Annotated in this window: 42 protein-coding genes and 10 pseudogenes; 29 read left to right on the top strand and 23 right to left on the bottom strand. The window is 62.1% G+C overall.

All coding sequences use genetic code 11. The features are described 5' to 3' along the window. Positions 1 to 615: 615 nt before the first annotated feature. Together RM96_RS03965 and RM96_RS03960 are read right to left on the bottom strand one after the other, a co-directional pair. Positions 616 to 2,654 (bottom strand): annotated as a pseudogene (locus tag RM96_RS03965) (ParB N-terminal domain-containing protein). A gap of 79 nt (positions 2,655 to 2,733) precedes the next feature. Beyond that, positions 2,734 to 3,561: a DUF932 domain-containing protein gene (locus tag RM96_RS03960; RefSeq protein ID WP_039007931.1), complete on the bottom strand. Its 828-nt coding sequence runs from the start codon at positions 3,559 to 3,561 to the stop codon at positions 2,734 to 2,736. A gap of 965 nt (positions 3,562 to 4,526) precedes the next feature. Between RM96_RS03960 and RM96_RS03955 the strand changes: the two are divergent. Further along, a pseudogene (locus RM96_RS03955) lies at positions 4,527 to 5,144 on the top strand (LysE family translocator). A 119-nt stretch (positions 5,145 to 5,263) separates the two neighbouring features. On the opposite strand, the gene RM96_RS40780 reads toward RM96_RS03955, so the two are convergent. The 5 genes from RM96_RS40780 to RM96_RS03935 form a co-directional block, all read right to left on the bottom strand. Beyond that, complete coding sequence (locus RM96_RS40780; protein ID WP_082016411.1) at positions 5,264 to 5,569, bottom strand: hypothetical protein; 306 nt, start codon at positions 5,567 to 5,569, stop codon at positions 5,264 to 5,266. A 59-nt stretch (positions 5,570 to 5,628) separates the two neighbouring features. Continuing rightward, a complete protein-coding gene (locus RM96_RS39815; protein WP_238587074.1) occupies positions 5,629 to 6,030 on the bottom strand; it encodes a hypothetical protein in 402 nt (133 codons plus the stop codon). Positions 6,031 to 6,228: 198 nt separating this feature from the next. Further along, positions 6,229 to 7,467: an MFS transporter gene (locus tag RM96_RS03945; RefSeq protein ID WP_039007927.1), complete on the bottom strand. Its 1,239-nt coding sequence runs from the start codon at positions 7,465 to 7,467 to the stop codon at positions 6,229 to 6,231. Then, a complete protein-coding gene (locus tag RM96_RS03940; protein ID WP_039007925.1) occupies positions 7,464 to 9,065 on the bottom strand; it encodes a carbamoyltransferase C-terminal domain-containing protein in 1,602 nt (533 codons plus the stop codon). The genes RM96_RS03945 and RM96_RS03940 overlap by 4 nt, the downstream gene beginning before the upstream one ends. A gap of 9 nt (positions 9,066 to 9,074) precedes the next feature. Continuing rightward, positions 9,075 to 10,130, bottom strand: a complete 1,056-nt coding sequence (locus RM96_RS03935) for a SagB family peptide dehydrogenase (RefSeq protein WP_039007923.1) — start codon at positions 10,128 to 10,130, stop codon at positions 9,075 to 9,077. Positions 10,131 to 11,340: 1,210 nt separating this feature from the next. Here RM96_RS03935 and RM96_RS03930 point away from each other — a divergent pair. Next, positions 11,341 to 11,685: pseudogene (locus RM96_RS03930) on the top strand (transposase); the annotation flags it as partial. 76 nt (positions 11,686 to 11,761) lie between these two features. Here RM96_RS03930 and tnpC read toward each other — a convergent pair. From tnpC to tnpA, 3 genes are read right to left on the bottom strand one after another with little or no spacing between them, the layout of a single operon-like run. After that, complete coding sequence (tnpC, locus tag RM96_RS03925) at positions 11,762 to 13,339, bottom strand: IS66 family transposase (RefSeq protein WP_039007939.1); 1,578 nt, start codon at positions 13,337 to 13,339, stop codon at positions 11,762 to 11,764. 32 nt (positions 13,340 to 13,371) lie between these two features. Beyond that, positions 13,372 to 13,722, bottom strand: coding sequence for an IS66 family insertion sequence element accessory protein TnpB (tnpB, locus tag RM96_RS03920; protein WP_039007920.1), 351 nt, complete (start codon positions 13,720 to 13,722; stop codon positions 13,372 to 13,374). Then, positions 13,698 to 14,210, bottom strand: coding sequence for an IS66-like element accessory protein TnpA (tnpA, locus tag RM96_RS03915; protein WP_039007918.1), 513 nt, complete (start codon positions 14,208 to 14,210; stop codon positions 13,698 to 13,700). Before tnpA ends, tnpB begins: the two co-directional genes overlap by 25 nt. Positions 14,211 to 14,343: 133 nt before the next feature. On the opposite strand from tnpA, the gene RM96_RS03910 reads away from it, so the two are divergent. From RM96_RS03910 to RM96_RS03860, 15 genes and pseudogenes are all read left to right on the top strand, one after another. After that, positions 14,344 to 14,676: a hypothetical protein gene (locus RM96_RS03910; protein ID WP_039007916.1), complete on the top strand. Its 333-nt coding sequence runs from the start codon at positions 14,344 to 14,346 to the stop codon at positions 14,674 to 14,676. A gap of 121 nt (positions 14,677 to 14,797) precedes the next feature. Next, positions 14,798 to 14,986, top strand: coding sequence for a BufA1 family periplasmic bufferin-type metallophore (gene bufA1, locus RM96_RS39810; protein WP_238587072.1), 189 nt, complete (start codon positions 14,798 to 14,800; stop codon positions 14,984 to 14,986). Continuing rightward, complete coding sequence (bufB, locus tag RM96_RS03905; RefSeq protein ID WP_039007914.1) at positions 14,928 to 15,713, top strand: MNIO family bufferin maturase; 786 nt, start codon at positions 14,928 to 14,930, stop codon at positions 15,711 to 15,713. The genes bufA1 and bufB overlap by 59 nt, the downstream gene beginning before the upstream one ends. Continuing rightward, positions 15,710 to 16,462, top strand: a complete 753-nt coding sequence (locus RM96_RS03900) for an HvfC/BufC N-terminal domain-containing protein (protein WP_039007912.1) — start codon at positions 15,710 to 15,712, stop codon at positions 16,460 to 16,462. The genes bufB and RM96_RS03900 overlap by 4 nt, the downstream gene beginning before the upstream one ends. A gap of 167 nt (positions 16,463 to 16,629) precedes the next feature. After that, a pseudogene (locus RM96_RS03895) lies at positions 16,630 to 17,542 on the top strand (alpha/beta fold hydrolase). Then, positions 17,542 to 18,918 carry an acetamidase/formamidase family protein gene (locus RM96_RS03890; RefSeq protein ID WP_338011398.1) on the top strand — a complete coding sequence of 459 codons (1,377 nt, stop codon included), beginning with the start codon at positions 17,542 to 17,544 and terminating at the stop codon, positions 18,916 to 18,918. The pseudogene RM96_RS03895 and the gene RM96_RS03890 overlap by 1 nt, the downstream one beginning before the upstream one ends. 30 nt (positions 18,919 to 18,948) lie before the next feature. Further along, a complete protein-coding gene (locus RM96_RS40775; protein ID WP_443112234.1) occupies positions 18,949 to 19,179 on the top strand; it encodes an LLM class flavin-dependent oxidoreductase in 231 nt (76 codons plus the stop codon). Positions 19,180 to 19,235: 56 nt separating this feature from the next. Continuing rightward, positions 19,236 to 19,337, top strand: a pseudogene (locus RM96_RS39805) (LysR family transcriptional regulator); the annotation flags it as partial. A gap of 36 nt (positions 19,338 to 19,373) precedes the next feature. Then, a pseudogene (locus RM96_RS38445) lies at positions 19,374 to 19,534 on the top strand (helix-turn-helix domain-containing protein); the annotation flags it as partial. Between the two features lie 93 nt (positions 19,535 to 19,627). Then, positions 19,628 to 20,908: an MFS transporter gene (locus RM96_RS03885; protein WP_039007908.1), complete on the top strand. Its 1,281-nt coding sequence runs from the start codon at positions 19,628 to 19,630 to the stop codon at positions 20,906 to 20,908. Between the two features lie 12 nt (positions 20,909 to 20,920). Further along, positions 20,921 to 21,670, top strand: coding sequence for a creatininase family protein (locus tag RM96_RS03880; protein ID WP_039007906.1), 750 nt, complete (start codon positions 20,921 to 20,923; stop codon positions 21,668 to 21,670). A gap of 77 nt (positions 21,671 to 21,747) precedes the next feature. Further along, positions 21,748 to 22,212, top strand: a complete 465-nt coding sequence (locus RM96_RS03875; protein WP_039007904.1) for a RidA family protein — start codon at positions 21,748 to 21,750, stop codon at positions 22,210 to 22,212. A gap of 114 nt (positions 22,213 to 22,326) precedes the next feature. Further along, entirely contained in the window at positions 22,327 to 23,601 is a 1,275-nt protein-coding gene (locus RM96_RS03870; protein WP_039007902.1) for a M20 family metallo-hydrolase, read from the top strand. 190 nt (positions 23,602 to 23,791) lie between these two features. Continuing rightward, on the top strand, positions 23,792 to 25,138 hold the full coding sequence (locus tag RM96_RS03865; protein WP_039007899.1) for an MFS transporter: 1,347 nt from the start codon (positions 23,792 to 23,794) through the stop codon (positions 25,136 to 25,138). Positions 25,139 to 25,292: 154 nt separating this feature from the next. Then, on the top strand, positions 25,293 to 26,774 hold the full coding sequence (locus RM96_RS03860; protein WP_039007938.1) for an amidase: 1,482 nt from the start codon (positions 25,293 to 25,295) through the stop codon (positions 26,772 to 26,774). Positions 26,775 to 26,864: 90 nt separating this feature from the next. Here the strand turns inward: RM96_RS03860 and RM96_RS03855 are convergent, their stop codons facing one another. Next, positions 26,865 to 27,326, bottom strand: coding sequence for a DUF6130 family protein (locus RM96_RS03855; RefSeq protein ID WP_039007897.1), 462 nt, complete (start codon positions 27,324 to 27,326; stop codon positions 26,865 to 26,867). 662 nt (positions 27,327 to 27,988) lie between these two features. Then, entirely contained in the window at positions 27,989 to 28,936 is a 948-nt protein-coding gene (locus RM96_RS03850) for a GlxA family transcriptional regulator (RefSeq protein ID WP_039007894.1), read from the bottom strand. Positions 28,937 to 29,055: 119 nt separating this feature from the next. On the opposite strand from RM96_RS03850, the gene RM96_RS03845 reads away from it, so the two are divergent. From RM96_RS03845 to RM96_RS03830, 4 genes are all read left to right on the top strand, one after another. Continuing rightward, positions 29,056 to 29,856, top strand: a complete 801-nt coding sequence (locus RM96_RS03845) for an SDR family NAD(P)-dependent oxidoreductase (RefSeq protein ID WP_039007892.1) — start codon at positions 29,056 to 29,058, stop codon at positions 29,854 to 29,856. A gap of 81 nt (positions 29,857 to 29,937) precedes the next feature. Beyond that, on the top strand, positions 29,938 to 31,281 hold the full coding sequence (locus RM96_RS03840) for an epoxide hydrolase family protein (RefSeq protein WP_039007937.1): 1,344 nt from the start codon (positions 29,938 to 29,940) through the stop codon (positions 31,279 to 31,281). A 210-nt stretch (positions 31,282 to 31,491) separates the two neighbouring features. Continuing rightward, positions 31,492 to 31,938, top strand: coding sequence for an Ohr family peroxiredoxin (locus tag RM96_RS03835; protein ID WP_039007890.1), 447 nt, complete (start codon positions 31,492 to 31,494; stop codon positions 31,936 to 31,938). 181 nt (positions 31,939 to 32,119) lie between these two features. Further along, positions 32,120 to 32,839, top strand: coding sequence for a hypothetical protein (locus RM96_RS03830; RefSeq protein ID WP_039007888.1), 720 nt, complete (start codon positions 32,120 to 32,122; stop codon positions 32,837 to 32,839). Positions 32,840 to 33,009: 170 nt separating this feature from the next. Here the strand turns inward: RM96_RS03830 and RM96_RS03825 are convergent, their stop codons facing one another. After that, on the bottom strand, positions 33,010 to 33,360 hold the full coding sequence (locus tag RM96_RS03825; RefSeq protein WP_039007936.1) for a DUF2958 domain-containing protein: 351 nt from the start codon (positions 33,358 to 33,360) through the stop codon (positions 33,010 to 33,012). A 265-nt stretch (positions 33,361 to 33,625) separates the two neighbouring features. Here RM96_RS03825 and RM96_RS03820 point away from each other — a divergent pair, with 265 nt between their 5' ends. Beyond that, positions 33,626 to 33,940 carry a helix-turn-helix domain-containing protein gene (locus RM96_RS03820; protein WP_039007886.1) on the top strand — a complete coding sequence of 105 codons (315 nt, stop codon included), beginning with the start codon at positions 33,626 to 33,628 and terminating at the stop codon, positions 33,938 to 33,940. Between the two features lie 10 nt (positions 33,941 to 33,950). On the opposite strand, the gene RM96_RS36225 is transcribed toward RM96_RS03820, so the two are convergent. The 3 genes from RM96_RS36225 to RM96_RS03805 form a co-directional block, all read right to left on the bottom strand. After that, positions 33,951 to 34,274, bottom strand: coding sequence for a DUF2958 domain-containing protein (locus RM96_RS36225; RefSeq protein WP_052279311.1), 324 nt, complete (start codon positions 34,272 to 34,274; stop codon positions 33,951 to 33,953). An 81-nt stretch (positions 34,275 to 34,355) separates the two neighbouring features. Further along, positions 34,356 to 34,664 (bottom strand): hypothetical protein, encoded by a 309-nt coding sequence (locus RM96_RS03810; RefSeq protein WP_039007884.1) that lies wholly within the window; start codon positions 34,662 to 34,664, stop codon positions 34,356 to 34,358. Between the two features lie 227 nt (positions 34,665 to 34,891). Next, positions 34,892 to 35,242, bottom strand: a complete 351-nt coding sequence (locus tag RM96_RS03805) for a DUF2958 domain-containing protein (RefSeq protein ID WP_039007882.1) — start codon at positions 35,240 to 35,242, stop codon at positions 34,892 to 34,894. A gap of 645 nt (positions 35,243 to 35,887) precedes the next feature. Here RM96_RS03805 and RM96_RS03800 point away from each other — a divergent pair. After that, positions 35,888 to 36,235 (top strand): helix-turn-helix domain-containing protein, encoded by a 348-nt coding sequence (locus tag RM96_RS03800; protein WP_039007880.1) that lies wholly within the window; start codon positions 35,888 to 35,890, stop codon positions 36,233 to 36,235. A 171-nt stretch (positions 36,236 to 36,406) separates the two neighbouring features. Continuing rightward, positions 36,407 to 36,777: pseudogene (locus tag RM96_RS38440) on the top strand (Mu transposase domain-containing protein); the annotation flags it as partial. Between the two features lie 148 nt (positions 36,778 to 36,925). Here the strand turns inward: RM96_RS38440 and ilvD are convergent. The 3 genes from ilvD to RM96_RS38435 all read right to left on the bottom strand — a co-directional run bounded on the left by ilvD (position 36,926) and on the right by RM96_RS38435 (position 41,507). Continuing rightward, on the bottom strand, positions 36,926 to 38,785 hold the full coding sequence (gene ilvD, locus RM96_RS03795) for a dihydroxy-acid dehydratase (protein ID WP_039007878.1): 1,860 nt from the start codon (positions 38,783 to 38,785) through the stop codon (positions 36,926 to 36,928). A gap of 312 nt (positions 38,786 to 39,097) precedes the next feature. Further along, positions 39,098 to 40,507 (bottom strand): replication initiation protein, encoded by a 1,410-nt coding sequence (locus tag RM96_RS03790; protein ID WP_039007876.1) that lies wholly within the window; start codon positions 40,505 to 40,507, stop codon positions 39,098 to 39,100. A gap of 718 nt (positions 40,508 to 41,225) precedes the next feature. Beyond that, positions 41,226 to 41,507, bottom strand: coding sequence for a hypothetical protein (locus RM96_RS38435; protein WP_152624033.1), 282 nt, complete (start codon positions 41,505 to 41,507; stop codon positions 41,226 to 41,228). 428 nt (positions 41,508 to 41,935) lie between these two features. On the opposite strand from RM96_RS38435, the gene RM96_RS03785 reads away from it, so the two are divergent. Together RM96_RS03785 and RM96_RS03780 are read left to right on the top strand one after the other, a co-directional pair. Beyond that, positions 41,936 to 43,144 (top strand): ParA family protein, encoded by a 1,209-nt coding sequence (locus RM96_RS03785; protein ID WP_082016410.1) that lies wholly within the window; start codon positions 41,936 to 41,938, stop codon positions 43,142 to 43,144. After that, the gene (locus RM96_RS03780) at positions 43,144 to 44,115 is read left to right on the top strand and encodes a ParB/RepB/Spo0J family partition protein (RefSeq protein WP_039007874.1); all 972 of its coding nucleotides are present in this window, start codon (positions 43,144 to 43,146) and stop codon (positions 44,113 to 44,115) included. Before RM96_RS03785 ends, RM96_RS03780 begins: the two co-directional genes overlap by 1 nt. Positions 44,116 to 45,754: 1,639 nt before the next feature. Here the strand turns inward: RM96_RS03780 and RM96_RS03775 are convergent. Together RM96_RS03775 and RM96_RS03770 are read right to left on the bottom strand one after the other, a co-directional pair. Further along, complete coding sequence (locus RM96_RS03775) at positions 45,755 to 46,960, bottom strand: tyrosine-type recombinase/integrase (RefSeq protein WP_039007872.1); 1,206 nt, start codon at positions 46,958 to 46,960, stop codon at positions 45,755 to 45,757. Positions 46,961 to 47,955: 995 nt separating this feature from the next. Beyond that, a pseudogene (locus tag RM96_RS03770) lies at positions 47,956 to 48,224 on the bottom strand (tripartite tricarboxylate transporter substrate-binding protein); the annotation flags it as partial. Positions 48,225 to 48,537: 313 nt separating this feature from the next. On the opposite strand from RM96_RS03770, the pseudogene RM96_RS03765 reads away from it, so the two are divergent. Both RM96_RS03765 and RM96_RS03760 read left to right on the top strand, forming a co-directional pair. After that, positions 48,538 to 48,897, top strand: a pseudogene (locus RM96_RS03765) (IS4 family transposase); the annotation flags it as partial. An 818-nt stretch (positions 48,898 to 49,715) separates the two neighbouring features. Continuing rightward, positions 49,716 to 50,570, top strand: a complete 855-nt coding sequence (locus RM96_RS03760) for a PA4780 family RIO1-like protein kinase (RefSeq protein ID WP_039007870.1) — start codon at positions 49,716 to 49,718, stop codon at positions 50,568 to 50,570. Positions 50,571 to 50,778: 208 nt separating this feature from the next. Here the strand turns inward: RM96_RS03760 and RM96_RS03755 are convergent, their stop codons facing one another. Next, positions 50,779 to 51,630, bottom strand: coding sequence for a LysR substrate-binding domain-containing protein (locus RM96_RS03755; RefSeq protein ID WP_193752383.1), 852 nt, complete (start codon positions 51,628 to 51,630; stop codon positions 50,779 to 50,781). A gap of 86 nt (positions 51,631 to 51,716) precedes the next feature. On the opposite strand from RM96_RS03755, the gene RM96_RS03750 reads away from it, so the two are divergent. Continuing rightward, the gene (locus RM96_RS03750; protein ID WP_039007868.1) at positions 51,717 to 53,027 is read left to right on the top strand and encodes a DUF3422 family protein; all 1,311 of its coding nucleotides are present in this window, start codon (positions 51,717 to 51,719) and stop codon (positions 53,025 to 53,027) included. Positions 53,028 to 53,317: 290 nt separating this feature from the next. On the opposite strand, the pseudogene RM96_RS38425 reads toward RM96_RS03750, so the two are convergent. Beyond that, a pseudogene (locus RM96_RS38425) lies at positions 53,318 to 53,403 on the bottom strand (IS5/IS1182 family transposase); the annotation flags it as partial.

Genomic DNA, 53,403 nt, shown 5'->3' with positions numbered 1-53,403 from the left:
CCCATCCCCTTGGTTCCGGTTGTTCAGACGACCAAGGTTAACAGCTTGCCGGAAAGGTTAACAGCCCCCTCTGGGTCTTTTTGAAACGGTCTCTAAGGGACGCATGGGCCGACCTCGCCCGAAAGGAGTCGTGGCCGACTCGGCATCCCCGCGTGACAGCTGCACCGGATTGCGCCCCAACGCGGGTCAGGCCTATTCTCTCAACGAGGAGCGAGGACGCCCCTGCCGCAGCTTGCGGCGACGTCTTCGAGGCATTGGCGCGAAAGCTCCATAGCGGTCGGGCGGCGTATCCGTGAGCCGCCCGTTGTGACGTGGTGGGCGACGTTTTGCCAGCATCGAGGAGGGCACGCTTTCACACAACCTGGTGCAGCAAGCCAGGGCGTAGCCCACGCGCCCTGCCCATTGCGGCGGAGCGCTATCGAAACTTTGCCCGCCTCTGCGGGCACCGATCGCTGGTCCGCGAGCAAGGCTCTTGCTCGCGGCCACGTCGCCGCCTGGCCGAAGGCGGCGACGTGGCGTTTTTTGCTGTGGACGTTGAGACCGGGCGCGGCAGATCTGCCGCGCCCGGTTTTGAGCGGACGCCCCGGCGCAGTGCGCCAGGGCGATGCAGCTACGTCATGCGGCCAGCGTGCTGGCTGCCACTTCGCCGGCGGCCTCGTCCGGCGCATCCGCTGCACCTGCTGCTGCCTGCGCGCACGCCTCCGGCTCCGGGTCGTGCCCGTTCGTGAACAGTGCAGGCATCCAGCCGGTGCCTTCGGCCAAGCGTTCGGCTTCGCTGGCCATGTCGCCCTTCTTGAGCTTCGCCAGCCGGGCAGCGTGCGAGGGCGCGAACTGCCCCACGACTTCCAGAATCACGGCCTTGGAGACATGGCGGAAGTAGCCATCTGCGGTCGGCTTCCACCATGCGGCCATGTCCAGCCCGACCGCCTGCGCCAGTTCCACGCCAGGTTGACTCTGCATCGCGCGGGGCGTCACCACGTCCACCGTGGCCGCAACGCACACGGCAAGCAGCCGCACCAGCTCGCCCTGCTCCATCGCCAGCAGCGCGGCGAACAGTTCGGCGCTGTCCTGTGGCAGCTTCTCCCGCCATGCTTGCTGCAATTCGCGTAGCGCCACGGCAGCGGGTGACTCCGGCCAGTCCGGGGCCGGACCTTCCAGCCGGTCTTGCACGTTCAGGCGCACGCCGAGCGGCAGACGGTCGCCATGGGCGCCAGTCCGCACGACGGCCTGCACCAGGCTATGCACCAGCGCAGCCAGCGCCACTTGCGGATGCCGAGCCACTTCGATTTGCAGCGCAGCGGTACGGTGCGCGCTCAACCGCTGCGCCAGCCTGTCAGACAGGCCGACAGCGACCTTCACCGACCCAGCCGCCTCGCCCTCCGCGTCATTCGCGCCCTCGCCTCCGGCAACACCCTGCCGCAGTCGTTCGAGCGTGCGCAGCGCCTTGGCCTCGGCCTCGCGCAACAGCCCGCGATGCAACACCGCCTCGCCGCTGCGGTCGACGGTGACAATGGCACCGGCAATGGCACGCACGTCCGGGGCGTACCCCTGCAAGGCATCCTCCACGGCTTGCCGTTCAGCGGTCACCTGCCCGCATCGCTGTTCCAGCGCCTCGATCTTTCCCTCATCCACCCGTAGGCTTCCTCCAGTTCGGCGTCGATCTTGTCGAGACGGGACTGCAGCGATGTGACGCGGCGCGCCTCGCGGCGGGTCGGCTCACGACGCTGGCGCGGAGCGTTCTGGAATGCCTGCCGCTCGGCGTAGCTCAGGTGCGGCACCGCTTCGATCCACGCCCACCCCTCGGCGCGAACCCCTTCGGCCAACATATCGAGCATCCCTCGCGCCAGCGTTTCCAACAGTGCTGCATCGGTCAGGTATTTGCCGCTATCGTCGTCGGCGAACAAGTCGCAGCGGATGCCGCCACCCGCCGCCGTATAGGCGTCCAGCCCGACGAACTGCACCAACGGGTGCGTGGCGTCGATCTCACGCTCGGTCAGGCGTTCGCGCAGTGCGGATGCGCCCCGCTGCCATTCCGGCGCGCCGTAGAACGCCGCTTCCTGCGCGGCGTGATCGTCGGTAATGGTCAGGGCCATCAACTGCTCCAGCGTGAGGCCACCCGTTCGATAATCGGCCATCAAGCGCGGCGACACGTTCGCAAGCTTCAGGCGGCGCTGCACGACCAGCGGGGCCACGCCAAAGTCGGCGGCAATATCCTCGATGGGACGGCCTTCCTTGACCAGCGCGGCGAACGCCTCGAACTGGTCGGCGGGGTGCATCTGCTCACGCAAGAGGTTTTCGGCCAGGCTCACGGTACGGGCGGAGGCGTCTGGCACCAGCAGGCACGGCACTTCGTGGTCTGCGGCGAAGTGTTTCCTCTTCACCAGCAACTTCAAAGCGGTCAGGCGACGATCACCGGCCACCACTTCGTAATGCTTGCCATCGGCAGCAAGGATCACGACAAGGTTTTGCAGCAAGCCGACGCGGGCAATGCTGGCGGCCAGTTCGGGGATGGACATGCGCGCGGTCGTGCGAGCGTTGCGCTTGGAACGGCGCGCCAGCAACTGCGAAAGCGCAACCAGCATCAGGTTCTTGGTCGGATCGGCCACTTCCAGGGTGGTGATGGCGCGATCTTCGGCTTGGGTAACGGCGTTCATCGTGGTATCTCCATTCGTGACAGGCACAGCAGCGAGAGGAACGGAGGGGCCTTTAATGGTGAAAGCCCCTCCGCGAGGGTCAGGCCTTCAACTGGCGCATGCCATCAGCCAGCAGCCACAGGGCGCGATTCAGGCGGATGTCGCTATCGATGCCCTGTACGGGGCGGGTGCGCTGGCGGCGCCCGTTGACCGCGCGAGCGGACAGGCCGCCTTTGATGAGGTTTTCCTGCGTGCGGTTGAACACGCTCCATAGGTCGGCGCGGCGGTCATCCAGGCGACGCGGCATCAGGACTTGCGATGCCGTAATCGGCGCGGGCTTCTCCGGGTCGTCGTACTTGAGGGCCAGCGCGGCGCGGGCGAACACCTTCGACTCCCCGTCGTCCAGCGTGACAGCCTGCATGGCTTCTCGGGATTCCTGCACGCGTTCGAATCCGCGCAGAACCTCGTAAGCCCCCTCGATGACCTGCCCGGCCACGTCGCCCTTGTGGGGCACGCGCACATCGGCGACGGTATCGCCGCAAACAAGGCCGTTCTGGCACACGAAGCGCAGCATGCCGGCCAGCATCTGGTAGCTGCTCGTGCCATCGTGCGAATTCAGCAGAATGATCTCGTTGGCCTCGCTGCCATTGATCTGGCTGGCGTGGCGCAGCCGGATCAAGTGCTTGGTGTATTCGCGGCGGTCGTCCTGCCGCACGCGTGTCTGACAGACCATGAAGGGTTGGAAGCCTTCGCGGCGCAGCTCGTCCAATACCGTGACGGTGGGGATATAGCGGTATCGCTCTGAACGACTGCCATGTGGGGCTACTGCGAAGATGGACGGGGCTACGCTGCGGATTTGGTCGTCGGACAAGGGGAATTCCGAGCGCAGCACCGGCGAGAGGGAAGCGAAGCGGGATGCAAGTTGCATGATCTTTCTCCTGACAAGGGTTAGCTGTCGAAAACCACCGGATTCCTAGATTCGGAGCCCGCCTTTCGGCTTTTCCGGTGGGGTCGGCGCGGAGACCTGGGCCGGCCTCGTTGCCACCGTCTTTCCTGAGTTCATCGCCCGCGACGGTCAGGAGCGCGCGGACGGGGGCCGTCAAGGAGAAAAGCGCCGGGTTGGTGCGGCCCACAGGCGAAGCCGAGGACACGGCCCGGCGCGCCTTGATGGCACACGGCCGCGGGCTACAGTCGCCGACAAGGTGATGAGCGAAAGAAGACGGCTGGACAGGCAACCGGCCGCAATTGGCGCAGACCCCACGCAAGCGAAGCGCGCAGGCCCGGATCAGGAAGCCGGGCCGGAGGCGTCAGCCGAGCGGAGCGAGGGAACGATGGAAGCCCGACAGGGGCGAGACTCGCGCAGCGAGGCTCGATGCGCCGCACGACAGCGCGCCCGGCCATGTGCTCTTGGCCGGGGACGCCCAGACTTCAAGGTGGAATGCGCTGCATATCCAGCAAGGTGATCCTCGTGCTCAAGGCATCATGATGCTGGTTCTGCCGCTACTGTAGCGGCTGTCTTCTGGCCGATTCGGCGCGAGCCGGCCCGGCGGTATTACAGGGGCGCCAAGCCACGCGCGGCGGGGATGGGCCGCAGGCCGATTCCCCGGAGAGCAAGCGCAGCGCGCAGCGCCGAAGGCGCGGAGGCTTCGCACCTGATGCACGCCCCTTGTCCAGGAACATCAGTCGCACGCTGCGCTCCAGCCGGGCCTAGCGCTCAGCCTCGCGCAGCAACGTGGGCACAGTCTTTTTTTTGGGGGGGCGGGCGCCGGTGCCACGCATGCGTTCGAGGCTGCCTGAGCTTATCCCCTGCCATTTGACGCCCCCAAAATTTCATGGATAACTCTTATCACCTCATTCCCAAGAAGAGAGCCCACCATGACCCTTCACACTTGACTGGCCTCCATCGGCACCAGCATCATCATCCTGCTCATTCCCGGCCCGACCATCTTGCTGGTGATTGGTGATTCGCTGGCCAACCGCGGCCGCTCGGCCTGGAGCACGGTCGCGGGCGTGGCGGCTGGCGATACGACCGCGATGACGGTCTCGCTGGCCGGCGCGGGCGCCCTGCTGGCAGCCTCGGTCACGGCGTTTACGGCGCTCAAGCTCGTCGGCGGTTCGTACCTCGCGTACCTGGGCATCAAGTCCATCGTGAGCGCTCGCCGCCTGCGCGACGACGCACCCGAAACTGCCATCCCCGTGCAGCAGCAATCCGCGCGCCGCCGCTTCCTGTCGGCTTGGACGGTGACCGCGCTAAACCCCTAGAGCATCGTCTTCTTCGTCGCCTTCGTGCCGCAGTTCATGTCGGCCGATCAGACCTTCCTATCGCAAAGCGTGATCTTGCTGCCGACCTTCGTGTGCCTGGCCGTCGCCAACGCGTTGATGTATGCGCTGGCCGCCAAGCTGCTTGCCAAGCGACTGACCAGCGCGGCCGCGCAGCGCCGCTTCGGCTACACCGGCGGCGCGGTCATGGTGAGCGCGGGCACGCTCACTCTGGGCATGGAATCGGCCTGATCGCACCACGGGCCGAAGGCAGCACAATACCCGCAGCTACCTCCGCGCCGCGACCGCCGGCGCGCACGGCCATCACAGGTCACCTCTGCCGCTCAAGAGGGCGATGTTCACGGCGTCGATCATGGTGACTTTCCCGCCGCGCCTCGTGCCGAACCGCCATGCGTCGGCAACGGCCATGGTGCCCCGGACTCGATATCTGGATGTCGTGGCTCGCCTGAAGCGACTCCGTGTCTGTCGCGTAGTTCGTCGATATGAACAAAGCAGGCCGACACTAGGCTTGCCTCGTTGCCGGTAGAAGTGCGCGCCATCTCAAATAGGTGCTTGCGAAGCGACGGCGCGGGCGTGCTGATCTGTTCGTAGGCCCCCACCCAGTCTGACGACGGTCGTTGCTCCACGACGAGGTGCTCGATTGCTTTGCCGAGCATCCCATCAAATGCTCTTCCACTGGAAGCGTGACTGCCAACTAGAAGTGGGGTGCGGGGGCCTATGGATACGCACGTACGCAGGGCCGCCCCGTAGGGCGGCCGATCACGTAGACGAGGCGCATACGCTCGTCGATGATCGTTGTGGCTTGGAGTTCGGACGGTGGGATGCAGTACACGTTAGCGCGCCCATATGCCGCACCGCTGACCAGCGCCTCCACAGCTATGCGGAAATCGCCGTGGACGTCGCGTTCCGGCGCAACGAAATCCACCATGCCGGCAAAGGTGCGCGGCGCCCATATCACCCCGTAGTCGACTTCCGAAGCCCAGTGAGTGACCGCGTTGAATGGCGAAAGACCGTTGGCGTTCGTCACACTGAAAGCCTGCGCCGTGTGGGGCGCCGCGAAAAGCGCTGCCAGAGACGCTGCAGCCAGCACGGCGCGGAGTGATGTGTTTGATTTCACGATAGTCAATCCATACTGTGGAATAAAATTCAAAAGAACCGACCGCGACGACAATTTGCTCAGCGAAATTTCATTTCTTCGATGAGGGCAAGATGAGAATCAATGAAAGAGGCCGTCATCTCACTGCCTACTGGCGTCGTTAACTCTGCTGCAGAACCCGTGCCGCGGCTGCCGCATGGTCCGGCTCTGCATGCGGTCTCATGGACGTTCTTGTTCGACCGGCGGCTTCAGGAGTGGCGGCTGCATCCCGGTTCGCGGTGCCCGTCCAAGAACACCTCCGATCACGATGGCGATCGTGCCGCTTAGGACGAAGACGAGGGAGATTCCCAGCGGTTTGGCCAGCGCCGCGCCGGCCAACGGCCCCAGTACCAGGGCCGCGAGCTGCACGCTTCTGGCAGTGGCGCTGACAGTGCCGATGGACTCGAGCTGGCATTGTTGCTGCATGGCGACCCCGAAGCCCATGGCCGTGAGACCGTAGAAGCAGCCGTTTGCCACCCAGAATGCCAGCAGCAGCCAGACCGGCATGCCGATAGCCGCCCAAGCCAGCAATCCCGGGATCGCCACCGTCAACCCGAAACCCGCCAGGCCGATGGTTGCCGTGCAATGTCTGCTTCCCGCATGAACCTGCTTGAAGATCAGGGCGCCAAGAATGGCACCGGCCGCGGTACTACTGACGATCATGCCGAAGGTGGCAGCGGGCATGCCTTTCTCTTTCAGGAAAAGCGCCAGCAAGGGGTCATACAAGCCAAGAATTGCCGTCTGGGAGACGGCAGCGACGAAAGCCCGCCTGAACACTGCATTGTCGCGCGCCAGCAAGAACAGTGCGTGGAGGTGGCGGCGTGCCTGCTTGCCGCCTTCTTCACGCTTCGACATCCCGACTTGCTTTCGCAGCGGGTACACACACAGGATGCCGGCCAGCCCCAATGTCGCGGACAGGCCGAATCCGGCCATCGGATGATGCAGGCTCGCCATGCCCGCTCCCACCAGCGGTGCACATATCTTGGTCAACTGATCGATGGTGGTCATGATGCTGGCGTTGAAAACAAACTGTTCTTTCGACAGCATCATCCGGACAATGACCTGCTCTGCGGGCATGGCACCAAGGTTAGCCAGGCCTTTGAGGAAGACCAACAGAACAAAGAGGTGAATGTCAGGGGCGAAGAGCAGCAGAAGGGAAGTAAGAGCGCGCGCCAGGTAGCTGACGACAAGCATGGCGACAGGACTGACGCGATCCGCGAGCGCGCCAAAGAACGGGCCGAGAAGTAATCCTGGCAGGCCATACAAGGCGGAAGCCACGCCGATGGTGGCCGCATCGGCCTGCCAGTAGTACCCAAGCAGCGAAAAGACCAGCGTGAAGTCCACCCAGAGAATGGTTGAACTCAGCACGCGGGCGGCAGCAAGTGTGCGGTATCCCGGCACCGATTGCAGGTTCGTCATACAGTCATTGTGTTTGTGGACCTGCGCGGATCCCGGCTGAACAGTACGCCGTCGATAGCGAAGCCATCCAGCCCCGCGCTCTCTGCGTAACGTACAAGATCGGATGTCCGATTGATGAAGCCAGTACCGTTGAAGTTCAGCGACGTGTTGCATAGCACCCCGAAATGCGTCAGCGCCTTGAACTCGGAAAGCAGTCGATACAGCAGCGGATTCTGTACGGCATTCACGGACTGGACCCGGGACGACCCGTCGACGTGGGTAACGGCCCGCAACCGGTCGCGGGATTTCACCTTGCAGAAATAGAGCATGTACGGACTCGGGCGTTCCAGATCAAAGTGGGTCGCGATCTCTTCCTCCAGACAGACGGGGGCGATTGGCCGGAAGGATTCTCGTCGCTTGATCGTATTCAGCCGGTCGAGCATCGTCTTGTCGAACGGCGCAGCGAGAATGGAGCGGTTTCCCAGCGCTCGGGGCCCCATCTCGGCACGGCCGGCAACCCATCCCAGTACGTTGCCGCGCTGCAGCGCGTCCGCGATGGCTTCCGTTCCGCCAGGCATCCGCGTGAACGGCCCAAGCTGGCGCGCCGTCGCGTATCCCACGTCATCCACAAATGTCTGGCCGCAATAGACGTTCCAGTTAAGCTTTGCATTCCCAGTAAGGTGCCATTGCGCATCGGCGGCCGAGCCAAGTGCGGAACCGACGTCATTGGCACATGGAGGGATGAAAACATCGGAAAACAGCCCGGAATCCAGCCAGCGGCGATTCCATTCGCAGTTCAGTCCGCACCCGCCCCCAATCAGCAAGGGACGTTTTTCCCGCACCAGTGGTTCCACGGCCTGGAGGAACGTGTGAAAAATCCAGTCGGATATCAGGCGTGCCACCCGCCCTGCCTGCGCCGAGTCCAGCCCGCAATTGTAGACATCGAGATGCCGAAAATCCGACTTGTGCAGGTGAGGCACGGCCAGTGGCCTGGCGAAGATCTTGTCCAACAAGGCAGCCTCGTTGCGGGACGGGGTTGTCGGCGGCGAGAACGCCGCGAGCGCCATCAGCTTGCCTGCGTCGCTCAGGCGAATCTGCCCGCGCGCGAGTGAGAATGTTGGATCGACCAGACCGTAGGCAAACGCATAGCGGATACCCGGACCGACCATGATGTTAGCAAGGCGTTCCATGCCGAGCGACGCGTCGATCGAGTAGAACGCGCCGATATGTCCCTCCCAGATCAGCGCGTAGCACGGTTCGCCTTGCGGAAAAGGAGACAGCGCGTATGCGCTCATCAAATGGGAGCGCTCGTGCGACGAGCTGACCCATCTGACGGGCTGCCCGAAGCACTTGCTTTCCAATACAAGCGGAGGCTCAAGACCCAGGTATCCCGCCCCAATGGCGCGCCCCGTGGGATCGGCGCCGGTGGACCAGCCGCTGGTCACCAGGACGTCTGGCATCTCCGGCGTGTGTCGCATGGCGTCGAGGAAGTCCGTGGCACCGATCGGGGCGTATCGCATGCCAGAGTCCTTTTCGGCTTCGAAGGAGAACTCGAGACGGCCGTCGGCAACATACGCCAGACTGCCATCGTGACCAAGCTTCATGGCGAGCAGGCGCATTACGACTCCTTAGCCCGCGAGTTCCCGCAGCACGCTGAGCGCTTCCCGGGCGATGGCGCCATTTCCTTTCCCAGCCCCAAGGAAGAACATGACGGATTCTCTGTCGGTATCGACGCCAAGCCGTTCGTTGATTTCGTGATCCATGAAGTAACCCGTCGGCCACGATTGAATGCCGCGGGCAGCGCAGACAAGCTGGAACGTCTGCGTCAGGCAGCCAATATCGAGCAGTGCGACACGATAGGCGCGGGAATGCGGATACTTCCACCACATCTTGTCGAACCGGCATGTCACGAAAACGCCGTACGACAGGTCATTGGCAAAAGTCTGCGCGCAAAGCAGCGACCCGAGCTCGTCCGGCACGAAGCCTTGCTGGACGACGGACAGCTCGTGTCGATGGGAGCGATAGTGATAGATGCCCGGCGCAAGACCGGAGACCCGCATGGCGACAAGGTAGGCTTCGCTCGGGTGAAGGCCGCCTCCGGATGGGGAGGTGCGCCGGTATCCGATCGGCATCAGTCCTTGCGCTTCGAGGTCCTCCCGCGTCTCGCCATGCACCGTGCCGAACGTGGCCCAGAGGGCAGTTGAGACTTCGCCAAGCGGAAGCGCTTCGGCATCGAATGAGCGGCAAGTCTGCCGCTCATGCAGGGCCTGACGCAGGGTGGCATCGCCCAGCGCCGAAAGATCCGGGGGCGGAAGGGCAACCACCTTGCCAGGGCGTTCTACCTTGAGCTCGGGAATCTTGTGCACGATGGATGCGCAGTACTCGATGTAGCCACGGTAGGCATCGCCTTGCTGCATGGCTCCTCCCGGACGCAGGCCTATCTGCGTGCCGATGTGGAAAATCCTGGAAAGACAATCCCATCTCCAAGCCGGAGGGTCGGTATGGTCCAGGCAGCCGGAAGCCACGATGGTCTTGTCAATGGCGCTGCTGCCGACTACCGATCCGTTCGACAGCTGAATGATTCGCTCTAGGTGCGGGATATCGATCTCATATTGATCATGCGTGGCGTAGTTCCACAGGATCAATCTTCCATCGATGACGCGGAGAAAGATGGACGGTGTCAAGCAAACCTCCCGGAATAAACAGGTGTTGCGAGGTATGCGCCCCGGCTCGGACTTGCCGCCCTGCCGGGGCGGAGTGCCGTCAGATCATGCGTCGGGCCAAGGGAGCGGAATAGATGTTGTTATAGGCGTCGTTCGATTGATAGGAGAGCGTCGGTTCGAGGGCAATCTTTTTCATGAGAACTCCATGGTTGGTTGGCAGCAAAGGCGCCGCAAAACAACGATAGATAAAACCACATGGATTTGGCAATGCGCATTTAATAATTCAATTGATTTAATTTAATTGGTTGAGTTTGTATATTATTCAATTTTGCGATTTGATATTTTATAATGAGTTATATTTTGTTGTTTTTCCTGTCAAAACTCGGAAATGCAGCGCATATCGCAGCAAATAATATGTCGTTATGAGCCTTGCACGATAAATTTATGTTTGTATTGTAAGTCTTCTTGCTGTAGTGTACTAAGGCGCTGATTCGATTCGTGATTACATCATGACGAGTTATTTGAATGCGCTTCAACTGAGTATGAAAACGTTTCACGGAACCTTCGCAGTGAGTCAGTTTTGGAGCAAGATGCTCCTGGGCAAAAAAATTCAGAATGGCGAGCGTAAATAGCAATTAGATAAGGATCAATTTTCGCCCAGTCAGTTCTCCCATCTCCAATGTGTTTCACCGCCACGAGTGCGCTTGCGCCACCGGTTGAAATGGGAATTGCATTGGGGATGCCGACCCCTACACCGCAAATATGACACCTCCACAAGCATCCGAATCTGTTGCCGAGTTGCCTAAGATCGAGTTGATTACCGTCGCTGAACTGAATCGCTTGATTCGCTGTCTTCGGTGCCGGTATGACACAGATGTTCATTATGATTACAGCGGCTTCTGGGTGATCAATTTTGCGCTTGAAGGCCGACGATATACGCTCGCGACCGTGCGCGGAGCGATACGGCGCTGGCGCCAACTCGACCCTGTGTTAGCCTTTCTGCAGGCTCATTGCTGCAGCAGTCGCGAAGTTAGATTACACGCGGGATCCTGGACGTTTTCGCGGGATAACCTGCGCGACGAAACACCGTACGTCCTCAGCACGCAAAGCCAGCCCCAGAGCAATGTCGCCGAGGATGGCGAGCGCGCCGCTTAGGGCGAACACAAAGGGGATATCAAAGAGTTTGGCTAATAAGGAGCCAATAAGGGGCAAAGGACCATCAATGCAGGCCTTCCGCTGGAAGGATTGCCGTGCCAAAGGCCGCGCTCGCTAGAAGACCATGACGCTGGAGGCCGGTGAGTTCATGCGGCGCTTCCTGCTGCACGTGCTACCTGGCGGCTTCCATCGCATCCGTCACTATGGTCTGCTTGCCAACCCGCTGCGCCGCGCGAACCTGGCCAGAGCGCGTGAGCTGTTGGATGCCGTGGCCAAAGTCACCGCTCCACCTGAGGACAGCGATCTCGCTGCGCCGACGCCCTTCCTCTGCCGGCACTGTGGCGCACCGATGCTCATCATCGAGATCATCCCGCGCAGTGCCTTGATCCGCGGACCGCCGCCGCAGCGAGTCGTCGCATGAGACCACCTATCCTACCCATCCAAGGTAAGCAGTCTTCTAACGACGCCCCTCAGAGTTGCAGCGTGATACGCAAGATTCAGTTGGGCTCAGCAGGCATGTTCCACGGCGTATGCGCCGTGTAGTCGTCGGCGGTCTGTGCGAGCGGGAGGCGCTGGAACAGCCAGGTCAGATAACGATACGGTTCGATGCCATTCGCCCGGCAGGTCTCGATGAGCGAGTAGAGGTTAGCGCTGGCCTTTGCGCCGCCGACGGAGGTCGAGAACAGGAAGTTTTTGCGGCTGACCACGAATGGTCTGATCGCGTTTTCACAGGCGTTGTTGCTAATCGGCCAATCCCCATTCTCGACGTAGCGAATGAGCTTGGGCCACTGCCCATGCAGGTATTGCAGCGCCTTTCCAAGCAGGCTGCCAGGCACTACGTTTGGCAACTGTTCGAGCAGTAGCTTCTCGATGACCGTCAGCACGCGCGCGCTGTAACGCCGACGCAGGCGCTGTCGCCGCGCTGACGGCCAGTCGGCCGAGCGCGATTCGGCGGCGAACAACCTGCCGATGAGTTTGACGAAGCGCGTGGCCGTCAATTGCGGAGTGCGCAGGGCCTTGGGCACAGCCTCCTCTGCCTTGATCACGGCACGCCGCGCGTGGGCCCAGCAACCAAGGTGAATGAGCTGGTGCTCGATCGCCAAGCCGTTGTAAAGCTCGTAGCCATCGGTCATCAACGCCGCACCTGGACGGATGCCGGCATAGATTTCCTTGGCATGTTTGGCGCCGCGTCCCGACGCGTAGCTGAACAAGCGCACGGGCGGCCCGGAGCCGTTCATTTGCGCCCACATGTAACTCTTCGTCTGTGGCCGCCGTCCCGGCTCCTTCAGAACCTGGAGGGTCGTCTCGTCGCCGTAGATGATGTCAGATTCAAGCAGCGTGTCGCGCAGCAGGTTGATCACCGGCTGCACGGACTGGCCCACGCGCACCATGCTGGCGGCGATGGTATTCGCCGAGATGTCGCCGCCGAAGCGGCGCAGCAATGCGGCCTGGCGATACAGGGGCATGCCGAACTGGTACTTGCCGGTGGCAATCCAGGCAAGGGCCGACTCAGTGAACAGGCCACGGGGGATGATACGCGGCGGGGCCGGCGTGACCTTGATGCCCAGATCACAGCACGGGCAGGCGCGCTTGACGCGCTGGTGCTGGATGACACGGACCTGTTCCGGGATCACGTCCAGTTGTTCGCTGATCTCGACGCCGATCTCGACCAGCGCGTGGCCATCGTTTGCACAGAAGCGCTCGGACTCGGGCAGGTCGTGACGTACCACTTCGCGTGGCAGATTGGGATCGAGCGGCTTGCGACCGCGCTTGTTGCGGGTGTGAGCGGCGACCTTCGTGCCGGGCACGTCTTCCTGTGCAGGCTGTGCGTTGGCGGTGAGTGCTTCAGCCTCGTTGAACAGCCCCAACTGGCCCGCATCACGCGCTTCGCTCTTAGCGCCGAACAGTTCGCGCCGATAGGCACGCAGTCGTTCTTCTGCCAGATCGCGTTCAGCCTTTACCAGGCGCAACTCACCCTGAAGTACATCACGTTCGAGGCGGAGTTGGCGCGCTGCGTCGCGTTCTGCGAGCAGCTCCTCGAGTTCCTCAGCGGTGATCGTGACGTTGATGGGCATGTCGGCTTGGACCGACATGCCTGTGCGCGAGTTCAACTCGTACGCACGTAGATGCGTTGGGGATGCTTCTTGATGACTGCGATGTCGATGCCGTCCAGCAACCAGTGCAACTGCTCGACGGTGAGCTTGACGATGTCAGTTGCATCGGGCCATGTGAACCTATCGGCCTCAAGCCGCTTCATCAGGACCCAGAAGCCGTTGCGATCCCAGCCAAGAATCTTAATCCGGTCGCGTCGGCGATTGCCGAACACGTACAGTGCCGACGACATCGGATTGAGCAACATCGCCTGCTCGACCAGGATCGAAAGGCCGTTGATGCCAACGCGGAAATCCACAGGATCGCGATGCAGGAATACCTTCAGGCTGTCGTCGAACCGGAACACGGCATCCTCCCCAGCATCTGAATGATCGTCGCCAGTTCCTCAATGTGTGCCTCGCCCAGATCGAACTCGACACCATTGGGAAGCCGCACATGCAAAGCAGCGGCCATTGCCTTGGGCTGTGGCGATGTCGCCAATGGCGCAGGTGCCGCGACGACCGGCACAAACGCAGCATGAGCCTTGCTTGCCAAGGCGTCGCTGGCAGGCTGGACAGGGACATCGATACAAACCTCATCAAGGCTGCCCGCACTCGGTGCGTGGTCGTGCTGCGAAGGCTCGGCCCATGCCCGCTGCTCTCGTTCTACCAGATACCGCGCGATCCATTTGCGCAGCAGGTTGGCATTAACGCCGTAGGTCTGCGCCATCCGGGCGACCGATACGCCTGGCTTCAGGCAGGCCTCGACCAGCGCGCGCTTGCTTTGCTCGTCGAACTTGCGACGGCCATCCTTACGCGACTCAATGACTCTGAGTTCAGGGGTCTTCTCTTCCATGGTAGGTGTCCACCTTGTTGTAGGTGGACACCATCATCCCTACTCACCGATTACCTTGATAGGGCGTCAATGAAAGACTGCTTACGATTCGCAGCTGCTCAGTTCTCAACGCAACGTCCCAAGGAAATCGATCATGCGTACCAACCTCGTCAATCGTCTTGTCTTCGCCGTCACCCTGGCAGCCGCCGCAGTTGGCGCTCAGGCAGCCGGGCTGTCCTATACCGGGGCAAGCGCCCCCTACACCGCCGGTGCCCACTCAGTGCAGGAAGCGCGCAACCCGTACACCGATGGCGCCCGCACGGTGCAGGAATCCCGTAACCCGTACGCAGACGGTGCCCGCACGCTGCAAGAGCCGCGCGTCCCCTACACCGACGGCGCCCGCACCCTGGCCGGCATGGACCGCAGCGGTGTCTCGGCGTCGCCGGCGCGCACGGTCGATCCGTATCTGGACGGCTCCTGCGCCTGAAGCCCCAGCTTTGCCGCATGACCAGGGGGCGTGATCGAAATCGCCTCCACGCCGGCTGCCGTCATCGACGGCAGCCGGCGGGTCTGACCTTCTCTCTTTGTTCCCAAATTAGGAGTTCATCATGATTCGTTCCCACGCTCTCATTGCTGCCACGCTCGCGCTCTCTCTCAATGCCCTGGGTGGCGCTGCCCATGCCGGGGAGCCGGCCAAGGCCCTGGAAAAATGCTATGGCGTGTCGCTCGCCGGCAAAAATGACTGTGCCGCCGGCCCAGGACTTCCTGGAAACCGAGGTGCCGGTCGATTTTGTTGAAGTGATCTCCGAGAACTTCATGGTCGACGGCGGCCGGCCCCGCCATCTCCTGCGCGAGGTGCGCGGCCGGTATCCGGTCGTGCTGCATGGCGTGTCGATGTCGGTCGGCTCGTCGGACGGTCTCGACCGCAGCTACCTGCAGCGACTCCAGGCGCTGATCGACGAGATCGAACCGCTGTTCGTCTCCGACCATCTCAGCTGGTCGCGTATCGGCGAATTCAATTCCCACGACCTGCTGCCGCTGCCGTACACCGAAGAAGCCCTGGACATCGTCTGCAGCAACATCGCCATGGCGCAGGACGTGCTTGGCCGTGCCATGCTGTTCGAGAACCCGTCGAGCTATCTTGCCTTTCCCGGCGCAGCCATGACCGAGTGGGAGCTCCTCGGCGCGATGTGCGATCCCACCGGCTGCGGGCTGCTGCTGGATGTCAACAATATCTACGTGAGTGCCACCAATCACGGCTTCGATGCGCAGGCTTTTGTCGAAGGCATTCCCGCCGCGCACGTACGCCAGATCCACCTGGCCGGCCACAGCCAGGGGCGCGGCCTGCTGATCGACACCCATGACAGCGAGGTATGCGAGGCCGTGTGGCAACTCTATGCCCGCGTGCGGTCGCGCGTCGGCGCGGTCGCCACGATGATCGAGCGGGACGACAACATTCCGCCGCTTGCCGAACTGCTTGGCGAGCTTGCCATCGCGCGTGCCATTGCGGGAGGCCAGGCATGAAGCTCGTGACCTTGCAGCAGGACTTCCGGGCCTGGCTGATGACGGCATCGCCCGATGCGGCGGGGCGCCTCGGTGCGGACGCCGCGGCCGGGCTCGCGGTCTACCAGAACAACTACCGGGCGCAACTGATCGGCTGCCTGGATACGTCGTTCCCGCGCGTGCATGCATGGATGGGGGACGAAGCGTTCCTGGCCGCCGCCATCGCGCATGTCGACAGCCATCCGCCGCACGCCTGGACACTTGATGCCTATGCCGACGGCTTTGGCGAAACGCTGGCTGCGCTGTATCCGGACAACCCCGACCTGCACGAACTGGCCTGGATCGAGCACGCGATGTCGCAGTCGTTCGTGTCAGCGGACGCGGCCCCGCTGCCGGTTGAATCGCTGGCGGACATCGACTGGGATGCCGCGCGCCTGGTCCTGGCGCCGTCACTGACGCTGCGGGCCGCCAGCACCAATGCGCAGGACATCTGGATTGCCATGAACGATGACCAGCCACCGCCTGACAGCGAGATGCTCGCGGGGGCCTGGGGCCTCGTCGTCTGGCGCCGGCAGTTCGGATGCTACCTGCGGCAAGTCGATGCCATCGAGCGCGATGCCCTGTTGCACGTCCAGGCGAACGGGCGCTTCGATGCGCTTTGCGCGTGGCTCGTCGAGCGCCTTGGCGAAGGCGACGGCATCGCAAAGGCGGGCGAGTTGCTGGCCAGCTGGCTTGGCAATGAACTCATCGCCGGCGTCGAAGCCGCCTGAGCGCTTCCCTTCCTCCAACCCTGAGCCATGACATCGTGAGCAATCTCTTCCATTCCCGCCGCAAGGTCCTGCTTTCCGGCGTTGCGGGCGCCACGCTGGTCGCCGCCTCGCAGGTGCTGGCAGCACCGGACGCGAATCGCGGCGCGCCGGGAGCTTCAGGCAAACCTTTGCCGCGCATGCGGGTCCGTCAGGTCCGCACGGACTACCTCGATATCGGCTATCACGAAGTCGGCCCGGAAAAGGGGCGGCCGGTGATCCTGCTGCACGGCTTTCCCTACGACATCCACAGCTATGTCGACGTGGCACCGATCCTGGCAGCGCGTGGCTGCCGTGTCATCGTGCCGCATCTGCGCGGGCATGGCACCACGCGCATCCTTGCCGATTCCACGCCGCGCGCCGGGCAGCAGGCCGCCATCGGCGAAGACGTGATCGCCCTGATGGACGCGCTTTACATGCCCGAGGCCGTGCTGGCCGGCTATGACTGGGGCGGCCGTGCCGCGTGCGTAGTGGCCGCCGTCCGTCCGTCGCGCTGCGTCGGCCTGGTTTCGGTCAACGGCTACCTGATACAGGATATCGCCCATGCCGCCGCACCGCTGGCGGCACCGGTCGAACATGGTCTCTGGTACCAGTACTACTTCCAGACCGAGCGCGGCCGTGCCGGCCTGGAAGCCAACCGCCGCGACATTGCCCGCATCCTGTGGAAGAACAACTCCCCGACGTGGCAGTTCGATGCGCAGACGTTCGCCCGCGCGGCCGAGGCCTTCGACAATCCCGACTATGTCAGTCGTGATCCATTCCTACCGGCATCGGCTTGGCCTGGCGGCCGGTTATCCGCTGCACGAGGCAACCGAAGCGAAGCTCGCGGCCATTCCGCCCATCCCCGTTCCCACCATCACCCTGGACGGCACTGCGGATGGCGTGGTGCCGGCAACCGACGGCAAGGCGTCGGCCGCCCGCTTCATCGGCCCGCGCATCCATCGCCAGGTCCCTGGCGTTGGCCACAACCTTCCGCAGGAAGCCCCCGAAGCCTTCGCCGATGCCGTGACCGAACTGGTGCGCGGCGGCAAGTGGCGCACCTGATGCGGTGCGCCAACAACCTTAGTCAAGGAGACAACGAAGTCATGACATCCCATTCGCTTCAACCCATCGACGACGCCAATGCCGTGGACTGGATCCGCGTCCAGCGCTATACGCACGGAGTGATCGGCCCGAGCCAGCCGATGCTGGGACCGCTGGCCGATGGCGGTACGCTGGTCGCCGGCACGCCGCCGGGCTGCCGGGGCCCGATGATCGCGCCGGCCTTCGAGGGCGGGCATGAAGTCACGCAGCCGGTGGCAATTGCCGGCGCCGAGGTCGGCGACGCGGTGGCGCTGAAGATCCGCCGGATGACGGTCACCTCGTCGGCCACGTCGTCCGGGGTGATGCAGTTCGTCGAAGGGCGCTATCACGGCGACCCCTTCGTGGCCAAGTTCTGCGGTCATTGCGGCACCGAGCATCCCGCCAGCCACGTGGAGGGCATCGGCGACGATGCCATTCGCTGCAGCCAATACGGTGCCGAGGTCAGCGCTTTCCGCTTCAGCCACGGCTACGTGATCGTGCTGGACCAGGAAAACCAGATCAGCCTGACGGTCAACCAGGCGGTGGCGGACCGGCTGGCGGGCAAGGCGTCGGAAATGTCCGCGCTGCCCGAACTGGCTGCGCAGCATTCGATCCTGTCGCTGGCGCGTGCCGACATGCCTGGTGTGGCGTCGCGCATGCGGCCGTTCCTGGGCAATATCGGCACGATGCCGGCGCGGGACCTGCCTGACTCGCACAACTGCGCGGACTTCGGGCAGTACCTGGTCGGCGCGCCGCACCGCTTTGCACTGACCAGCGACGAGCTGCAGCTGGCCAAGACCGATGGCCACATGGACACCAACTCGGTCCGCGAGGGCTGCATCCTGATCAGCCCGGTCAAGGTGCCGGGCGCCGGCGTGTACCTGGGCGACATGCATGCCCAGCAGGGCAATGGCGAGATCGCCGGCCATGCGACCGATGTATCGGGCGAGACGGAGCTTACTGTCGAGGTCATCAAGGGCCTGACGATCGACGGACCGATCCTGCTGCAGAATGTGGAAGACCTGCCGCCGCTGGCCCGCCCGCTGTCCGCCGCCGAGCGGAAGAAGGCTTGGGAGCTTGGCGCGCGATGGGGTCAGCTTGAAATCGAAGAATCCGGACCCGTGACATTCCTCGGCAGCGGCGTCGATCTCAACGCGGCAACGAAGAACGGGCTGCAGCGCGCGGCTGACGTGACCGGGCTGCCGTACGACGAGGTGCTCAATCGCGCGACGATCACCGGTTCCATCGACATCAGCAGGCTGCCCGGCACCGTCCGCGTCACCTTCCTGTGCCCGCTGGCCGTGCTCGACCGCATGGGGATCGGCAAGCTGGTGCGGGAGAAGTACCAGCTAGACTGACCGCGCGGGCCTGGGGTCACCCGCGCCATTGTGCTGCCGCTGCGGCATCCCCTGCACACCGCGAAGGCCGCGGCCAGCGCTGACCAGTTGACGGGAGGCAGGCTGGTGCTGGGCATCGCGTCCGGAGACGCGCCATCGAATTCCCTGCGTTCCGCATCGAGCATGAAGCGCGCGGCGCCGCTTCGCCCCGCTCGGCCCGGCGCTGCGCCGCCGCGAGCCGATCGGCCAGCGCGGCGGCCTGCGCTTCCAGCGTTCGGATAAGTGCCGGTGCGTTTCCCTCCTTGCGATACACGATCTTTGACTTCTCCGGATGCATCGAACTTGGCACGACGCTGTTTGAGCGAGAGGCGCGTGGCGTCAGGCCGGCCGAGGCTGCCGCGCATCTGCTTGAGTTCTGGCGCGGCTACCGGTCACATCAGGGTGTGGGTCTGTCATTGGCCAAGTGATGACTCGACGTGCGTGAAATCAATCAGCAGCGACCGCGTTACTTCCGCGAAGTGCCCGAGCAGGCACCATTCGCGGCTCTGCGGAGAATCTCAACACATCGCCATCCATGATCACCCGGCAGATCCGGCTGCTTGAGGGAGCCATATCCGATGCGTTGCCCGGAAGGCAACAAAGTGTGGACATAGTTGCTGTTGGAGATTGTCCTTGTCGCTGCCACTATCCGCTCAACGCGGTACCCACATAAAAGACATTGGAGACTGGCATGCTGGTGATCTCGAGCGAAAGCGCAGTAGACGACACCTCAATCCTCTACAACAAGATCAACTGGCGACTGCTGCCGTTCCTGCTGATCTGCTACCTGTTCGCCTATCTCGATCTCGTCAACATCGGCTTTGCGAAGCTTCAGATGCAAGGCGACCTCGGCTTCTCCGATGCCGCATATGGCGTGGGCGCGGGGATCTTCTTTATCGGCTACGTGCTGTTCGAGATACCGAGCAACCTGATGCTGCCGCGCATCGGCGCACGCAAGACCTTCAGCCGCATTCTCGTGCTCGGGGGCATCACCTCGGCCTGCATGCTGTTTGTGCGCAACGTGCCGATGTTCTACGCCATGCGTTTCCTGCTCGGCATCTTCGAAGCAGGCTTTGCCCCGGGCATGATCTACTACCTGTCCTGCTGGTACGGGCCTCAGCGCATGGCGCGCGCCATTGCGATCGTGTTCCTTGCCGGCCCGCTCGGCGGCATTGTCGGTGGCCCGGTCTCGGCATGGCTGATCACCGCGCTCACCGGTGGCCTGGCCGGCTGGCAATGGATGTTCCTGGTCGAAGGCCTGCCCTGCATCCTGCTCGGCGTGCTCGCCCTGTACTTCGTGCCGAACCGTCCCGCTGACGCCGCCTGGCTGACCGAGCAGGAAAAGCGCCTGCTCGCCAACGAAATCGGATCCAGCGCGGCGCACAACCATTCCTTGCTGGCCGTGGCCCGCGATGTCCGGATCTATGTGCTGGCCCTCGCGTACTTCTGCATCATCGCCGCGATCTATGCGATCAGCTTCTGGCTGCCGACCTTCATCAAAGCCCAGGGCGTGAACGACACCGTGCAACTCGGCTGGTACTCGGCCCTGCCCTATGTCGCCGCGGCCTTCGGCATGTACTACATGGGCCGCCGCTCGGACCGGGTCGGGGAGCGCCGTTTCCACAGTGCCGTGCCTGCAACCGTCGGCGGATTGCTGCTCGCTGCGTCCATCCTCGTCGACGGCAATCTTGCGGCATCGCTGGTGTTGCTCACGCTCGGTACCTGCGCGCTGTGGATGGCCTACACGGTGTTCTGGGCCATGCCTTCCGAATACATCAAGGGCCCGGCGGCCGCAGGCGGCATCGCACTGATCAACACGATCGGGCTATCGGGCGGCTTCTGGGGCCCGGCCATCATCGGATGGGCCAAGACCGCCACCGGCAACCTTCACCTCGGTGTGCTGATCCTGGCCGCGCTGCCAATCATTGCCGCACTGATCATCCTCGCCAACAAGCTGCCCGCGAAGCGGTAACAAGGAGTCGTCATGCTTCTACATCTCTCCACCTGGCCCGAAATCGAGCAGTTCCTCAAGCGCAGCCGCACGATCGTCGTGCCGATCGGCTCCAACGAACAGCACGGTCCCACGGGGCTGCTGGGTACGGACTGGCTGTGTCCCGAGATCATTGCGCGTGAATCGGAAAAATCCGCCGATATCCTCGTGGCCCCCACGTTTAACATCGGCATGGCACAGCATCACCTCGGCTTTCCCGGCACCATCTCGCTGCGCCCGTCCACGTTCATCGCCGCGATCGGCGACTGGACCCGCTCGCTGGTGGTACATGGTTTCGAAAAGATCCTGTTCCTGAACGGCCACGGCGGCAATGTCTCGTCGATCGATGCCGCGTTCTCCGAGCTGTACGCCGAAGCAAGCTTTGCGCGTCGTCGTGCCGGCTTCGCACTGAAACTCTGCAACTGGTGGGATCTCGCAGGTGTGGGCGAACTGGCACGAGACCAGTTCCCGACCGGCCACGGCTCACATGCCACACCTTCGGAAATTGCGATCACGCAGTACGCCTTCCCCGATTCGATCAAATTGGCCGACTATGCGCCGCCCGTTGCCCCGACCGGCCCGATCCGCGAAGCCCTCGACTTCCGTGCCCGCTTCCCGGACGGACGCATCGGTTCCGATCCAGGCCTGGCAACGCGCGAGAAAGGCCGCGCACTGGTCGAACTGGCCGCGCAGTCCCTGGTGCGCGAACTCGAAGCCTTCGGCCGCGAGCCGATGCCGGACTGAAGCCGGTCCTCCGGCGCCACATGACTCGCGATGACGCCCGGTGGCGCCAGCCATATTGCCCTCCATCGACAAACATCATGCAACCACACGATATCCACCAAAGACTGAAAGCACTCGACATCGAGCTGTCCCCCGCAGGCGCGCCGGCTGCCGCGTACGTAATGAGCGCGCAGAGCGCCAACCTTGTCTACCTCTCCGGCCACATAGCGAAGAAGAACGGCAGCGTGTGGGTTGGCAAGCTCGGCGCCACGATGTCGACGGACGAGGGACGCGCCGCGGCCCGCGCGGTCGCGATCGATCTGCTGTCGACGCTACAGGCCCACACCGGCGATCTGAATCGCGTCAAACGCATCGTCAAGGTCATGAGCCTGGTCAATTCAACGCCCGACTTCACCGAGCAGCATCTGGTCACCAACGGCGCATCGGAGCTGTTCGTCGACGTGTTCGGCGATGCCGGCAAGCATGCGCGGTCGGCATTCGGTGTCGCACAGATTCCGCTGGGGGCCTGCGTGGAGATCGAAGTCTGCGTCGAACTGGACTGAGGCATCAGATCGAACCAAACAGTGCACGCAGATGAACTCTTAATATCCGCGCGACAACTTTCAACGCGGCAACCCGTTGCTCATGCAAAGCGACGCAACAAGGCAAGTAGCCAGATGAACGCCCCCACTCCTTCCTCCTCTCTTACCCCCGTCGGTCCCCGCATCAACAGCCCGCGGCTCTGGGAACATGTCAACGCCATGGCAAGGATCGGCGCCACGGCCAAAGGCGGCGTCAACCGCCAGGCGCTCACCGCAGAAGACACCCAGGGCAAGATGTTGTTGCTCCAGTGGGCATCCAGGCGAGGCTATCAGACCTCAATTGACCCGATCGGCAATCTGTTCATCCGCCGCCCCGGAAGGAATCCGGGCCTCAGCCCGGTATTGACGGGTTCACATCTTGACTCCCAGCCGACCGGAGGCAGATTCGACGGTGTCTACGGCGTGCTTGCAGGTTTCGAGGTACTCGAGACGCTTGATGATCACGGCATGGAGACTGAACGCCCGATCGAACTCGTTGTGTGGATGAACGAGGAGGGCTCAAGATTCCCTCCCCCCACCATGGGCTCCGCCGTTGCGGCCGGCTCGCTGCCACTGACCGATGCATTGGCCATCAAGGACGTCAACGGGATCGACGTGGAAAGCGCATTGAAGGCTCAGGTCGCCGAGTTGCCGGTTCTGGAGAAGCGCCCGCTTGGCATGAGCGGCTTTGCCTATATCGAAGCCCACATCGAGCAGGGCCCCGTCCTTGAGAACCAGGCATGCGATGTGGGCATTGTCACGGGCATTCAAGGACTTCATGCCTACGAGATCCAACTGCTAGGCGCCGAGGCCCACGCGGGCACGACGCCGCTGCGGCATCGCAAGGATGCGTTGGTGGCCGCCACCACGCTCATCGGATGCATTCGCGCCGCGATAGATGACCCCGAGGATATTCTGCGCTTCACCGTCGGAAGGCTGGAGGTTTATCCGGGATCGCCCAACACCGTGCCAGGCAGGGTGACATTCAATATCGATCTGCGGCATCCCGCCCCCGATTCCCTCCTGCGTGCCGGCGAGACGATCCTTCAACTTTGCGCCGGCGAGATTGAAGGCTGCCCGGTGTCAGCGAAGGTTCTGTTGAGGTCCACGCCGACAACGTTCGACGATCGCGTGGTGGCAACCGTGCGCAAAGCTGCTGGCGGTCGGGCCATGAAATTCCTGGACATCGTTTCCGGCGCGACCCACGACGCCAAGTACACCGCACAACATATTCCCACCGGGATGATTTTCGTGCCTTGCGAAAAGGGCATCAGCCACAACGAGGCCGAGAACGCGCGCGAAGTCGATGTCGCGGCTGGGGCGCAGGTCCTCTGCGACGCCATGCTTGCGATCATGTCCGAACCACTATAAGCAGTTCCAACTGCCACATCGATTGCGGGTCAATCGCACACGGGCAGCGATCGGACGTACGGCCACCGCGAAGTGTCGGTCGACAGGAAGCGAAGTTGCCACGCAATCACGCCAGAACCATTTCAACCACGGATGCCGGCGCCGATGCGCACCGTGGCGACGCTATACGCACCAACCAAAGGAGAGGTCTGTGTCTCAGAAGGACCAAATTTCAGGGAGCGGGACGCACCGTGCGTCCCTCTATCGAAAAGTAGATATACGCCTGCTGCCACTGCTGTTCATTGGCTTTATGTTCGCTTATCTGGACAGAGTCAACGTAGGCTTTGCGAAGCTTCAGATGCAGAGCGATCTCGGCTTCTCCGACGCCGCCTACGGCATCGGGGCAGGAATATTTTTCGTGGGCTATGTCTTGTTCGAGGTCCCAAGCAATCTCTTGCTGCCCAGGGTTGGCGCCCGGCTTACCTTCAGCCGCATCATGGTGCTCTGGGGTATCACCTCGATGTGCATGGTGTTCGTCAATAGCGTCCCGGTGTTCTACGCCCTGCGCTTTCTGCTGGGCGTCTTCGAAGCCGGCTTCGCGCCGGGCGTCCTCTTCTACCTGTCGCGCTGGTATGGTCCGAGCCGCATCGCCGGCGCAATTTCGATGGTTTGGCTTGCGGGCCCTTTCAGCGGAATTGTTGGAGGGCCGCTGTCGGCGTGGATCATGACGGCTTTCGCCGGTACGGCCAGCCTCGCCGGTTGGCAATGGATGTTTCTCATTGAAGGCGCCCCAACCCTCGTGCTTGGCGTCGCGGCCTACATCCTGCTCGTCGATGACCCATCCAATGCGAAATGGCTCAACGACACGGAGAAACGCGCGCTGGCCGCGGAAACGAACACGGCTGCAGACCGGCGGCACGAATCGTTTCTCATGGTACTGCGTGATCCCAAGGTGTATATCCTGGCGGTAGCCTATCTGTGCATCATCGCGCCGATCTACGCCTTGAGCTTCTGGCTGCCGACGATTATCAAATCCGCCGGTGTCTCCAGCACACAGACCCTCGGTTGGTATGCGGCGATTCCTTATGTGGCAGCGGCGTTTGCCATCTTCTTCGGCGGCCGCAGCTCCGACAGGCGTCAGGAGCGTCGAATCCACATCGCCGTGCCGGCTGCCATAAGCAGTCTTTGCTTCATTGGCTGGTACCTCGCCGACGGCAATCTCGCAGTGACACTGGTAAGCGTTACCGTCGCTACCGGCCTGATGTGGATGGCCAACATCGTCTTCTGGGCCGTTCCGCCCGCGTACATCAAGGGCAACGCACGAGCAGGAGCCATTGCCCTGATCAATACGATTGGCCTGTCTGGCGGCTTCTTCGGCCCAAGCATAATCGGTTGGTCGAAATCCGTGACTGGCAGCATCTACCCTGGGTTCCTGCTGATGGCAGCGATGTTGCTGGTGTGTGCATTCATCATCCTGTTCCTGCGCCTGAAGCCCGGGGCCGATACAGCGCTTGGCCACGAATCCCCCATGCCGAACAGTGTGGGTCAAGCGAAGTAAGTTCCTCTGGCCAGTGATCACGCCTGCCAGTAGGCACTCGACTATGAAGCACCCGGGGGGGGATGCGAGACAAGCTTTGCCTGCAGACAGACCAGACAAGTGGGCAATCCTTGCGATGCGCGCCCTCCCGATGTCCCTGAAGGAGAAAGTCCACATGAAGCTCGCCGAATACACCGCCCTTGACGGCATGGGGCTGCATCACCTCATCGCCACGCGAGAAGTGACCGCAATGGAAGTGGCGCAAGCCGCGTTGGCTGCCATCGAGGCCGTCAATCCCCAGGTAAATGCTGTGCTCGATTACTGGCCCGAAGAGGCGGAGATACAGTCAGCTGGCGTTGTGAGCGTTGAACCGAGACCGCTCGGCGGCGTGCCGTTTCTCCTCAAGGACCTCGGCGTCACCATGCAGGGACGCAAGAGCGAAATGTGCAGTCGTCTAGCAATGGGAACCGTTGCAAAGGAAGACTCGTACGTGATGACGAGCTTCCGTCAGTCAGGCCTGATCACGCTCGGGCGAACAACCATGCCGGAACTGGCGGTTAGCACGACGACGGAACCCGTGCTGTACGGCCCGACGAGGAATCCCTGGAGTCTGCAACATGGCGCGGGCGGATCGAGCGGCGGTGCAGGAGCGGCGGTGGCCGCCGGTATCGTTCCCATCGCGCATGCGACGGACGGAGGCGGATCAATACGGGTGCCGGCCTCCTTCAACGGGCTATTCGGTCTGAAGCCAACCAGGGGACGCGTGTCCAGCGGCCCGTTTGTGGACGAAGTCTGGAATGGTCTGGGCGTGCATTTCGCCGTGAGCCGAACCGTGCGCGACAGTGCGGCGCTGCTTGATGGCATCCACGGCGGCGGCGTGGGCGATCCCTACTACATTGCCCCGCCCAAAGCCAGCTATCTGTCGGAGATCCGGCAGCAGCCGGGAAACCTGAAGATTGGGTTCATGATGAATCCATTCAGTGCTGTGCGTACCGACACAGGGGTTGCTGATGCCTTGAGCAAGGTGGCCAGGACACTCGAGTCCCTGGGTCATCATGTCCATGAAGTAGCGCCAGATTTGGGAGTGAGCTGGGACGCCTTTGTGCAATGCAATGCGCAAATCTGGGCTGCCAACGCGGCACTCCGGATCAACGGCATTGCCACAGCCACCGGACGAACGGTGGATGAAAAACACCTTGAACCCGCAACGCTCGCGCTCTATCGATACGGCATTGAGATTGGCGCCGTAGAGCTCCTGTCGGCATTGCAGGTCAGAAATACAGTCTCACGGGCGCTGGGTCGATTCTTCGGCGACTACGACATTCTGCTGACACCGACGCTACCCGGACTTCCGCCTCGGATTGGTGAATACAATCGGGTAGAAACATCCGTCGATGGGCTTGGCTGGATCGCGCACGTTTTTAGACAGTCACCGTTTACCGCGCTATCGAACGTGAGCGGAACGCCAGCAATGTCAGTGCCGCTTTCCATCGACCCGCAAACGGGTCTGCCAATCGGGTCGCATTTTATGTCTGGCTTCGGGCGGGAAGACACGCTGTTCCGTCTGGCCGCACAGTTGGAAGCGGCAAGCCCCTGGTGCGAACGGCGGCCACCGGTATGGGCAGGGTCAATCGTCAATGAGACGTCGAAACAGTAGCATCCAGGCAGCAAGTGGCGGGATCACAGCCGCAGATTCGTTATCTTAGCAGTCCGCGCGCCCGCCTGAAACAGACGGGCACACAATACATCAATGCTCGTGCGGCTTCGAGACCCTAAGATCTGGAACCGTGACGGCAACCACCTCCGTCGCCAGAATCTTGTGGCTCGGGTCAGCCAACTCGAGCCGAAGCTTGTGCGGCCCCGGCGTGAGCCCGACGACGATGATCGGGTCTTCACTCGTATGGGCCCAAGTGCCATGAACGTCGTCCATTGTTACGTGCAGATGCCCGATGCGTGGCGAGATATCGACTGCTGGCTTGCCAAATACCGGCATGACGCGGAAATTTTCGGTCCGGAACTGGACAATGACTACGCCGCGCGCAAGCGGCTCGGCAAGTGCCGGGTACGCTATCAGCCTGGGAGCAGGCTCGCCGCTGAGCGGAAGAATGGCTGGTGGCCGCACGGCATCTTGTGCTGTTTGCGCGGATGCGCTTACGCACAATGTCGCAGCAATGGCGGCCGCCGAAAGGTATTTCAGGTTCGGGCGCATGACATGGTCCTTTTTCGCAGATGGGTTGCCTCGATGCGCGGGCCGGGGGTGCGATCGCACGCAGCTTGAGGATAGTCTCCACATTCCATCACACGCCAGCCCAACCGTTGTGGTGATGTTGTATTGGAAGGTATCGCTTGCCATCCCTGATACATAGCAATACACCAGTCGCCGGTATTCCTGCTGGCGGACTTCAAGTTGAACCGCCCATGTTTTATGGAGGCTCTAGTTCCCAAGAGAATGGAGCCCGGGCCCAAGCAAGCCAAACTTTCCCCCAGGTCCGAGAGCGAGCAAGACCTCGGCTTCCTGCCTTTCTACGCCTGCCACGCTCGGCAGTGCACCCACTTGGTCCGCATGCGGTGATGGTCCGGCTCAGGCCACGCTTACGGAGGCCGGGTCCTGGCCTCTCGGACGGACGTCCGCCTCCACACAGCAGATCGTCTCCGGCCGTTACTGTCCTTGGACAAGCGTTAGTGAACGTCTCATGGCCGCCCGATTGCAGCCGTCCAAAGTCAACGACCAATCGTGCTGTAGATAGCCCACGGAGGTTTTAGATATACGAGCGACGATGCGACACTCACTACCACCTCTACCACCCTTGGCTGCCGAGAACAGAAAGACAGCCTCATTAATCGGGGGCGAGCAGCATAAACGACATCGCTTCATGCTGGACCCCGCGCTTCGCGCCGTACCGCCTGCGGCGGCAGGCCAAAGCCACGCATAAAGGCTTCGCGCATATGGCGTCGATCGCGAAAGCCGGTCTCTCTCGCGATCACGTCCAGCGGATGCCGGCTTTGCTCGATCATCAGTCGCGCAGCCTCCAGGCGCAGCCCCTCGATGGCCCTGGCGGGTGACTGCCCTGTCTCCAGCGTGAATACGCGGCTGAACTGGCGCGGGCTCAGGTTGACCTTCTGGGCCAATTCGTCGACGGTCAGCGGCCGACTCAAGTTTTTGCGTGCGTAGTTCAACGCGTTCTGGATACGGTCCGACTTCGGCGCGAGCTCGAGTATTTCGGAGTGCTGAGACTGTCCTCCCGAACGGTGTTGATGCATCACCAGGTTGTGCGCGACCGAACGCGCCACGTCCGCGCCCAGGTCCCTCTCCACCATCGCCAGCGCGAGATCGAGCCCGGCGGTCATCCCGGCAGACGTCCACATCGGGCCATCGACGATATAGATGCGGTCGTCCTCCACGCGGATGTCCGGAAAACGCCTCTGCATCTCTTGCGCGAACGCCCAGTGAGTCGTGGCACGTCGCTTGGAGAGCAAGCCTGCTTCCGCGGCGATGAATCCACCGGTGCAGATCGCGGCGATTCGCCGCGCCCGGCTGCTGGCCTTGCGCAAGAAGGCGATCACCTCGGCGGACGGGGGCGACGCGATCGGATCCCTGACACCTACGACGATCCACGTGTCGATTGCGCTACGCGTGGTGAATGAGTGCGCTCTGACCGCGATACCCATCGACGAGCACACATCCCCGCCCGCCACCGAGAAATTTTCCACTTTATAGAAGGCATCACCCGCCACCACGTTGGCGAACTCGAAGACTGCCTGGGTCGCGAGCGCCATCACCTGAAAACCGTCGCTCAGCAGGTAACCAACGCGGTGCATGTCCGTTCTCCGTCGAAGGCATGGCATAAAAAACGACCATATACGTCATTTGCGTCACGGTCACGGCAAACCATAATCCACTCACGCTATTCGGCAACCTCCAAACAAGGAGTGACATCATGACGCAAACACATCACGGGACAGCGCTTATCACCGGCGCATCCTCGGGTATCGGTGCGGTGTACGCGGACCGCCTCGCCCGCCGCGGATATGACCTTATCCTCGTCGCACGCAATCGCGAGCGTCTCGTTAGCCTCGCCAATCGCATCACGACCGAAACGCGCCGGAACGTCGAGATCATGGACGCGGATCTCAGCGACAAGGATGGGCTGGCTGTCGTCGAAGCAAAGCTCAGGCAGGACGCCACCATCATGCTGCTGGTCAACAACGCGGGCGTCGGCACGCACACGCCGCTGCTCGGCAGCAACGTCGATGCGATGTCGCGGATGATCGACCTGAACGTCTCCGCTCTGACGCGGCTAACATACGCCGCCGTGCCCGGCCTTGTCTCACGTGGCAAAGGCGCCGTCATCAATATCTCTTCAATCGTCGCCATCGCACCGGAGATCCTCAACGGCGTGTACGGCGGCAGCAAGGCTTTCGTGCTTGCTTTCAGCCAGTCTCTCCATCATGAACTGGCCGACAAGGGCGTCCAGGTCCAGGCAGTCTTGCCCGGCGCCACGGCCACCGAGTTTTGGCAGACGGGCGGCCTTCCTCTGGAGAATCTCGACAAGGCGATCGTCATGTCCGCCGACGACATGGTCGACGCAGCCTTGACAGGCTTCGACCGCCGCGAACTCGTCACTATCCCGTCGCTGCATGCCGTGGAGAAGTGGGAAGCCTATGAAGCCGCGCGCGGCGCAATGTCCACGCTTCTGTCTAGCAACATACCCGCGCCGCGCTATACCGCTGCGCAGTGAACGTGTGCCTTCGATAGTGCTAACGGAACGCATAACCCTGCGCGCGCCTCAGGCTCGCGCGCTCTTATTCGGAAAATGATCATGTTTATAGTATCGCCAGCGCCGGCCCGGCGCAGCTCATTTGCATCGGCGACGGCTGCCCTTGGCATTGTCCTGACCGCTGCCTTTAGTTACGCCAATGCCGCTCCAGTTGCCGATCAGCCTTCCGCGACACAGCGTGCGACGGCTGAAGATGACTCGATCCGTCCGTTCCCAAAAATCCATGTGCCGCAGCGAGCCATTGACGATCTTCGCCGGCGTGTCGCTGCCACGCAATGGCCGGAGAAGGAGACCGTCACAGATACTTCGCAGGGCGTGCCGCTTGCGACCATGGAAAGGCTCGCGCACTATTGGGCGACGGACTACAACTGGCGGAAGGCGGAAGCAAAGCTGAATGCTCTTCCCCAGTTCGAGACGACGATCGACGGCGTGAAGATCCACTTTATCCATGTGCGCTCGAAGAATCCCCACGCGCTTCCATTGATCATCAACCATGGCTGGCCCGGCTCTGTGCTCGAACAGACCAAGCTCATCGGTTTGCTGACGGATCCCGCCGCGCATGGCGGCAATGCCGAGGACGCGTTCGACGTTGTGATTCCGTCGATGCCGGGGTACGGTTTCTCCGGCAAGCCGACCGGCACCGGTTGGGGTCCCGAGCACATGGCGCGTGCGTGGGCTGAGCTGATGCGCCGTCTCGGTTACCAGCGCTACGTTGCCCAAGGCGGCGACTGGGGCGCGTTCGTGGTCGACCAGATGGGCTTGCAAGCTCCTGCGGGACTGCTCGGCATCCACACCAACATGCCGGCGACAGTACCGACCGAGGTCGACAAGGCGCTCCAGATCGGCGCCCCCGCACCCGCCGGACTGTCGGCGGACGAAAAGCGTGCCTACGAGCAGTTAGCCCGGACATTCAAGCAAGTGGATTACGCACGGATCATGGGTTCGCGCCCGCAGACGCTTTACGGCATTGCCGATTCACCCGTGGGACTTGCCGCGTGGCTGCTCGACCATAACGATGCCGATGGCCAGCCGGCCGCGGCTGTCGCTTCGGCCTTGGACCGCGCCACGAGCGCCACAGGTGAACTGACGCGCGACGAAATCCTGGACAACATCACCTTGTACTGGCTGACCAACACGGGCGTATCCGCGTCGCGCCTTTACTGGGAATACAAGGGTGGCTTCTTCAACGTCAAAGGCGTCAAGATCCCGGTGGCCGTAAGCGTGTTCCCCGGCGAGCAATATCAAGCACCGCGAAGCTGGACGGAGGCAGCCTACCCGAACCTCGTCTACTACCATCAGGCCGAGAAAGGCGGCCACTTCGCTGCGTGGGAGCAGCCAACGATCTTTGCTCAGGAACTGAGGGCGGCATTCAGGCCGCTGCGTTGACCGACCTTTGTATAGCTCTGTATCAGGCCGCAGCAAAGATACTTGCTCCGACAAAATCGGCCTTGATGCGCTACACGCGCAATACATTGATCTCCTTAAATGCGTTCCTGGCCAGTAGGCGAATGCAGCGATGCGCTTGCCGCCGGCGCAATACCCAACGCACCAATCAGCAAGTTTTTTTAACTGAACTCAAACATTGAGGAAACTGTCATGACCAAGCTCGAAAAAGTCGTTTACTCAGGTAAGACCCATACCACTGTCAACCGCGACCCAAGTGCCCAGCGTGGCGACTACGGCGTCGTCGACATTAGACTCTCTGCGCCCAGCGGTGACAACCATGAGATCATCGCTGCCGAACCACACCCGACCGCTGAGCAGTTGTTTGCAGGCGCGTGGTCGGCCTGTTACATCACCGCGCTGGGGCTTGTGGCTGCGCAGAAGAAGGTGGTGCTACCGCCCGACTATTCCGTCGACATCCAGATCGATCTGGGCCAGACGGGGCCGGGCTGGTTCTTCAATGCCCGGTTCACTATCCGCATGCCTGGCTTGGCACAGGACATCGCCGAAGCCATCGCGAACTCGGCGCATCAGCTTTGCCCATACTCGAGGGCGGTGCACGAAACCATCGATCTTGAGCAAACCATCATTACGTCGTGATGTGCTGCCGGCCGGTTGACCGGTCCAGCGTTCGCCGCACCGGCCAGCGGTGCCGGCGAACGCCAGCCCGACTACTCAGGGGGCTCACGCTCTCGCCTGCAACATTGGCCGCTGGGCGGCGGGTCGCCGTTTTCGCCGGCGGCCTGCCGATCAAAGTCATGCCGACCAACGGAGCCGTGTTATGAATGATCTTCTGAAGCAAGTGCTTGCTGCTCATGGCGGCCTTGACCGCTGGAATGCCCTCACGACGGTAAGCGCCAGAATCGTTTCCGGAGGTGAGTTCTGGTCGACTAAGGGTATTGCCACGGATGCTAACCCACGCAGTCTTACTACGAAGACACAGGAAGAGTTGGTGACCATCACCCCCTATGGAGCCCCTGAGTTTGTCATGACTTTCGTTCCGGACCGCGTTGTGATCAGGAACAGCCAGGGCGAGACCATCGCGGGGCGCGCCAATCCCAGGGCAGCGTTTGACGGGCACGGCGTGGACACCCCCTGGGATCCACTGCACCGGGCCTATTTCAGTGGCTATGCTCTGTGGACCTATCTTTCGACGCCATTCTTGCTTGCCATGCCCGGGGTTGCCGTACAAGAGGTCGCCCCTTGGGGCGAGCACGGTGAAATCTGGCGGGTTTTGCGTGCGACGTTCCCCCCGGCTATCGCCACCCACAGTGCTGTTCAGGACTTCTACTTTGGGCCTGATTTCCTGCTGCGCCGCCACGACTATGAACTAGAAGTGTCTGGTGGTTTGGCAGTGGCTCAGTATGTGCATGACTTCGTCGCAACGCAGGGCATCCGCTTTCCGAGTCGCAGGCGGGTTCACCCACGTGGCGCTGACATGCGACCGGATCGCAATCGCACTTTGGTCTGGATTGATCTGTCCGAATTCGAGTTGAGCTAGGCCAACAGCTACACGTGGCCATTGAAAGGCGAGACGTCGCTGGTAATGCCGACCAAACGCGACACGGAGCAACGACCATCCATTCATCCTGCCGAACGCTTGATTCGGTCGATCCTAGGCGTCGATATATGACGATATTCAAATCCTAGGCGAGTGGCCGGCGGGTTCGGTCAGTCGGGGATCGAACCGTCAAGCTGCGCCAGCTGCGCATACGCAGATAGCGATCTCGTTGGCTGGAAGTACAGGTCGCAAAGAATTGGCCTTTTGAGCGGCCCAACGATGGAAGCCAAGTCGGACAGCTTTACATGGCCCAGTTCGGGCATGCCGATACCCACGTCGCACAGTCCGTAGGCGGTGTCACCATCGGCCGGGTCCAGTGCGGCCAACAGCCAAGTCGCATGCGCGTCCGGGGTAAACAGCCGCACTACGGGCAGAGGGTCGCTTCCGTGACCGGCTGCGAACGCCTGGCCGTTTGCGAGCAGTTGCTCGCGTTGTTCCGCGGTGATGAGGTGTTGGATCATGGTCATTGCCTCCTGGAGGGTTCACTGCAAGTCGGAGCTAGACGATATTGGGCGCACCCCAAAGAGCGGACCGCCCGCACTCTGAGCCAGCCGATCGCCATCCCCTACCCGGTCGACCGCGTATATGCACATGGTTGCGCCGTCTGGCGCATTCGCGTCAGTAGAATCGGCTATAGGGCCCGTGCTGCATTGTAGAGTAAACACGTCAATAAATGGTGTGTTTAAAGCGTCGTGAATTAGACTACTCATAGGCATCCTTTGGCCTATGAAAGGCAAAGGTCAGCACAAGCGAAATCCGGTCGCGACGCTCCTCGGTCAGCGGTTGAAGGCTTGTCGTATCAAGGCCGGAAAATCGCAGGAAACCTTGGCATTCGAAGCACTGGTCGACCGCACGTACATATCGGCGATGGAGCGCGGCGTCGCGAATCCCTCGGTCGAGACCTTGGCCAACATCTGTTACTGCTTCGGCATCACACTTGCCGAACTTTTCGAGCCTCTGACAATTTCCCTGAAACCGACGGGTACGCGCCGCTCGAACACGGCGGAACCCGAAGAGATCAAGCGCCAGAGACTACGCTAAACCGGCCACTCTACAAGGAGTAGATGTCGGCCATTACGAGCACCGCCCTCAGCGTCCGACTCGGCTCCGCGAGCCGTGGTCGGTCGTATGACACTATCGTCTGCTGCGATTCGGGCCGACATAGAAGTGCGGGCCAGCCGGTTCGGTCAGTCGGGGATCGAACCAGACCGTAGGCGGTGTCACCATCGGCCGGATCAAGCGCGGCCAGTAGCCAGGTCGCATGCGCGTCCGGCGTGAACAGCCGCACCACCGGCGGAAGGTCGCCGGCGTGGCCGCTGTGGCCGTTGGCGAGGAGCCGTGCACGTTGCTCCTCGGTGATTAGGGTTGGGTACATTGATGCTTCTCCAAAAAAAATCACGCCTCTGCAGGGGCGGCGCGACTGGCTCGCCGCTGACCCGCCCCAATTCCGTCACCTTCAGTACTCCTCCGGTAGCAGCAAGGTCGTGACCGAGCGATCCGCTTCGGTTATGACCCAGACGGTCTTGCCGGTCTCCAGGACGTAGCTGGACAGCAGCCGCAACCCTTCGACGAGAGCAATTTCATTCTGCTGCCGGTCTTCGTCATCTAGCTCACCCCAGTCGCCGCACACATGGCGCACAAGCAAGGCGATCGGGTGCGATTGCGACTTCTTCAGGGCGGCCAAAGCGCCGGGTGTGGCAAGCAGGCGGCCAAGCCGGAAGCACGGGGCGGTTCCTGTCGGAGGGGGAAGGTCATTCTGCTTCATATGGATATGGCTCGTACTGGCTGCCGGTCCTCTAGCCACGGCGGCTAGGCCTTCTGGCCCTCGGCTAGCTATTGCGGCTGGCAACGCAGCGTGACTGCAAACTGCCATTCGCCCTCTGCCTGAGCCACAGGAAAGGCGCGGCAACCTCTTGGTGTGGCCAAAAGACATAGGGTGTCGCAGCGGCCTGTGTCTGGCCGCAGGCCCGCACAGTGGGCCTGCCGGTTCGGTCAGTCGATGATCGAACCGTTGCGCTGAGCCAACTGCGCATACTCCGATAGCGATCGCGTTGGCCGGAAGTGCCGGTCGCGAAGAATCGACTGTTTGCGCGGCCCGACGATGGAGGCAAGCTCGGGCAGCCTCAGATGGCCGATTTCGGGCATGCCGATACCCACGTCGCACAGGCCGCAGGCGGTGTCACCATCGGCCGGGTCGAGTGCGGCCAGTAGCCAGGTCGCATGCGCGTCCGGGGTAAAGAGCCGGACCACGGGCAACGGATCACCAGCGTAGCCGGCTGCATACGCTTGGCCGTTTGCGAGCAGTTGCGCGCGCTGTTCTGCGGTGATGAGCGGTGAAATCATGGTGCAGCCTCCTGAAAGCTTCATTCCATGGCGGAGCGAAGCGATACTGGGCACATGCCCATAGCGCGGGCCGTTCACAGCCCAACACGGTCCGGTGCTGGCAAACGGCGTGCGCCATCGTTGAGCACTATTTCACGGTGGGTCATGGCGGGCCAGTACCGGCACGAAACCGACGAAACGCGGCTGCGCTTTGCTGGAGCCTCAAAGGAACGCCAAGCCGCACCTCCGCATCCGCGTATATGTACGGGCACACGAGGCCAAGCATCTGCAGAGACGTGAAGACGTCGAAGCACAATGACGGAAGCCCGGAAGTCAAGGTAAGGAAGAACACGGATACGGTTCGCTGAATTCGGAGCAGCCCGCAGATCGATACACTGCCACCGGTGGCTCCCGGCGAACCGTCACTGCCACCACCGCTTCGTGCTAGCGCCAAAGCGACGGCACTGCCCGGCAGCAGACCCAGACCATGCTTGTACTTGCTTGAATTCATTATTCTTCCTTGTTCTAGTGCGTAGACAGGGACGAAGTTCCCACGGAGGGTGAGCATCAGATCCAGTTAACAACTTTATAGGTTGAAACTCAACTCGTAAAGTACTTCATACAGAAAAGATGATGCTCAACCATATCGGTTGATATGGAGATAGCATGGGTAGAACGGAGATAGACCGACTGGCTGGTGTGGTGGGGCACGCGATTGCCAGGCACCGCATAGCAGCCAGCCTCACTCAGGAACAGGTGGCGGAACGGTTGGGGATTGGCAACGAGGCGGTCTCCCGGATGGAGCGTGGCGTCGTCATGCCCACGATCGCGCGCTTGGCCGAGTTGGCTGACATCTTCCAATGCGACACCTCGGAACTACTGACCGAGGCCAGCACCCGCTCCAGCGATCAGGCCAACCATCTCGCCCGGCTACTGACGAAGGTCAGCAGCCCGGACCGCGCCATGATCGTGGCCATGGTCGAGACCCTGACCGCGCGACTGGCTCGTCACTGATCCGCTCCACTTCCGTTACACTCAGTACTCCTCCGGTAACAGCAGGGTCGTGACCGAGCGATCTGCCTGAAAGCACGCAAAAGTTGGGGAGGCCTCCAAGGGAGCGGGCGCTAAGCATCCGTGCGCCGCGCCGGCTCCGCGTGGAATACGCTGATTGGTATCGCAACGGCGGGAGCAAGCCATGCGGTTGCCCGTGCACGGCGTCCGCAGGACAAGGCAAAGGTTGAGGTGGCAGTACAGATCGTAGAACGTTGGATCCTCGCACGACTGCGCCATCGGCGTTTCGAGACCGTGCATGCGGTCGACCGTGCGATTGCAGCGTTGCTGCCCGCACTCAATGAGCGCCCCTCCAGAAGCTGCCGGGCAGCCGCGCCAGTGCCTTCGCGGCCCTGGATGCGCCGGCGTTACGCCCGTTGCCGGCAGTCCCTTATGAGATTGCCAGGTTCCGCACCGTCAAGGTCCATATCGACCAGCACGTCGAGATCCACAAGCATCGCTACAGCGTACCGCACGTACTGGTTGGCCAGACGCTTGAGGCACGCCCCTGGCAGGGTCCAGGGCTTCCCCCGCGGACTCCTGCCGCTTCCTCAAGATCCGCGCCGCGTTGCCCGGAGTTGGGTGAAGCGCCGAAAAAAAAAGCCGCTCCGGGGAGCGGCCTGCGGTCAAACATGCACGAAGTTCGCCGCAGCGTCAGTCGTCCAGCAGCGACAGGTCACGCACTGCACCCTTGTCGGCCGACATGACCAGCTTGGCGTAGGCCTTGAGGGCGGCGGACACTTTGCGCGGGCGCGGCTTGGCGGGCTTCCACCCCTTGCCGTTCTGCTCCTCGCGGCGGCGCGCCAGTTCCTCGTCTGACAGCAGCACATTGATCGTGCGGTTGGGAATATCGATGCGGATTCTGTCGCCATCGCGCACGAGGCCGATGGCGCCCCCGGCCGCCGCCTCGGGCGAGCAGTGGCCGATGGACAGGCCCGAGGTGCCACCCGAGAAGCGGCCGTCCGTCAGCAGCGCGCAGGCCTTGCCCAGTCCCTTGGACTTGATGTAGCTCGTGGGGTAGAGCATCTCCTGCATGCCGGGGCCGCCCTTGGGGCCTTCGTAGCGCACGATCACCACGTCGCCGGCCTTGACCTTGTCGTTGAGGATGTTCTCCACCGCCTCGTCCTGCGATTCCGTGACGTGCGCCGTGCCCTCGAACACGAGGATGCTCTCGTCCACCCCGGCGGTCTTCACCACGCAGCCATCGAGCGCGATGTTCCCCGTGAGCACCGCCAGGCCGCCTTCCTTGGAGAAGGCGTGCTCGTAGGAGCGGATGCAGCCCTCGGCGCGGTCCAGGTCCAGGCTGGGCCAGCGCGTGTTCTGGCTGAACGCCACCTGCGTGGGAATGCCCGCCGGGCCAGCCAGATAGAAGGTCTTGACGGCTTCGTCCTGCGTGCGGGTGATGTCCCACTGCTCCAGCGCATCCTTGAGCGTGGCAGCGTGCACCGTAGGCACGTCGGTGTGCAGCTTGCCAGCACGGTCCAGCTCGCCAAGGATCGCCATGATGCCGCCCGCGCGATGCACGTCCTCGATGTGGTACTTGTTGGTGTTGGGCGCCACCTTGCACAGCTGCGGCACGACGCGCGAGAGGCGGTCGATGTCGGCCATGGTGAAGTCGATGCCCGCCTCGCGCGCGATCGCCAACAGGTGCAGGATGGTGTTGGTGGAGCCACCCATGGCGATGTCCAGCGTCATGGCGTTCTCGAACGCCTTGAAGCCCACCGCGCGCGGCAGAATGGACCTGTCCTCCTGCTCGTAGTACTGGCGGGCCAGCTCCACGATGCGGCGGCCAGCACGCTTGAAGAGCTGCTCGCGGTCCGCGTGCGTGGCCACCACCGTGCCGTTGCCGGGCAGCGACAGGCCCAGCGCCTCGGTGAGGCAGTTCATGGAATTGGCCGTGAACATGCCCGAGCACGAGCCGCAGGTGGGGCAGGCGGAGCGCTCCACCTCGGCGACGTCGGCGTCAGAATAGGCGCTGTCGGCCGCGATCACCATGGCGTCGACCAGATCGAGCTTCTTGAACTCCATGGCCTTGGTGATAGGGTTGGCCAGGCGCGTCTTGCCGGCTTCCATGGGGCCGCCGGAGACGAAGATCACCGGGATGTCTAGCCGCATGGCGGCCATGAGCATGCCGGGCGTGATCTTGTCGCAGTTGGAGATGCACACCATGGCGTCGGCACAGTGGGCGTTGACCATGTATTCCACCGAGTCCGCGATGATGTCGCGGCTGGGCAGCGAGTACAGCATGCCGTCGTGGCCCATGGCGATGCCGTCATCGACCGCAATGGTGTTGAACTCCTTGGCCACGCCACCCGCAGCCTCGATCTCGCGCGCGACGAGCTGGCCCAGGTCCTTCAGGTGCACGTGTCCAGGCACGAACTGGGTGAACGAATTGACTACCGCAATGATCGGCTTGGAAAAATCTTCGTCTTTCATGCCGGTGGCGCGCCACAGGGAGCGCGCCCCTGCCATGTTGCGGCCGGCGGTGGAGGTTTTGGAACGGTATGCGGGCATCGTATTGCTATAGAAATTTCGCAGAAAGGAAGCGGGCCACGGGAATAAGGGCCCCTGTGCGCCCGTGCGAACAACCTCTTGAGCTGCGCCCTGGGCAAAGCTGCAAATTATCCCACACCCGTCCGGCGATTCGACGATCACGCTTGGTATCTCATCGGCACCATGCCTTCCAGTAAAGACAACGGTCAGGCCGAATGAAGACACGCTCCACTAGGGCTGGAGCGTGGCCAAGGCAGCTATGGGCCCTCGACGCCGGCATAGCGCCCTTTCACCTATGGCGCCGCGGCGATCGGGGCAGAAATTCCGACTTCTTCAGGCCGGGGACGATGTTAGTTGGGATTTGATACGCGCGAAGACGAATTGCCCCAGGTACCAGGCCAAATCCGGATTTGCCAAGATGACTTCTTCGGGCACAGAGGACGGTTCCAGCTTCATCCGCCTCAGCACGAGTTTGCCTTCCCTCGAGGCAAGCCATGCACGAACGAGTTCTCGGCGGACTTTGGCGTCTGATGCGGAGAAGTGTTCGCGTCCTTGCCGCGATTCGTCGTTCATGCGAGCGCGGGTTTCTTCTTCGCGCGAGGCAACACTACGCTCCACCGTTGTCTTAACCGCGATCTTCACGGCGTCCTTCTCTGCTTCCTCGGTGAGCAGCTTGGTCTGGACCTGAACCATTGTCCGTTCGGCCTCTGACATTCGCCAATTGTCGCGAAGGGCCTTCATCAGATACCCGGCAGGACTTTTCTTCACCTGACCGCGATTGAGCTTGAACCGCGTATATTCAATCGCCTGCAGGATGCGGTCATCGCTCCATGTCTCGCGATTCTCGGAAATCTCGCTGAACTGCCGCGTCGAGAGATTGAATTCTTCCTTAAGAATCTTGTAGAGCTGACTGGCATCGGCCAGGCTGGCCATGACAGCGTCGGCGGTATCCTTACGGTTGAGCAGGAACCGAATCCGGTCGACCTTCTTCGACGAAGTGGATTCTGTCCTCGTTTCGTACGACAGGTCGATGTCCGAGATCTCGTTGATTTCTCGGACCGCCGGCTCAAGCCAGTCGCGCTTAAAGTATTTGAAGATCGTCGCATTCGCGCCCATCTTTCCCGGCCAGGTCCGCATCTCTTCCAGCTTGATCCAGTCCGTACGCCCGCCAGGCACACTTGGCAGGACTTTGTCGTAGATGGCGCGCGCGAGGCTGCGGGTAAAAGCCGTCGAGATTCGCAGACTGAGCCAGTGGGACTTGCGGGGGTCTCGAATGTGTGGAATCAAGCTGTGATGCACATCGAAACGAACGCGGCCGCGGTGCAGCGCCACCATGCCGATCAGCTGGACCTGAACCCAGATATCGTCTTCAACGGGCTCGCGGTCTGAGGGGGTATTCGTGACCCGGACTTTAGCGTTCTGCGCTTCGTCCGCGATGGTACGCAGATGCTTCAGGTTGCGGCTGTCATAGCGCATCAACCACTTGAAGTAGTTCAGCTCGACATCGTATTGATCGCGCGCTTCCGGCTCTTGTGCGACGATGAAATACGCGGCATCGAGGAACCGTCGCGCCGCCAAGCCCATGTTGACAATTTCTGTGAAGAAATTGTTGCGCTGATAGCCGATTTCGCGATTGGCCTCGTTGATGGGCATCCCAAGGTCAAACATGTCCTCGAACAATGCCAGCGCCATTTGGCGAGGCGTTGTCCTCGATTGGACCTCCACCGGATTGTCTGTCGCCATCCTCGTCTTCCCGCTCGTTACGCGCTCGGCGGACTCTATCATGTGATGGTGAGGTTCTGTCAACACAATGAACCTCACCATGAGAGGGTGTCCCGGTGCTACTGGTCAACGCGCACAATCGACCTCACCTGGCGCACAACGAACCTCACCGATCCCTGCTGGCGCTCTCCTTCCAGCCTTTGTCCAGCTTGGGGAGATAGGACATATGCACAGGTCACGCACAATACATCTCACCTTATTGGCATCCGCACAGTAAACCTCACCTTCTTGGGGAATCGATCTCACCTTCTCCGCACAGTAAACCGCACGATGACAGCACAGCGAACCTCACCTTTGGCACAGCGAACCTCACCTTTGAAAGGTTAAGTCATTGATGAACAAGGATTTCGTCTCCCGTTGTTTGTAGGTTGGGTTGTTTACTTCAAAAAAAGACCTACCAACACACGACGCCAGCCGTTGATCCTATCGAGGCATGCGACCCTCGCCGGGGCGCGGCCGGCGCGCGAAAATGAGCTTGCATACCTGGAGCCCTCCTTAGCCATCGTATAGGCCTTCGCTCAGGAGCAAGATGCTGAACGGTGGGGGCCAAGCCACGACCCGACGCAGCCCGCGTCGCAGACCTTGCTAGTGCGCGGACAAACGTATCCCCCGTGCACAACCTCATGGTGAGGTTATTTGTGCAGAATTGATGGTGAGGTTGGTTGTGCTTAGGCGGACGTCACGTTCCGTCTCGAACATTGAGAAGTTGGCGAGATGCGCATTGCGTTGATCCCTCCATCCACCGGACTGCACAATCAACCTCACCGACGCCCACAATCCATGGTGAGGTCTGTTGTGCGGCATTGGTGGACATGTTCTCAACGGGCTTCACCTCCACGGTGATTCGACCAGTTGACGCAGCGCGGATGGCAAAGGTGAGGTTGATTGTGCTGATTGTGCAATCCGAGCCATGACGCAATGCAGCACAATCAACCTCACCTTGTGCTAGCCCTTTGATCATGCATGGGTCTCCGATCAGCCGAAGGTGAGGTTGATTGTGCAGAAACGAAGGACCAACTGCCCTTCCCCACTCCCCAGGTCTGAAGTGACGAATGAAGGTGAGGTCGATTGTGCTGGTTTTGTGCGACAACAGTTGTCGGGATCCGCAAAACAGCACAAACAACCTCACCTTCCTGCTCGGTTCCACCGATGAGAGACTTTGAAGGTGAGGTCATTTGTGCTGCTTTTCTGCGACAGCCCCCAAGGCAAGCAGGAACGCCGCGGGCCGCCTAGGCCTTGTGAACCCGGAGGCTTCCCGATGCTGCCTAAGATTTGGGCAAAAACTGTTGTATTTGAAGAAACTTTACTTAAGAAACAGCGGTTTATGAGGCCTTGCTTAAGTATTTCCTGTATTCTGAGCTTTATCGAATTTTCTGGAAAAACCTCGGAATGGTAAAAACGAGCCAACTTCCTGCCGTCGACCGAACGGTACCTTTTGAGCAGATATCCCAGTTCGCGGAAAAGGTCAGCATTTTTACGGATGAACTTCGCGAGACGATTCTCGCACCGCGGCCGAGAAAAACTGCGCCGGTTTTCAAGACAGGGGAGATTGCGGAGATGTGCAACATCTCACACTCCCAGGTTCAGTACCTCGCGACCAAGGGGGATGGCGAATTGCCGGCCGGAACCGCGGCCGGTACCGGGCGTACCAGGACCTTTACGCTGGAAGAGGCACGCATCTGGGTGCAGAAGGTCTCGGACATTTATCAGACACCGCTCGTAACTGGAACGAGAGAGCCGGAAGGAAAAATCGTCATCACGGCCCAACTCAAGGGTGGGTCGGCCAAGACCACCACGACGATGTGTCTCGCACAGGGGCTGACATTGCGTGGCCGAAAGGTTCTGGTGGTCGATCTTGACCCGCAAGCCTCGCTCTCGGAACTGTGTGGCTTGTATGCGGAAAAGGACGTCACGCCAGAAGACACGGTCCTGCCTTATATCTATGACCAGCAAATCGAGGGTGGACTGCAGGCACGCATTCAGTCTACCTACTGGGATGGCCTCGACCTGCTTCCGGCGCACACCGAGTTGATCGGTGCGGAGTTCCATCTGCCAGCCATGCAGAAGATCAAGCCGGGTTTCCGTTTCTGGACGGTACTGCGGGAGGGGTTGGAGCCATTGCGGAAGCACTACGATTACATCCTCATGGACACGTCGCCGTCGCTTTCGTATCTCAACCTGAATGCTTTGCTGGCTGCGGACGCGCTGGTCATGCCGATGGTCCCTGAGAACCTGGACTTCATCAGTTCGCTGTCATTCTGGCGCTTGTTTTCAGACGTCTCCAAGAGCTTCATCAAGTACGAGGCGGACAAGAAGTATGACTTCGTCTCGTTGCTGCTTTCGAAGGTCGACTATGGGCGCACCTCGTCCGCGCCCATCGTACGCGCCTGGGCCCAGAGCGCTTACGAGAGCTGGCTGCATTCGATTGAAGTGCCGGCGAGTTCGGTGATGAGCACCGGGGCTCTTGCGTTCTCAACGGTTTTCGACGTGAGCAGTACGCATAGCGCAGCCAAGTCGCTGCAGCGAGTGCGCCAGCCGATTGTCGACTACTGCCGATGGCTGGATGAAATCTACGCGGAAAAGTGGAGGAACGCGTAATGAGCAATATGCGAGAACAGCTATTGGCCAAAACGGCTGGCATTCGGAAAACCTCGGCGATTCAGCAGGACGAGGTCAAGCGTAGCGACCGGACCCAGACAGCGCCGGGCCTCGCTGGGGCATTGGCCGTTGCGCAGATCCGTGTCCAGGAGCTGGAGGCGGCCGGCGTCGCTTCGCAACTCGCGGTTGCCGACATTGTGCCGAACCCATGGCAGCCGCGGCGCGTGTTCAACGAGTTCAAGTTGTCGGAACTGGCGGAGTCCATTCGCGAAGTCGGGCTGATGCAGCCTATCGTTGTACGCCGCGCTGAATCTGGCTATCAAATCGTGGCGGGTGAGCGCCGTTGGCGTGCGCACAAAATGCTGGGGCTCGATACCATCAAGGCGGTGGTCGTGGAGTGTTCTGACGCTGACATGGCGGTACTCGCGATGGTGGAAAACATCAGCCGCGATGACCTGTCCGACTATGAAATCGCCCTGTCTATCCGGCAGACGGAGAAGGAGTTTCCCTCGCGTGTGCGGCTCGCAGAGGCGCTTGGGTTGTCCAAAAGCGGCCTCTATCGGTTTCTCAGTTACGAGCAGTTGCCAGAGTTCGTGTTGAGGGACCTCAATCTTCAGCCACGCCTGCTGGGTGGGAGCGCGGCCGAAGCCATCGTCACAACAATCCGGAAGTATGGCGAGGCCGGGAATGATGCCGCTAAAGAGATCTGGCCACTCGTCGCATCCGGGAAGATGGAGCAAGGGAAAGCCGCTGGCGCTATCAAGGCACTTGCGACCCGGCGAGCTTCGGCGCCAAGCTCCGCAAGTGAGCGAAGCATAGACAAGTTTTTCTCCGGCAAGGAACAAGCGGGTTCGATTACGAAGGACGTCAACGGCTTCACGGTGAAAATCAAAGCTGGGGTGCTAACCGCTGCCTTGGAGACGCAGATCCGAGAGTTGATCAGCGAAACGTTCCACCATCAGCCCAAGTAAAGCGCTTCTAGATGGACATAGCCCGCCTCGAGCGGGCTTTTTTTTTGTCTACTCGACGCAAAAAATCAGGGTAAGTGAGGCGAACCTCCCGAGTTGGAACGACGCCAGGCGGGGCTCGTTGACCTTCCCAAGTTGGGACGCTGGCGGGCGGGGCTCGCTGACCTTCCCAAGTTGGGACGCTGACAGCCGGGAGCTCGTTGACCTTCCCAAGTTGGGACGCTGGCAGCCGGGAGCTCGTTACCTTCCCAAGTTGGGACGCTGGCGGGCGGGGCTCGCCGACTTTCCCCAGTTGGGACACTGCCAACCGGGGCTCACCGACTTTCCCAAGTTGGGACACTGCCAACCGGGGCTCGCTGACCTTCCCAAGTTGGGACGCTGCCAGCCGGGAGCTCGTTGACCTTTCCAAGTTGGGACGCCGCCGACGGGGGCTCGCTGACCTTCCCAAGTTGGGACGCTGCCAGCCGGCAACTCGCCGGCCTTCCCAAGTTGGGACGCTGACAGCCGGGAGCTCGCCGACTTTCCCAAGTTGGGACGCTGACAGCCGGGAGCTCGCTGACCTTCCCAAGTTGGGACGCTGACAGCCGGGAGCTCGTTGACCTTCCCAAGTTGGGACGCTGGCAGCCGGGAGCTCGTTGACCTTCCCAAGTTGGGACGCTGGCGGGCGGGGCTCGCCGACTTTCCCAAGTTGGGACACTGCCAACCGGGGCTCGCTGACCTTCCCAAGTTGGGACGCTGGCAGCCGGGAGCTCGTTGACCTTCCCAAGTTGGGACGCTGCCAGCCGGGGCTCGTTGACCTTCCCAAGTTGGGACGCTGCCAACCGGGCTCCTGACCTTCCCAAGTTGGGACGCTGCCAGCCAGCAACTCGCCGGCCTTCCCAAGTTGGGACGCCGCCGACCGGGGCTCGCTGACCTTCCCAAGTTGGGATGCTGCCAGCCGAGGCTCGCTGACTTTCCCAAGTTGGGGAGCTGCCAGGCGGGAGCACCCTGACTCTCCCAAGTTGGGACGCTGCCAGCCGGCAACTCGCCGACCTTCCCAAGTTGGGACGCCGCCAACTGGGGCGCGTTGACCTTCCCAAGTCGGGACGCTGCCAGGCGGGGCTCGTTGACCTTCCCAAGTTGGGACGCTGTCAACTGGGGCTCGCTGACCTTCCCAAGTTGGGACGTGCCAGACCCGGGCGTGGACCTCCCCAGCGGGGGCAGGAACCAGCCACGGCCTTGGGACTACAGACCACAACTACGAGGGGTCACGGCAGGAAAAGGATGCGAACAGGAATGTTTGCCCTGGTCTGTATAGTGCGGGTGAATCGGCCCAGAGGCTGGTCCGTTCAGCCGAGGAAGACCGGGTCACCGCCTGGCCTGTGCCCCGAGTTCGCTTGCGGAGCCGGGCGACTGACTCGCCCGTGTCCTCTCGGCGCGCACAGCGGCATAGTTTGCAGAAATCCTTACCAGGTAGCCGCCGGACTCACAACGACGCTGCTGCCTATTGCCGACGACGAGCACTTGTCTACGTCATCACAGCCCATTCCACTGAATGTACCGAAGGATCCCACAAGCGCGTGCGAGTATGCCGCGCAGCGTGGCCTGCCCCAATTGAGGTCCACACCGCGACGGAGTACGAGAGTGTCTTTCGCGCAAGCCCCTACACGGCGCCCGGAATCTTGCCAGCCAACGAGCGTGCCACGTCTTCCAGCGCCTCGTGGGTGTACCGCCGCGTAGTGTTGATGTCGCGGTGTCGCAAGGCGCGCTGCACGTCGGTCACCGGCACGCCAGCGCGCAATAGGTGCGTGGCATGGGTATGTCGCAGCCATTGCGTTGACGCGGCGCGCAGCCTGGTCGCTTGCTCGCCTTGGTGCTCTCGCTCCAGGCGGTCGGCTGCCTCGGCAAAGGCCGCGCGCACGATCGCGTAGATGCCCTGGCGTGTACGCAGCGGCCGGCCCAGCTTTCGCTGTAGCTCAAGCGGGTCGACTACCGGCGCGGCACGCTGACGTCCGCCCCCGATCGCCGGGATGACCGCGATGGTGTCAGTGGCGCTCGGCGCGGGCGGCAGGCCCACTAAGCGGCGAAAGCGTGCCAGTTCGTCCATCGCGTTGTCGCACGGCACCAGCTGATCGTCGCCACCATTCGCCTGCCGGATACGCACAGTCCAGAACGTGCGTGACCGGCCGGACTGGAGTTCGAAGTCCGCCCACGTCAGCGCGGCAACTTCGGAGGCACGCAGCCCGGTTTGGACCAGCAGGGCAAGCAACAGGCGGTCGCGCGCCTTGTGCAGTTGCGCCCACGGTGTCGGCGCCGGGCGCCCCTCGATCGCTTCGAATACCGCCATGACCTGTTCCAGTTCGAGGAAGCGCCGCTGCGAGCCCGGGCCGGTAATGGCACGCGCACGAGGAACCATGACGAACGGATTGACCCGCAGCGTCCCGACCCGCACCAGCCAGTCGAACAGAATGCCCACGATGACTGCGCTCTGGCGCCGCGAGGCCTCGGAGAGTGGGCCGCGCAGCGGCCGCCAGCCCGGGCTGGCGCGGCGCGCTCGGCCGTTGCCGACTGCGTGCGCGGGCGGGTCGCGCAGGAAGGCAAGGTAGCCGCTGGCATCGGCCACCTGCCAACTGGCAAGAGGCCGGCCGATCGCGAGCGCGTACCAGAGCAGTCGGTGCGCCTCGAGCTCGTACTGACTGCACGTGCTGATGCGGAGACCGAGACCCGCGGCGGACTTGGTGTCGAGCCAGGCGCGCACCAGCTGGGCGTCGGAGAGCCCAGCCGGCAGTACCGGGCTAGCCAGCGCGTTCGGCGGAAGGGCCGAGGTATCTATCGGCAGCAGGGACAGGGGAGTCTGGGCAGTCGTCATGGCTGGCCAAGGCGGCGGTGGGCGGCCGGTTGGCAGGCGCCGGGCCAAGCCCGCGGCGGCTCTCCAGCCCAATGCGACGCATTATAGCCAAAGCGCTCATTCACTTACCATTATTCGGATAATGACAAATAACAACGTCGCGACGCAATCGAAGCGAGGTATCGATGGTCGCGGCGCACCATCGTCGAGGTAAAACATATTCCTTGGGCGGACCCGGCCGCCTCGCCTAACGCCGCGGCGCTGAACGGACCCATGAGCATTCATTCGTCGCAACTGGCACGCTGGCAGGGTTGCAGCCGTTTGGGCAACCGGGTGCTGCGGGGCCGCCGTCCTCGCCTCCAGCAATGGACGGCCGGCTTAGGGAGGAGCCTGCCGGTGCTCGTCGCGGGGCCCTTCCTAGTCACGATAAGATACTGATTCTTAACAAATTTTGTGGCTCCCCCGGCATTACCGGCTCAAAATGCGTAGCAAAATGCAATGCCGATAATTTATAGGGCACATTGCGCCGTGATCGGGCGACGGACCGATGGAAAACATGTCGCGCGAGGTCACCCAGCTGGCCTGCATACGGACGTCGTCCGCCAGCAGTTCGAGCTGGAACGTGTTGGGCACCAGACGGTCGAGATCCTGGTCCCGCTCGCCACGGCTGCCACACCTGGCGCGACGCTGAGGCACTGCCAGCTGACCTGTCGCAGTGGGTTATGGCAATCGGCTCGATATTGGCGGATAGCGATTCGCCGGCAACAGCCGAGCATTACCCCCTGCGGCACACCGACGGAAAGGCGAGTCCACACTTTTCGAATCGTACGGAGCGGACTTTGCGCGCTCGGCACCGCGACCGCGTTCGCGCCTGAGGGTGGCCGCGGGCGCGGTGCCATGTCTGGGGCCTGCGTCGCGCCCCTGGAGGTTTTTGCTGCCGCTTGCGAGCAGCTAAACCAGATTATCGCGATCGCGGAGTAATTTCCGTGCTTGATCGCATAGCGCGTTGTCATGGCGAAAACGCCGAGCCGTCGCAAGCTGGTCACTGCCAGCGCATGCGGCCCGACTGGATGAAGCCAGCCACGGTAGACGTAGGCGTGATCAGCACGTCTACCTGACCACCGCGCAGATCATTGATGGCCGACCCGGCGCCCTTGTACGGCACGTGCTGCAGCGACACGCTGCTGTCCTTGTCGAGCACCACGCCCATCAGGTGCAACAGTGTGCCGATGCCCGGCGTGGCGTAGGTGATCTTCTGCAGGTGTGCCTTGGCCTGTGTGGCCAGCGCCGGGCAGTGAGCGGGACTCGCCGCGGAACTGGCCACCGGCCTGCATGAGCAGTCAATACTGGCGGTGGGCCGGCGCAGCAGCATGGCGCGCCGCCAACCCCATGTTGAGGTTGTGTCCCGGCGCTACTGGTCAACACGCACAATCCACCTCACCCTGGCGCACAACCAACCTCACCGATCCCTGTCGGCTATTTCCATTCGCCAGCTTTTCCCCACCGGGTGCTTGGAGCGGCGAATGATTTTGTTTAGCGCCGGTCTACTTCAGCGCTGGCCGAGGCACAGCACAGCCACTGGCAGGGGCACAGGGCGGCAGCGGGCCTTGGCGCTGTACATAGTGGTGGCGTGGCGCATTGCCCGCTTGATGCGGTTGGGCAGAACCTGCCCGGATCTAGATGCGTCCCTATTCTTCGACGCCAACGAGATTCGGGGGGCATACGTGCTCGCAAAGAAGGCCCGCCCGAAGACACCAGTCACACTCAATCAGATGATTCGGTTGGTTGCTTCCCTGGGTGGGTTCCTCGGGCGCAAGAGCGATGGCAAGCCCGGCGCTAAGACGATCTGGATCGGCATGCAGCGCACCATGGACACCGCGCTCACCATTCAAGCACTGCGGGAAGAGTTATGGCTTCTGTATAAGGAAATGCCTATAAGGCTCCCAACGGTGCGATGAACGATGCAAGGCATCCTCTCATATAGCAACAGAAACTCCGGCTCCATGAAGGGCAAGTCCAAAGAACACGGCCGCATTTTGTGTTGGTGGCTATGGCTGGCGACACGGCGTACCCATTTCTGCGTGATAGTTTGGTACGCGGGCGCGAGTACGCTGCTACGTGGAATCTGGCCCATGCAGTTAGCAGTTGCGGTGCGCCAATGGGAATACGCTTTGTCCGCAGCAGCGCAATTTCATTCCTCGCGGTGTAGCTGGCGCCGCTGGCAACGCGGCACACTATGCGTAGTTGTCGCGAAAGAAAGAAGTCAAGACAAGCATATTGCCGCGGGTGAACCGGGGCGTCCTTGAGCCGCTTCGTCTCGCCGCCATTGCGCCACTCAGTTGAGGCGCTTTGCCATCGCCACATCGCCGATGAAATTACTAGGTGGAAGGGCGAGACGCACTCGCCGCGGTCCTTCACCGCAATGGCCAGACGGACCAAAGAACCGACTGTCTGCCGCACGCTCGGGTCGCTGGGGTTCCCATTCGTATTTCTCCAGCATCGCGGTTCGGGCGGCAAACATCGGCTACTACGGCTAACGAGCCACCCGGGGCCGCGCCGCGTACGCGAATGGCGCTTGCCATCGCGACCCGTGAAATGGCGGCGGTCCGGCCAGCTCCACCGGCCCCGGCTATACTTGACGGATGACTTCAATCCCCACCTCGGCGCCAGCCGACCCTGCCGACACCCTCTCCCCATTGCTTGCGTCGCCAACCCTACTCGCTGAGGGGATCGGGTTGACCGCAACCACCTTCCATCGCTACAACCGCGTTGCCAGGTGAAGACGCCGAAGCGCATTCAGCCGCTGGTTGAGGAGGGCCTCGTCGATGAGGTCATCCGGCAACTGATGAGCGGCAAGGAGGCGACCGTTTATGTGGTTCGCTGTGGCGACGATATCCGTTGCGCAAAGGTGTACAAGGATGCCTCCCAGCGCAGCTTCCGGCACGCAGCGACCTACCACGAAGGCCGCACGGTCAAGAACAGCCGGCAGGCGCGCGCCATGGAAAAAGGCTCACGTTATGGCCGAAAGATGCAGGAAGCGGTCTGGCAGAGCGCGGAGGTGGACGCGTTGTACCGTCTCGCCGCCGCCGGCGTCCGGGTTCCCGAGCCTTATCTCTGCTTCGAAGGCGTCCTGCTGATGGAACTGGTGGCCGATGCCGAGGGCAATGCCGCGCCCCGCCTGAACGATGTCGAACTAAGTGAGGCGCTTGCGCTGGCTTTCCATGCGTCGCTGCTCGAACAGGTCGTGCGCATGCTTTGCGCGGGCGTGGTGCACGGTGATCTGTCCGAGTTCAACATCCTCGTCGGTGCAGATGGACCGGTTATCATCGACTTGCCACAGGCAGTGGACGCTGCGGGTAATAACGACGCGAAGGCGATGCTGGAGCGCGATGTGGCAAATCTGGCGACCTATTTCGGCCAGTTTGCGCCTGAGCTTCGCGTCAGCCAGTACGGCAAAGAAATCTGGCACCTTTACCAGGGCGGCCTGCTGCATCCGGGCATTGCGCTGAGTGGCCAGGTCGAGGCCGATACGCGCCCGGTCAATGTCGACGAGGTCTTGCGCGAAGTGGAGGCGGTGCGCGAGGAAGAGGAGGCGCGGCAGCGTTATCTGCAGGAAGCCGCCGAGTCCTGAGCGGAGCCATGGCTTTGCGCGGGGGGGCACGGTGACTTGTCCGAGTTCAACATCGTCGTCGGTGCAGACGGGACTGGTCATCATCGACTTGCCGCAGGCAGTGGACGCTGCGGGCAATAACGCATGCTCTCAGCCAACGCAGACAAGTTTTGCGCTACGCGCGCAATGTCAATCTGGCTCCGAGCCTGTCACGTCTTGACCGTGCCTATTACCGCTGCAGTTCCGAAATGATCTGTTCGGCCAGGAAGTCGCAAGGCGGGCGCTTCGACTTTGCGCTGCGTGCCAGGACGAGTTCCAGCGAGGCGAGTTTGGGCAGCCCCTGCGACTGGCCAAGGATGGTGAAATGCTGTGGGACTGCGCATCGCGCGAGCGGTGCCACCGCCAGTCCCGCTTCGACCATACTGAGCAGGCCGAGCAGGCTGGGACTCTCGTAGGACATCCGGTAGGCGATCCTGGCTTGCTCCAGGCTACGGATCGCATTGTCGCGGGCGACGCTGCCCGATTGGAATACGGCAATCGGCAGCGGTCGCTCGTTCCAGATTTCATGAGCGCCCGGCGTGGCGGCCCATACCATCGGTTCCAGCCGAATGAACTCCCCCGACAGCCCCTTCACTCGCGTTGCGCAGGCCAGGTCGACCGATCCGTCCTTGACCATTGGTGCCAGTGCTATGCTCGGCAGGCCAATGACCTGGATTTCGACTTTGGGGTAGGTGGCAGAGAATTTCTTCAGAATCGCGGGCAGCAAGGATGAGGCATAGTCGTCCGGCATGCCAAGCACCACGCGCCCGGTCACATCGGGGCGGACCACCGCCGCCCAGGCCTCGTCGCGCAAGGCCAGCATGCGGCGCGCGAAGGTCAGCAGCACTTCGCCTTCCGAGGTAAGCACCATGTTTCTCGGCTTGCGCACGAACAGTGGCTTGCCCAGTGCCTGCTCAAGCGCCTTGATCTGCATGCTCACCGCTGACTGCGACCGGTGCACGAGCTCCGCCGCACGGGAAATGCTGCCCGAATCGGCAACCGCCACCATCATCGTCAGTACATCGAGGTCGAGCGTTTTCACTGGTATCAGAAAAACTGAATGACCGGATCAATTTTACGCGTTTTCCTTAACCATGGGCTGTCGGCATACTGGTCGGAAAGAACGAGATGACACAGCGGATCATGGACCACCCCTTGCGCGATGGCCTCGCGCGTGAATTACATGCCCGACCATTCCTGCGCATTGGCGGCTCCGTCTCATTGACGCACTTCGCCATCTATGGCGACGGCGATACGGTGATCCATCATGCCTTGCTGGCCTCCTTGTGCCGGCTGACGGGCCTGGACGAGCCGGCCGACGGCATTACGCATTATTCAGCACGTTGGGGCGCTGACAAGCAATTGAAGTGGGAGCGGCATACGGAGTTCTCCACCTTCACCTTTGTGGCCCAGCGCTGCGACACCCACTACTTTTCCGACCTGGCCACATGTCATATCCCAGCCGATTGGTTCGAAGCTTTCGCCGGCAAGCGCCTGGTCGCGCTGCGAATGGAGCTTGTCTCGGGCGAGGCCGCGGCTTATGCGCGCGAGAACGCGAGACAATGGATCGACGGTCCCATCTTGACGGGCAGCCATGTGCTGGGCGGCGGGCAGGTGTTTTGCGACTGGACGATCCCGCCCGACGGCTTTTCGCGCTTCCTGGTCATCGACAACGGCTTCCGCCAAGTGCAAGGAGGGCGGCTACTGCAGCGGCTATATGAAATCGAAACCTACCGGATGATGGCGCTGCTGGCCTTGCCGGTGGCGCGTGAGCTGGGTCGCAGTGTGGACAACCTGCAGCGCTCGCTCGCGCCGCTGATGCGCAGCATGGATGCGGGCCAGGGCGTGCGCCATGATGCCGAGTTGCTGGAGCGGCTGACGCATCTGGCGGTTCGCATGGAGGCACTGGCCGAATCGGGTAACCGCTTCAGCGCGTCGCGCGCCTATGAGAAGCTGGTGTTGGCACGCATCCAGGAATTGCGGGAAGAGCGGATCGAAGGCATACCGACCATTGCCGAGTTCATGGAGCGTCGTTTCGCGCCGGCCATGGAAACGTGCAGGTCAGTCTGGGCGCGACACGAGCAGTTCGCGGGGCGCGTGGCGCGCGCGCTAGACCTGCTGCGCACACGCGTCAATCTGGCGCAGGAGCAGGACACGACGCGCCTGCTCGAGGGCATGGATCAGACCGCCCGCAGCCAGTTGCGGCTCCAGCACGCGGTCGAAGGCCTGTCGGTCGCGGCCATTTCCTACTATGTTCTGTCATTGGCCGGTGCCGGACTCAAGGCGCTGCACTCAGTGCATATCCCGCTGGACCCCGATCTGATCAAGGGCACGTTGATCCTGCCGGTGGTCCTATTGGTGGTGCGCGCCACCAGGCGAAGCAAGCATGCGCAGCCCCGGGGGAGGACGAGGCAGCCGGCTGCGAATCAAGGCCTCTAGCGGCCAGCAATTGCGGTAATTGGCTAGAGTTGCCGGCTGCCTTTGCTCGATGAGCGGCTGCCTGCGATCCTGACCACGAAAAAAAGCCGGAGCGAAGCGGGGGGGCTCGGTCCGGTCCGGCGCAGCGGCGCACAAGTGAGTGATCGGGCGCGCAGCCGATGTTGCGTCGGCATCCGCGTCGGGCTTGTTCATACGCGAGTCACAAGCACTGCTGTGACAGCTCCAGGCCGTGGTCATTGAACACATCTTGCCCGTCGGCTGGCGGTCAATGGCTCAGTGCTAGGGTCTGTTCACAATTGAACCAATGGTCCGAAGGCGCAGGCGAGCGATGCGAAGACGAGATAGCTGTCGGCTCGCTTGTCGTACCGAGTGGAGA

The organism is Cupriavidus sp. IDO, from assembly GCF_000812465.1.
GTDB lineage: Bacteria > Pseudomonadota > Gammaproteobacteria > Burkholderiales > Burkholderiaceae > Cupriavidus.
Note: the sequence above shows the minus strand (reverse complement) of the source record. Positions and strands in the feature narration are given on the sequence as shown.

Bases quoted from the DNA above. Each gene is read 5' to 3' on its own strand.
- RM96_RS03960 (WP_039007931.1), bottom strand. From the start codon at position 3,561: ATGCAACTTGCATCCCGCTTCGCTTCCCTCTCGCCGGTGCTGCGCTCG.
- RM96_RS40780 (WP_082016411.1), bottom strand. From the start codon at position 5,569: ATGCTCGGCAAAGCAATCGAGCACCTCGTCGTGGAGCAACGACCGTCG.
- RM96_RS03945 (WP_039007927.1), bottom strand. From the start codon at position 7,467: ATGACGAACCTGCAATCGGTGCCGGGATACCGCACACTTGCTGCCGCC.
- RM96_RS03940 (WP_039007925.1), bottom strand. From the start codon at position 9,065: ATGCGCCTGCTCGCCATGAAGCTTGGTCACGATGGCAGTCTGGCGTAT.
- tnpC (WP_039007939.1), bottom strand. From the start codon at position 13,339: ATGCCCATCAACGTCACGATCACCGCTGAGGAACTCGAGGAGCTGCTC.
- tnpA (WP_039007918.1), bottom strand. From the start codon at position 14,210: ATGGAAGAGAAGACCCCTGAACTCAGAGTCATTGAGTCGCGTAAGGAT.
- RM96_RS03910 (WP_039007916.1), top strand. From the start codon at position 14,344: ATGCGTACCAACCTCGTCAATCGTCTTGTCTTCGCCGTCACCCTGGCA.
- bufA1 (WP_238587072.1), top strand. From the start codon at position 14,798: ATGATTCGTTCCCACGCTCTCATTGCTGCCACGCTCGCGCTCTCTCTC.
- bufB (WP_039007914.1), top strand. From the start codon at position 14,928: ATGACTGTGCCGCCGGCCCAGGACTTCCTGGAAACCGAGGTGCCGGTC.
- RM96_RS03900 (WP_039007912.1), top strand. From the start codon at position 15,710: ATGAAGCTCGTGACCTTGCAGCAGGACTTCCGGGCCTGGCTGATGACG.
- RM96_RS03890 (WP_338011398.1), top strand. From the start codon at position 17,542: ATGCGGTGCGCCAACAACCTTAGTCAAGGAGACAACGAAGTCATGACA.
- RM96_RS03885 (WP_039007908.1), top strand. From the start codon at position 19,628: ATGCTGGTGATCTCGAGCGAAAGCGCAGTAGACGACACCTCAATCCTC.
- RM96_RS03880 (WP_039007906.1), top strand. From the start codon at position 20,921: ATGCTTCTACATCTCTCCACCTGGCCCGAAATCGAGCAGTTCCTCAAG.
- RM96_RS03875 (WP_039007904.1), top strand. From the start codon at position 21,748: ATGCAACCACACGATATCCACCAAAGACTGAAAGCACTCGACATCGAG.
- RM96_RS03870 (WP_039007902.1), top strand. From the start codon at position 22,327: ATGAACGCCCCCACTCCTTCCTCCTCTCTTACCCCCGTCGGTCCCCGC.
- RM96_RS03860 (WP_039007938.1), top strand. From the start codon at position 25,293: ATGAAGCTCGCCGAATACACCGCCCTTGACGGCATGGGGCTGCATCAC.
- RM96_RS03855 (WP_039007897.1), bottom strand. From the start codon at position 27,326: ATGCGCCCGAACCTGAAATACCTTTCGGCGGCCGCCATTGCTGCGACA.
- RM96_RS03850 (WP_039007894.1), bottom strand. From the start codon at position 28,936: ATGCACCGCGTTGGTTACCTGCTGAGCGACGGTTTTCAGGTGATGGCG.
- RM96_RS03845 (WP_039007892.1), top strand. From the start codon at position 29,056: ATGACGCAAACACATCACGGGACAGCGCTTATCACCGGCGCATCCTCG.
- RM96_RS03840 (WP_039007937.1), top strand. From the start codon at position 29,938: ATGTTTATAGTATCGCCAGCGCCGGCCCGGCGCAGCTCATTTGCATCG.
- RM96_RS03835 (WP_039007890.1), top strand. From the start codon at position 31,492: ATGACCAAGCTCGAAAAAGTCGTTTACTCAGGTAAGACCCATACCACT.
- RM96_RS03830 (WP_039007888.1), top strand. From the start codon at position 32,120: ATGAATGATCTTCTGAAGCAAGTGCTTGCTGCTCATGGCGGCCTTGAC.
- RM96_RS03825 (WP_039007936.1), bottom strand. From the start codon at position 33,360: ATGATCCAACACCTCATCACCGCGGAACAACGCGAGCAACTGCTCGCA.
- RM96_RS03820 (WP_039007886.1), top strand. From the start codon at position 33,626: ATGAAAGGCAAAGGTCAGCACAAGCGAAATCCGGTCGCGACGCTCCTC.
- RM96_RS36225 (WP_052279311.1), bottom strand. From the start codon at position 34,274: ATGTACCCAACCCTAATCACCGAGGAGCAACGTGCACGGCTCCTCGCC.
- RM96_RS03810 (WP_039007884.1), bottom strand. From the start codon at position 34,664: ATGAAGCAGAATGACCTTCCCCCTCCGACAGGAACCGCCCCGTGCTTC.
- RM96_RS03805 (WP_039007882.1), bottom strand. From the start codon at position 35,242: ATGATTTCACCGCTCATCACCGCAGAACAGCGCGCGCAACTGCTCGCA.
- RM96_RS03800 (WP_039007880.1), top strand. From the start codon at position 35,888: ATGGGTAGAACGGAGATAGACCGACTGGCTGGTGTGGTGGGGCACGCG.
- ilvD (WP_039007878.1), bottom strand. From the start codon at position 38,785: ATGCCCGCATACCGTTCCAAAACCTCCACCGCCGGCCGCAACATGGCA.
- RM96_RS03790 (WP_039007876.1), bottom strand. From the start codon at position 40,507: ATGGCGACAGACAATCCGGTGGAGGTCCAATCGAGGACAACGCCTCGC.
- RM96_RS38435 (WP_152624033.1), bottom strand. From the start codon at position 41,507: ATGATCAAAGGGCTAGCACAAGGTGAGGTTGATTGTGCTGCATTGCGT.
- RM96_RS03785 (WP_082016410.1), top strand. From the start codon at position 41,936: ATGGTAAAAACGAGCCAACTTCCTGCCGTCGACCGAACGGTACCTTTT.
- RM96_RS03780 (WP_039007874.1), top strand. From the start codon at position 43,144: ATGAGCAATATGCGAGAACAGCTATTGGCCAAAACGGCTGGCATTCGG.
- RM96_RS03775 (WP_039007872.1), bottom strand. From the start codon at position 46,960: ATGACGACTGCCCAGACTCCCCTGTCCCTGCTGCCGATAGATACCTCG.
- RM96_RS03750 (WP_039007868.1), top strand. From the start codon at position 51,717: ATGACACAGCGGATCATGGACCACCCCTTGCGCGATGGCCTCGCGCGT.